The sequence below is a fragment of the Streptomyces sp. CLV115 genome, from assembly GCF_038448545.1.
Taxonomy (GTDB): Bacteria; Actinomycetota; Actinomycetes; order Streptomycetales; family Streptomycetaceae; genus Streptomyces; species Streptomyces sanglieri.
Genome location: NZ_JBCEWQ010000043.1, coordinates 1 through 54,443 on the forward strand (window position 1 = coordinate 1; position 54,443 = coordinate 54,443).

A 54,443-nucleotide genomic window follows, 5' to 3' on the forward strand; every position below is an offset into this window, starting at 1 on the left:
GTCCCCCTCCAGCCGCCGACCATCCCCCTCCCGAAGCCGACCCGGTCGCCACCCACCTCTTCGTCCTCGCGCCGCCCCCTGACCCGGCGCGTGCGCCGACGGCGGGCGATCGACCGGCCGCTTGTCGCACCGGCACGCCCGGTGAAGCGTAAGAAGCCCGCAGACCGGCGCAGACCTCGCCGGGAACGGGCCCCCAAGCGTCCATGTCCGTGGGCCTGGACGGTTCGCCCGCGCACTGCGCACCGCGCGGGCGAGCCGACCGACCGGCCCGCGGCCCTGCAGGCAGGAAGACAGCATGGCGATCGAAGGCGCCGCCCCCGGGCGGAACAACAACACGGCACCGGACTTCGGCGCGGACACCCCGTCGGTCAAGGCCGTCGAACGCGCGGAGCGCGCAGGCGAGGAACTCGCCGGGGCAGGGGCGGCCGTCTCCGTTCGCCTGCTGGAGTGGGGCTTCGCCCTCGGCCTCGACCAGCGGTCCGTCGACCGCCTGGCGCCTCCCGACGGCAGCGGGCCCGTCAGCGGATTCCCCGGCCTGGTCCAGGAAGTGCTCGCCGGAGTCCTGCCCGCGGCCCTGGCCGAAAGCGTCGGCGCACGGCTGCCCGGCCGCGTCGAAAAGGTCCGGTCGGCCGCCCGCGGCACTGGATGCGAGCTGCTCTCACCATGGGCCGCACCCACCCTCCTCGCCCCCATGGCCCGCGACGCGCCGCCGAGCGAAACCGGACTGTGGTTCAGTGTGTTCGACCCGGGCACGGGCTGGGGGTCCGACACGCAGTTCACGCCCTGCTACGCCTCCGAAACCCCGGCCCTGGCCGTCTTCCACGAGGACCTGTACTGCGTCTACCAGGGCCGGGGCGACAACCCCGCCCTCTGGTGGACCGCACACCGCGCGGACGGCAGCTGGTCCGAGGACCGGCCCTTCCCCGACCACCACACCCTGGGCAGCCCGGCTCTGGCCGTGTTCCAGGACCGGCTGTACTGCGCTCACCGCGGCGGCTCGGGCGACTGGAGCATCGCGCTGACCTCGTACGACGGCAACGAGTGGAGCCCGGACCTGCCGGTCCCCGACGCCGGGAGCGTCTACGGTCCGGCGCTCGCCGTCTTCCGTGACGCCCTCCACCTCGCCTACGCCGACGCCGCCCAGCGCATCATGGTCACCACCAGCCGGGACGGGCGCACCTGGAGCACCCCCGAACCGGTCCCCGGCTGCGCCACCACGAGGTCCCCGGCGCTCGCCGTGTACGACGGTGCCCTGCACCTGCTGCACAGCAACCCGAAGGACGGTGCGATCCACTGGAGCCGGCTGCGTGACACCACCTGGACCTTTGAGGGCGCACTGCCCGGACACCGCACCCGGAGCAACATCGGCCTCGTTGTCTTCGACGGCAAGCTGATGTGCGTCCACCGCGACCCCGCCCGCCAGCAGCTGTGGTGGTCCGCCTTCGACGGCACAGAGTGGAGCACGGACACCGAAATCCCCGGCCACAGCAGCAAATACGGGGCAGCACTGGCCGTGTACCGGAGCCGGACCGGCACCAGCGGGCAACTCCTGTCCATCCACCGGGGCCACGCCCAGCGCTTCGTCACCGCGACTGGGGAGGTGCTGATCGACGAGGACCCGGCCGGGCTGCACGAACTCGACGATCCGAGCTCCGTCACAGACTGAGACCGGCCCCGCACAACCTCGCAGTCGTGCTTGTCACACCACAACACCGAGGCTGGGACCAGGACCGGGTTCCGGACCGGGGCGGGACCAGGACAGATACCGGGACCGGGAGCGCCGAGCGGGCCGCCTGCCAGGCCTTCGGCGGATGCCGGCCGATCCGTCCCGCTCCTGTCCCCGGGAACCTCGGCGGCCCTGCCGAGCAGCCGACCGGGCCCTCTTCGGCCATCCAACTGCCGTTCATTCAGGGCTCATTGACTGTGGTCGTCCGCCGCTGCTGTAATCCACTCGCCCCTGAAAAACGATGTTCCGCAATGCAGAACAAGGAGAGGGTGGAATCGGATGAAGCTGGGCAGGGTTTCGGCGGTCGTGGCAATCGCGGCCGCGACACTCGTCGGGAGTGCGGCGTCTCCCGCAATGGCCGCGACCTGGACACGGACGGCCGACTATCAGCGGTGGACAGGGTTCAACGCGCTTGAGCGAGGGCAGGGGGTGGCGACGGACGGGACGCATTTCTACTATGCCGGGCCCGGTGGGATGGTGAAGGCCACCGTCGCCAACGACTCGGAGGTCGCATCATCGGTGGCCCCGATTCCCTGGGATCTGAGCGGGACGTACGGCAGCGATCACATCGGGGACGTGGAGTACTACGGCGGCTACGTGATCGCACCGATCGAGGATGGCGGCCGCGACTACCAGCATCCGCTGCTGGCGCTGTACAACGCGAGTGACCTGACCTACACGGGGCGCTATGTGCAACTGCCCCTTGCGCAGATGCCGGGCGGGGTGCCGTGGGTCGCGGTGGACGCTGCCGCGGGGCTGGTCTACACCTCGCCCTGGGACCAGGACGCCGCGAACGGCACGAACAAGCTGGTCGCCTACAGCCTGAACGACCTCCTGAACCTCCCGGCCGGATCGACGCTCCCTGTGGTGAGGACCGTGACACTGTCACAGCCCCTGAGCAGAATCCAGGGCGCCGCGATGTGGCAGGGCAGGCTCTACGCCTCGGTGGACGACTCGGCGAAGTCGGTCTACTCGATCGACGTCAGCACCGGTCAGGTCGGCTACGAGTTCCATCAGGACGTCGAGTCCGGAGACGAGGTTCAGGGGATCGCCGCCTGGGACTACGGTCCGTCGGGCGGCCAGCTGCACATCGTCAATGTGGGATCGGGCTGGAAGTCGATCTTCCTCTACCTTCAGCACTACACCACGACCGGCTGAACCGGCACTCCATCAGGCATGCGCTGAGAGGCAATCGAGCAGAACGGTGCCCGACATCCGACATCCGCGGACGAGCCGGCCAGCCGGCTACCCACCCACCCAGGACTTGTCCGGGCGATCTCGGCCATAGGCTGGGTGCTGCACGATCAAGCCGAACGGGGCAGGGGGCAAAGGGTTGGGGCGTCAGGAGCGGTGTCGCAAGGTGTTCAGACCGCTGTTGCGAGCCGGGCTCGAAGTGATACCCGATGCGGTTCCTGACTCGGCGATCCCACATGTCCTGGGGTACGAACGAGAGCGGGTTTTCGGGTTCTGCCTGGTCGAGTACGAGGCCCCGCGATTCGTGGAGCGGCTCAACGAGGCCTGGTACGAGCTCGCCACGTCCTCCGGCCGGCTCTCCAGGAGTCCTGCGCGAGTTGAAGCGGGAGTCGGAGCGGCTCGCCAGGAGGGACGAAGACCGGGAGTTCCGACGTGAAGCCGGCGTTTGGCTTGAGAGCAGGCGACCGTGCGGGACGACACGTGCGGACGCTGTTGGGCGAAGAGGCCAGCGGTTGCGGGCCGAGTGAGCTCGGGGCAGCCGACGCCGAGGGCCTGGACAGGAACTGACGCCCGGCGCCGGGTGGGCGACAGCGGCAGGCGAGAGCGGTCTCGACCTGCGCCCCCCGATCATCGGGTCCGAAGCCGGATGACCACGGCTGCCGCCGTCACACATTCCGGTCGTTCCCGCTGAACAACCTGTCCAGATGCAGATCGATCGCGGTGAGCGCGTCCTGCGGATCGATCACGTTCAGTTCGATCAGGGGTGTGAAGCCGGTCAGGGCGAGGAGCAGGTTGGTCTCGGCCGCCGGGTCGCGGTCGGAGCCGATGTGCCCGTCCGCGACCGCGCGGCGGACCAACTGCTCGACGAGGGCCCGTCCTTGGACGAGACCATGGCGCGCCTGCTCGTGGACGGCCTCGTCGTGCAGTGCCTCCAGGACGTAGGCGGCACTCATCCGGCTGGTCGCGCGGGCGTCGGCATGCAGGGGGAGCATTTCCGCGAGTGTCAGCCGCAGCACATCACGAGGGTGCGGACGCTCGCCCAGCCCTTTGAGTCCCTGTTCGACGCGCAGCGACGTCTGCTCGGACGCGAAGTCCATGGCGAAGGAGAGCATGGCGGCCCGGGAAGCGAAATAGTGCTGCAGCTGCCCGAGGGAGATGCCCGCCTCCTGTGCCACCACGCGCATCGTCAGATGTGCGACGCCGCGCTGCTCCACCACCCGCCACAGTGCGCGGGCGATCGCCTCGCGGCGTCCGCGGTGATCCACCTGTTTCGGCATCGCCGGCCTCTCTCTCGCGTTCGAAGTTTTCCAATACGGTTGACATAATACACTTGACCTATAACCCTGGGGTCATGACTGGACAACTGCCTGAACAGCCAAGGGTGCGTACCACGGAAGGTGTCGTGCAGGGGCGTCGGCGGCAGGGGCACGCGGTGTTCCGCGGTATCCCCTACGCCCGGCCTCCGGTGGGAGCGTTCCGCTTCGCCGCTCCGGTCCCGCCGCAGCGCTGGGAGGGTACGAGGCACGCGGCGGAGTTCGGCCCCGTGGTGCCGCTGTCGCTGCCGGTCGACACGGGTCCGCGTCGGGGCACGGACTGGCTGACGCTCGACGTCGGCACTCCGGATCCGGGCGCGGCAGGGCTGCCGGTGCTGGTGTGGATCCCCGTGGGCGGCTACATCTCGGCGTTGTCGAGCGACCCGATGTACGACCCGGCAGCGCTGGCCGGGGCGGGGCTCGTCGTGGTGACCATCAACTGCCGTGTGGGCGTCGAGGGGTTCGCGTTCCTCGACGACGCGCCGCCCAACCGCGGATTCCTCGACCAGATCGCGGCGCTGGAGTGGGTGCAGCGGAACATCGCCGCCTTCGGAGGCGACCCAGGCCGGGTCACCGTTGCCGGACAGTCCGCCGGGGCAGGTTCGGTCGCCTCCCTCCTCGCGATGAAGCCGGCGCGCGGCCTGTTCCGGCGGGCAATCGCCCACTCGGTGCCCGGGTTGTACAACACCCCCGCGCTGGCCAGGCAGGTCACCGCCACGTTCGCGGACCGGATCGGTGCCGCGGCCCCCACCGCCGCGGCCCTGCGCGACATCGATCCGTGGCACCTGGCCGCAGAGCTCACCTCCTTCAACGCCGGCCTCCATGCACACCGGGAGAGCTGGGGACGGCTCACGGAGACCGGCACCGCCCTGTGCCCCGTCGTCGACGGGGAGGTCCTCCCCGAAACGCCCTGGCCCGCGCTGACCGGCGCGCGCGCGAGCGGCACCGAACTGCTCGTCGGCCACACCCGGGACGAATTCAGGCTGTTCAGCGTCATGAGCGGACGGCGGGGCACCTTCACCGAACAGGACGCCCGCGCAGCCCTGGAACGGCTCGCTCCGCAGCCGGACGGCGCAGAGGCGTACCGTGCCGCGTTTCCGCAGGCCGGCCCCGAGGAGCTGGTGGAGGCGGTGTACTCCGACGCACTCTTCCGCATGCCGTCACAGAAGCTGGCCGAGGCGAACGCCGCAGCCGGCGGCAGCTCGTACCTGTTCGAACTGCGCTGGACCGCCCCCGTACTCGACGGTGCCCTGGGGGCCTGTCACAGCCTCGATGTCCCACTGGCGTTCGGCACGCTGGACAGCCCCGTCGGCACTCAGCTCATCGGCGACGAGCCCACCCCCGAGGCAGTTGCGCTCTCCCACGAGATCGCGGAGGCATGGATCCGCTTCGTCACCACTGGCGACGCGGGCTGGGTCGCCCACCGACCCGGCCGGCAGCTCACCCGCGTCCTGGATGCCGAGTCGGAGACTCTGCCCTACCCCGAGCAGGCCTCCCACCGCATCTGGGAAGGCAGCTGCCCCGCCGCCTTCGATCTCCCGTAGCCGGATGCGGACGTCCGGCACGGGGCCGGCACGGGGTCCGGTACGGCGACGACGCGAGGGAGTGACACAAGCCGGTGAAGTGGGCATGCCTGATCGCTTCGGAAGCGCACGGCAGCCGCCCGGCAGCGCTCGTCGACAAGGCCGCGGCGGCAGACGCCCATTGTGCTCAGTCCTCCACCGGGTTCCTCTGCGGGACGCCGGGAGCAGGGTACTGCCGCCGGCGTCCGTCCGAAACTCATGCCCGGCGGGCATGAGGTAGCTTGCCCGCCATGACTGAACTGGGATCTGTCGTCTGGCCACCCGCCCCGATCAAGACCGAGCGGCTGGTGCTCCGTGAGGCCGAGGCCCGGGACCGTGCGGCGGCCATCGAACTGCTGGCCTCACCAGAGGTGGGTACCTACCTCGGTGGCCCCCAGCCGCGTGACGAACTTGAGCGCGCAATGCCCGGGGCACCCAGTCGGCGCCCCGGCCGCTTCACAGTCGATCTCGACGGAGCGATGATCGGCCAGATCACGCTCTACAGGGAAACCGGGCACCTTCGTCAGGCTGCCGGGAGGACCGAACTCGGCTACCTGTTCCTGCCCGGGGCATGGGGCTGCGGGTACGCCACCGAGGCGTGCGGCGCGGCACTCGACTGGTTCGCCGATGCGTTTCCCGGCGAGCCGGTGGTGCTCGCCACCCAGACCGCCAACGTCCGCTCGATGCGCCTCGCGGCGAAGCTGGGATTCACCGAGGTGGAGCGGTACGAGGCCTACGGCGCCGAGCAGTGGTTCGGCATCCGGTCCCCGGCCGCGCCGTCCGACTGAGTTCGCGGGGCCGGGTGGGCTCGCTGCAGGGAACGTGCATGCGTACGAGCCGGCCGTGCGGGGCGCCGTGCGAGGCGCCGCGCGAACGGCCCTCGGTGCAGTCCAGCCGTGGACCGTGACCATCGAGAGCGTTACTGCCCTCTGTTGCCTCGACAGCATCCGGGCCTGGGCCGAAGACGAGGCACGGGTCGCGAGCTCTACGCTTGTCCACGTCGTTCCGGCGGATGGAGAAGCGCCGGGCGGCACACCGAACCGCGGCGACTGGGGAATGGGCATGGGGGACAGAAGGGGAACGGAAGTGCGTCGGGAGGATGCGTGGGCCGAGCGGCTGACGGAAGGAGTGACCGTCGCCGTGGTGTTGGGCCTTGCGTTCTGCTTGTTGGCCGGCCCGGCGGTGTTCTTCGGTACGGCGGCCCGGCAGCTGATCACCGACACCGGCACCACCACGTTCAGCCGGTTCGTGGTGCCAGTGATCTCCCTGGTCCTCGTGGCGTTGCCGTTCGGCCTGGCCTGCGCGGTGTTCCGCTCGGGCCAACGCAAGGGCAAGAGGCGACTGACGGCGGCGGTTCCGGCGGTGCTGGCGCTGCTCGGCGGGTCCGTCGTGCCTTTCGCGACTCTGTGTCTCGCCTTCGTGTACGCGGACTGATCCCCCAACGACCGAACTGCGGACATTGCGGATCCGGTACGAGGCATGTCCGGAACGCCTTCGAGCGGGTCGTCCCGTGAGAGGCCTCTCCGCCGGCCTCACCACCCTGAGCTCGCAGGCAGGACTCGGCTGCGGCGGCGTCCGCCGACACGCGTCGGCGTTCCAATTCGGTGACGGGGCGGGAACCACTCGGTGAGGGACCTGCGTTGTATCGACATGAGTTCCCGAATCGCCGTGATCGGCAGCGGCCCCGCCGGCCTTACCTTCGCCCGGGTCATGCACCGCCATGGTCACCCTGTCACCGTCCTCGAACGAGACACCGCTCGCGACGCCCGTCCCGCGGGCGGCACGCTGGACCTGCACGAGGGGATGGGCCAACTGGCGGTGGAGAAGGCGGGGTTGCTGGCGGAATTCCAAGCACTGTCCCGTCCCGAGGGGCAGGCCATGCGCATCCTGGACCCGGACGGAACCATCCTCCGCGACTGGCAGCCTCGTCCGGGTGACCGGGCCAATCCCGAGATCGACCGCGGGCAGCTCCGTGACCTGTTGCTCGGGCCCCTGGACGTTCAGTGGGGGCGAGGCGTGACGGAGGTGGTGCCGGAGAGCCGGGACGGCGTGCTGGTCCATTTCGCGGACGGTCGACAGGAGACGTTCGATCTCGTGATCGGTGCGGACGGTGCCTGGTCCCGGGTCCGTCCGGCGGTCTCGGCAGCGATGCCCCAGTACACGGGCGTCACCCTGGTCGAGACCGCCCTGGACGACATCGACACCCGCCACCCCGATCTCGCCCGGCTGGTCGGCGACGGTTCCGTGGCCGTGTACGGGGTGAACCGCGCGCTTGTCGCCCAGCGCAGCAGCGGCGGGCACGTCAAGGTGTACGCGCAGTTCCGCGTGCCGCTGGACTGGCACCCGAACCCGGACCGGCGTGTGGGCCTCGATCAGCGCGAGGACCTGGGCCGGGCCGACGCCGAGGCCGTGCGATCAGGCCTGCTGGCCCTGTTCGACGGCTGGGCCGCTCCCGTCCTCGACCTGCTCCGCCACGGTACGGCTTTCGCGCACCGCCCCCTCTACGCCCTTCCCGTGTCTCACACCTGGGCCCATGTCTCCGGTGTGACGCTGCTGGGCGACGCCGCCCACCTGATGCCCCCGCTGGGTGCGGGCGCGAACCTCGCGATGCTGGAAGGTGCCGAACTCGCCGAGTCCATCGCCGCCGCCTCCGGCCCAGGAGATCTGGACGAGGCCGTCCGTGCCTTCGAGGAACGGATGTGGGCACGGGCCGGCAAGTGGGCGAACATCACGATGGCTGGTCTGGAACGCCTGGTGAGCGCGAACCCCTCCGAAGCCCTCGCCCTCTTCGACGAGGTCCAGCCCTCCTGACTCCCAAGCGCGAGTGCACGGTCCGGTTCGCCGGATTCCTGAGTCCGTTGCGTCTTTCCCGCCCGACTTGACGCCTCGTGGGGCCTCGTGACGTCTCGTGAGGCCCCGTGAGGCCCCGTGAGGCCAACACCGACCGAACGCAGCCCGAGCACCGAACGAGGACACCGAGGGTCGTGATGGCATTACCGGCCGGGCCCTGCTCACCGCCGTCCGGTCGAGCATGGCCGGATCCGTCATCGGCCTGTTTCCCCGGCCCGCCCTGTGCGGGAGGCTGTGGCGACCACAGCCGGCGGTCCGGCCTGCAGAACGGAGCATGTGATGGCCGAGGCACGGGAAAACGACGCGGGGAAGCCCGCCCAACGGACGATGACTCCGTTCGACGACATCTACGACCAGGCCGACCCCCGCGCCTTCTTCCGAGAACTCGGCGCGTTCGGCTACCGGACACCGCATCACGCCCAGCGCATCTTCCGCCGCCTGGCGGCACTCCGGCTGCGGGCTCCGGGGGACGCGGTGCTGGATCTTTGCTGTTCGTACGGCATCAACGCAGCCCTGCTCAACCACGACCTGACCCTGGACGACCTGTACGCCCACTACGCATCACCGCGGACGGCGGCCATGACCACCGAGGAACTGGCCGAGCACGACAGGTCCTTCTTCCGTGCCCGCCGCAGACGGGACGCCGTCCCGGTGATCGGTCTCGACATCGCGCCGAACGCCATCGCCTACGCACGAGCGGTCGGACTGCTCGATGACGGATTCGCCGAGAATCTGGAGACCACCCCGCCGACCCCGGACCTGCTGGACGCAGCCCGAAGCATCCGACTCATCACCATCACGGGTGGTGCCAGCTTCCTGTCCCGGGCCACGTTCCGGCCACTCCTGGAAACTGCCCGCACACTGCCGTGGGTCGCTGCCTTTGTCCTGCGTACCGGCTCCTACGAGCCCATCAGCGAGTACCTGGCCGGTCACGGCCTGACCACCGAGACGTACACCGGACACACCTTCGTCCAACGCCGCTTCACCGGCGCTGCCGAGCAGCAGTACGCCATCGACGCGGTGACCGCCCAGGGGCAGGACCCGGAGGGCAAGGAAGCGGCGGGCCATTTCCACACCACGCTGCATCTCACGCGCCCCGCGGCCGATGCCGGCACGCCCTCGCTCGACGAACTCCTCGCCCGGTGAATGCGTGCGCAGAACTGATGGGGCGCCCTCACGTCGAGCGCTCACTTGGTGCCCTGCGTCGGTCGCACCGCCCGATACCTTTCCGCAACAGCGCAACAGCGCAACAGCGCAACAGCGCAACAGCGCAACAGCGCAACAGCGCAACAGGCACAGGTCCGCCCGCTCTGTCACCCGGACAGCCTGGGGGAGCGGCGCTTGCCGGATCAGGAGGTGACTTCAGCCTGCCGTCGCGCTCTGCGGGGCATGCACTCGCGTGAACCCGTGGCTCCGCTCCACTTTCGCCACATGCAGTGTGTAGCTCTGATACCACTCGGCTTGCCCGCGCTGTTGCGCCGCGCGGTGCTCGGCGTTGTTCCGCCACTCCATGAGGGCATCGGCGTCGCGGAAGTACCCGACGGTGATGCCCAGCCCACCGGGAGTCTGCGCGTGGTCCATCCCCAGGAACCCGGGCACGTCATTCACCAGGTCTTCCATGCGTGCGTTCGTCTCGCTGTATCCGCTCTGCTCCTGGGATCGCACCGCGGTGAAGACAGCTACGTAGTAGGGGGGTTCAAATGCTTCGACGGGTGCGGCAGACGCTTCCGGGTAATCGCTCATGGCGGCACCGTAGGGCGCGATGCGCCCAACGATCCAGCATCTTTACTCCGGAAGATCTGTCACGAAGCTGCCGGAGGCCTCTACGGCGCCGACGCCCTTTCGTGGGGAGACGCCAATGCGGGCAGAGATCCGCTGATCGAGGGCGTTCAAGCGTAGGCGTCCTCGACGGCGACTCGTCGCACTGTACGCAGCGTCGACCGGAGGCTGTCCAGATCGGTTGAGCCCAGGGCGAGGCGGATCGCCTGTGGTGTGTGGACCGAGGTGGTGAACGGCTCGGCCGTGGACACCGAGATGTGCTGACGGGCGAGGGTGGCGGTCAGACGATCTGCGCGCGCGTCGTCGGGCAGCGGCAGCCAGGTGAAGTAGGACGAGGGGTGGCTGACGAGTGGGAGCCCTGCCAGCTCCTGTCCGGCGAGTGCTTGACGTGCCTTGGCGTCGTCTCGCTTCTGAGCCTCCAAGTGGTCCACCGTGCCGTCGTCGAGCCAGCGGCAGGCGATCGCGGTGGTGAGGGCGGGGGTGTTCCAGGTGGTTGCCCGAGTCGCGCGTTCGAGCGACGGCACCACGGACGGCGGGGCGACGACGAAGCCGACCCGCAGGCCGGTGGCGACACTCTTGGACAGTCCCGAAACATGGATGGTGATGTCCGGCGCGGTCGCGGCCAAAGGCGGTGGTGGATTCTCGACCAGGTAGGCGTAGGAGGCGTCTTCGACGATGAGCGGGCCGTACCGTCGAGCGATCTTGATCAGGCGGGCGCGATCGCCGGCCGGCATGACCCAGCCCAGAGGGTTGTGCAAGGTGGGCATGGTGTAGATCGCGCGCACAGGGCGGCTCGCGCACAGCTTTTCGAGGGCATCGAGATCCGGTCCCTCGGCGGTTGCGGGGATGGGCTCAAGGCCGAGATGGCAGGCGTGTGCGAGCACCTTGAAACCCGGGTAGGTGAGTGCGTCGACCGCGACGACGTCGCCGGCGTTGAGCGCGGCCATCACCGTGATGGCCAGGCCGTGCTGCGCACCGTTGGTGATGAGGATCCGGTCCGCGTCGGTGGTGATTCCCCGGCGCTCCAGGTGCCGCGCGATCGAGGCTCTGTCCTGGGGGCGCCCTCGATGGGGTTGGTAGCGCAGCAGCGAGTCGAGATCGCCGGAGGTGGCTACCTCTCTCAGCGCCTGCCGGAGGAGATCGGCCTGCCCGGGCAGCGACGGATAGTTGAAGTTGAGGTCGACCGCGTCCGTGGCGACGACCTGTTGGTCGATGCCGTGGCCGGCGGGAACCGCGATGTCACGCACGAACGTGCCGCGGCCCTGCTCCCGGCTCACCAGGCCCATCGCGTCCAGCTCGGCGTACACCCGGGTCGCGGTTACCACGGCGATGCCCTCACGGGCGGCCAGCCCGCGGTGTGTCGGCAGCCGCGTACCCGCGGCGAGCCGTCCGGTCCGGATATCGGCGGCGAACACGTCGACCAGTGTCTTGTACCGCGAGGCTGTCATGCACCGGATTGTACGCATGACAATTCTTTGACTGTCCTGTTCGCGGCTCCATACCGTCTGGACCACTCACCCACTCACCCACCCACTCGGAAGGACAGCCGCCGTGCACATCGCCATCCTCACCTTCGAGGGCTACAACGAGCTCGACTCCCTGATCGCGCTCGGTGTGCTCAACCGCGTCAAGACGGACGGCTGGCGCGTCACCCTCGCCACCCCCAGCCCCAAGGTGACCTCGATGAACGGGGTGGTCGTCGAGCAGATGTCCACTCTTGAGGAGGCGTGCGCCGCTGACGCCGTGATCGTCGGCAGTGGCATCGCCACCCGAGAGGTCGTCGAAGACCCGGCGATCATGAACGTCCTGCGGAATCTGGACCCCTCGCGCCAGCTCGTCGCGGCGCAGTGCTCCGGCGCGCTCGTGCTGGCCAGGCTCGGCCTGCTCAACGACATCCCCGCCTGCACCGACCTGACCACCAGGCCCTGGGTCGTCGCCGCCGGCGTCGAGGTGCTCAACCAGCCCTTCTACGCCAGGGGCAACATCGCCACCGCCGGCGGCTGCCTGGCCTCGCACTACCTCGCCGCCTGGACCATCGCCCGCCTTGAGGGCAAGGAGGCCGCCGACGGTGCACTGCACTATGTCGCCCCGGTCGGCGAGAAGGAGGAATACGTCGAACGCGCCTGGCGCAACATCACCCCCTACCTGCCCGCTCCCGCACCGACGCCCGCCTGAACATCGGTCGCAAGCTGTGGCCCGAAAGCCTGCCGATCCCCGGCGAAGGGGGAGGTGGTCAAAGCCCCGCTACTGCGCCGACTCATCGGCTCGCGCCAGGGTGGACGGCTGCGACGGCACCGGCCGTCGAGGGCACATTCGGTCGGCTGCCAGCGGGTTGGCCCTCCAGGGGAACGACGCACGCGAGGGCTGCGGCACCCCGCCCGGCCAGGGGCTGTCCGCCGGGTCGCGCAACGGCGTTCAGGGGAGCGGAGCAGTCCCTGGCAGCCTCGGGGCGGTGAAATACTCAGGCGGTGCAATGGACGCAGCTGTACGACTGCTACGGGGACGTCGATCGCGTCCCCGAGCTCCTGGCGCGGGCCGGGCGCGAGGACGAAGCAGAGGTCTGGGACGAGCTGGGATACCGGTTGATCCTTGAGGGCGACATGGTGTTCCCCGCCAGTTTTGCCGCACTGCCGTGTCTGGTGTCGCTGGCGTCGCGGAGCGCGCGGGCGCGCGGGCTGGCCGGGGCGATCGTCCGGTGCGCGGCAGGGGGCCATGGCTGCGACGACCTGCTGGCGGGCTGTGCCGGGGCGATCGCGGAGTTCCGTTCGCTGCTGCATCGCCACCTGCGGTCACGGCCGGACGACTACCTCGCGCCCTTCCGCGACTTGATCGCGGCCGAAGGGCACTACCACTGGAGCGCGGTCCTGGGGGATTTCTCGGACGACTTCTACCAGGTCGCCTGCCCGCACTGCGCTGTGGAGGTGACGATCGCCATCGGCGGATACGGGCGCTACTCAGCGATCCGGGACTGGAACCTGGGCGATGTGGACCGACGTGACCTGAGGCCGGCGTCCCCCGAGGGACTCTCCGGTACCGGCCGTTGGATGCACGAGACCGCAGTCCGCGACGGGGAAGTTGTGCTCGCCGACGGAATCGCCCATCTCTTCGGCCGGGCGGAATGCCCACGGTGTGCCAGCGTCTTCAGCATCGCCGATGAGTACGCGTCTTCCCACCGCCCTCTCATGTGAGTGGTGGTGGGGGAACGCGCGGGTCTGTCCCGGGCGCGGAGCCGAAGCCGGATCGACGCCTTTGGATGTCTCTGTTGAATCCGTCGGACGCCCGTCCCTGCTGACGTACCGTCGGTGGCCGGTGCCGTGACCGGAAATGATCAACGAGGTGGGCGGACAGTGGGGCAGAGAGGCGATGATGCGGAGATGACCGTCGGCTCACGCGCCCATTCGTTCAACGCGGCCGCCCGCCAGTACGCGGCCGGCCGTCCTTCGTATCCTCCCGCGCTCTTCGATTTCATCGAACAGTTCACGAACCGTCCTCTGGCCGGTGCCCGCGTCGCCGATGTCGGCGCGGGCACCGGAATCGCCACCGCTCTGCTGCGTGAACGCGGGGCTGACGTGATCGGCGTTGAGCCGGGCGACGCCATGGCCGCCCAGTTCCGTACCGTGCTCCCGGACGTGCCGATCATCAGAGGTGACGGCAACGCTCTCCCCCTGGCGGACGCCTCCCAGGACCTCATCACCTACGCGCAGTCCTGGCAGTGGACCGACACCACCCGCTCGGTCCCGGAAGCGCTGCGGGTACTGCTTCCCGGTGGTGCGCTCGCGATCTGGTGGAACACCACCGCATTCGACGTGTCCTGGATCCGCGGGCAGCATCAGCGGATCGCGCAACACTGCGGAGTGAAGCCGACTTCTCGGGCACGTCCCGACGACAGCGACGCCGTCCGGCTCGCGGGTCTGTCCGGGTTCCGGGTGGCGCGCCGCCAGGTGCGGTGGAGCCGGACGGTCTCCCTCGACACGCACCTTGCCAACATCGGCAGCCGCTCGGCGTTCCTTGTCCTTGCCGAGGATGCCAAGCGTGCCTTCCTCCGCGAGGAGCGCGGGCGGCTGGGTGAAATGTTCCCCGACGAGGCGGTCGAAGAGACCTACGTCGTTGATCTGCTGGTGGCCGCTCGTCCGTGACCTGCCCAGTGTCCTGGGACTCGGAAGAACAGGCGGGCCGCCCCGGCGATGGGACAGCCGCCGGATCGGATGCCATTTCTCTCCACGGACGTGGGCTCGTTCGCGCCGGTCCAGCTTGGTGCCGGAGCCCGCGTAGCTCCGCGCGCCGCCGTACCAGCGTCCGTCGGCCGGGCCCCGATGGAATTCCCTTCCCGTTCCGCAGTGGCCGGGGGCGGCGTCCGGCGCCCGGGGGCCTGCCGCACCGGGGTGCCCCGGCAGGCCCGGCCGGGGCACCCTGTGGTGTGCGGCTGCTACCAGGCGATGTTGCCGCAGTACGGAGTGGTCTGGCCAAGGGTCCTGTTCACGATGCAGACCCGCGCTCCGGCCCCGCGGCCGTTCCAATGGAATCCGGTGGCACGCTTGTTGAGCTGGGCCTCGTAGTCGTTGGAGATCTGCTTGTAGTGAGGGTAGGTGTCCGCGCGCTCCAGCCACATGGCGCACCGGGCTCCCCATGATTGGACCAGGGCTTGCACATACCCGTCGGAGGTCCGACGGTTCAGCCAGCCCTTGCACGAACCGGAGGTGACGTCCTTGCCGGGGATGTACACCACGGACTGGGCCCCCACCGCCACCTTGCCGGACGTGCCGGACGTGCCGGTCGGTGCCGGTGCGGCGGCACCTGCCGTGGTTGCCGAGGCCAGCAGCGAGCCGACGCCCAGGACCGTGGTCGCGGTGAAGAGACCGAGTCGTGTGCGAGCTGTCGTGTTGTGCATGGGGATTCTTCCTTCCGATGGTCGGGGCGGAGCAGGGCGGGTAGCCCTGTCCGCCGTGCTTCCATGAGCGTGCGGGCCGGGTCCGTCTTCCGGCCACCGAAGCCGGTGTACCTGGGACAAGGCGGGACTCCCATGCCGGTGACCTGCCAGGACATCCGGTGGGACGACAAAGCCGTGGGACGACGCGGAACGCAGTGCGTGACCGGCCTCACCCCGGCCGACCGCTCAACGGTTCGCCGACCGGACCCGCGAGCGACTTGCCGCCGTCCACGGAATACTCGGAGAAGGGCACAGCCGAAGGGTGACCGTCCGTGAACTCCACATGACTGCCGCACCGTTCATCGCCCGGCCGACGCGACTTTCGTCCCGGAAGCCACGATGCGCCGGTGGATACGGGACCGTCCGCGCATGTCTTCGTCTCTTCAGGGAAGCGGCGCCGGAAGGCCGGCCGACGTCACCAGGACCGCTGGCGAGTGGATCCTGACTCACCCGGGCCACCGGTCACCTACCGTTGCGTACCAGTGCAGTTGAGCGGAACCCTGCACGCGATGCCGTGGACTGTCGGCGGACAGTCCGCTCGCGGCCTGTGGCCTCCACGGCTCAGCGAGCCGGTGCTATCCGTTCGCCAAGAACTCGTCGAACGTACGAGGCGGGCGTCCTGTCAGGTCGCTCACCGCTGTTGTCACTTCGGACATGGAGCCCGCTGCCATGTCTGCGTAGAGGCGGAGGAGGTCATCCACGAACCAGCCGGGCAGCCCTTGCGCCCGTAGATCCTCGGACGCCTCCTCGGGTGTCAGATCGCGGAAGGGAATGGCGAGCTTCGCTGCGATCCTTTCATGCGTCAGTGCCTCAGGACCGGTGAGCGCGTAGGCGTCGCCGCCTCCGAGCGGGCCCGTCAGCAGCGCGGCAGCACAGGCGGCGACGTCGTAGGCGTCGATGTACGCCACACCTCCCACGCCGTACGGGCCGGCCAGGGCGCCGCTGTGGGTGAATCCGCCGTCACCGGTGAAGAAGTTCTGCATGTAGCCGGTGGGTCGCAGCGACGACCACCGGAGCCCCGACGCACGGAGGTGCTGCTCGATCTCCCAGTGCGCGCGTACGGACAGCTTCGCATCCGGACCGGGCTGCCATGCCGACACCTTCACCACCCACGCGACCCCGGCGGCCCGCGCCGCGTCGACGACGCCGGTCTGCTGCCGGACCATCGGCTGCTGCCCGGCCACAGGGAGCGCGCCGCCGCTGTTGAGCAGAAGACGGTCGACCCCTTTCAGGGCGGACGCCATGGATGCCGGATCGTCGAAGTCCCCGACGACGAACTCGCAGCCCAACTCCCGGCCCTTGCGTGCGTCCCGCACCAGTGCGCGAAAGGGTGCGTCCGCCTCCGTGAGCGCCGCTACCAGGTGCCGTCCAATGGTGCCGGTCGCACCCGTCACAAGTATCACTTTGTCCCCCACCACCTGAGAAAGCCTCATGATTTCCCAACACCTTACCGGAGGAAGCCTCCGTTTACCGCGAGAGGGGCGCGCGGATCGTGGGACGCGTCGTCGAGCACGTCCGTACCCACGTTCAGGGACTTCTGTCGGTGCACTCGGCGGCCCGGCCGACCGCGTCCGCGGCCACTCCACTGCCGTCGTCTCTCATCACCAGTCGCCGGAGCTGCCGCTTCCGTGCCCGCCGCCGTGGTGGCCGGTACCGGTTGCACCACCTTCGGACCAACTTCCCGGGTCCAGGCTGTGGGCGAGGCTGTGGCCGCCGGTGGTGAAGTCGGAGTAGAGGTCGCTCAGCTCGCCGTGAAGTCGGCGGGTGAGGGTGTCGGCACCGGTGGTCAGTGCTGCTGCGAGTTCCGCGTCGGTGCCCGGCACCGTTCCTGCGGTGGCGGGCGTGAGATGGCCGGAGGCGGCGAGGGCGGTCAAACGGCGGCGATCGGTGATGCCCCGCAGGCCGGGATAGGCGGCAGAGGCCAGGCCCGCAACCTGGACGAGCACGGCGAGGGATACGTCGCGGGCGTCCTCCGGCATCGCGGAGCCGGAGCGCGCCACGCTGTCGAGACGGGACAGCAGCGCCCGACGGCGCGGCAGGTCGACGGAGAGAATGTCGTGGCGGGCACGGCCACCGGCATCGCGCCATCTGCGGACACGGACCGCCTTCTGATCCTCAAGTCTGGAGAGGTACTCGACGGTGAGGGAGCGTGGTGTCCGGCGCAGCCAGTCCTTCGGGCCGGGCGGCGGAACGGCCGCGCCCAGACTGCGCAGGACATTGCTCAGGCGGCGGTCCTCGACGCGCCGGGAGTCCGTCACCTCGATGCGCCGGGGTCCGACCATGATCCGTCCGGCCAGTCCCAGATCCACCAGCTCCGCGGCCCGCAGGGCGAACCGAAGCCGCTCCTCGGCCCGTATCCGTATACGTCGCCTGCCCGGGACTATGGCGAGCAGGAGCAGGTCGTCCCCCATGGTCATACATGCAGGCTAGGCGCGGCTGTCCGTGGAAGGGAGTCCTCCGCGCCATCTCGGGGCCCGCCCGGACTCGCTTTCGTGCTCGGCGGCACCGACGCCCTCCGGTGCCGTTCGATCCGGTGGCAACGCCCGGTGAACAGATCGACGGCATCGGTTCGCTCGCGGCCACGGCTGACTGGTCGGCAGGTTGAGCGACGGCCCGGCAGGGTTGTCGCGTGATACGCAACCGCCTCTGCGAGATGCTTGCTGAACAGGCGTTGGTGTGGCCGTGCGCGGGAGGCTCTGTTCGCCGGCCATGCGGAAGTCCAGGGCGTGCCACGTCGCGCCCCACGGCCCGTGCGTGGCCGATGTGCCGTAGCGGTAATCGAGTTGGGGCCCGGGGGCATTGCGGCCCGTAGTGCCCACGGGCTGCCGTCGCTTCGATGCGTCCATCTCGCAGCTCACCGTCCGCCGGTCTTCCGCAACCACCGTCCGGCCTCTGCGTGCCCACGGCAACGGAAGACGCCACCGGTGCGTGGGCGTCAAGAGGGCGAAAGGAGCCAGGGCGGGGCTGCGGGGTAGCGGAGAACTTGGCTGTACGCCGACAATGCGGTCACCCTTCACCGTTCAGGGGCCGTCAGGCCCCCGGACCGGACCGAGAGGACCGACCATCACCATGCGCAAACCTCTCCTCGCCACCCTCCCCGCCGCTGCCCTCGGCGCCGCCGTCCTGACGGGCGCCACAGGTGCGTCGGCCGCGGCACCCGACCGTGTGAGCGGGGTGACCCCCACTGCCGTGACGGCCGCTGCGCAACCTGACAGTACGTCCGCCTCGGTGACGGCCTCCTCCTTTGCCGGCACCGTGGCGCTCAGCAACTGTTCAGGCTCCTTGATCCGCATGCCGAACTCGCAGGCGACGGATCCAGGACTGGTCATGACGAACGGCCACTGCCTCGAAACAGGCATGCCGAGCGCAGGGCAGGTCATCACCAACCAGTCCTCGACCCGGAGCTTCACGCTGCTCAACGCCTCGGCCGGCACCGCCGGATCGCTCAAGGCGAACAAGGTCGTCTACGCAACGATGACCGACACGGACGTCACGCTCTACCAACTGACCAAGACCTACGCCCAGATACAGCAGTCCACGGGAATCGCGCCCCTGACACTGTCTGCGACCCACCCGGTGCAGGGGCACGCGATCGACGTGGTCTCCGCCTACTGGAAGCGGGTCTACTCCTGCTCGGTCGACGGATTCGCGTACCGTCTGAAGGAGGGCCAGTGGACGTGGAAGGACGCCGTCCGCTACACCCCGGAGTGTCAGGTCATCGGGGGTACCTCGGGTTCCCCGGTCATCGACACGACAACCGGGCAGGTCACGGCGATCAACAACACCATCAACGAGAGCGGCGGAAGCTGCACCCTTGACAACCCCTGTGAGGTGGACGAACAGGGGGCCGTCACCATCCACGAGGGGACCGGATACGCCCAGGAGACCTACGGCATCCCCGCCTGCTTCACGACGGGCAACAAGCTCAACTTGTCGGCCCCGGGCTGCACGCTCGCGAAGCCGTCGGCAGTAGCGGCACGCTGATTTCACAGCTGAGGGGGAAGCGGAGCTCGTCAGCGGTGAGCCGGCAGTCGCGCCCGAGCAGGAGATCGCGAAGGGTTGTGCCGGTCGGGCACCACCGGCGGGTGGCCGGCCGGCCCCTCTCGTGCGCTGTTGCGGAGCCGGGCAACAGTTTGCTTCAGGCCGTCGAAGGCGCGCTGTGCCTGCGGCGGCATCGGGCGGGCAGTTCCCTGGTCTAAGGGCTGTCCCGCAATTCCTGGCGGGCGTGCGACGACAGCTACGGCACCTCGCCGCGTTGTCGGAACGTCCACATACATCCAGTATGTGGACGTCCCTCCGCCTTGCGATGCGCCGCATCTGACGCCGCACGCTGTTCCACCAGGAATTGCGGGACAGCCCTTAGTTCCTCCCTCTCAGCCCGTTCAGCACCAAGTCCGCCAAGCGCTCCGGCAGTTCCGGCTCGATCGGACGGTGGCCGAGCAGGGAGCGGGTCTGGAGGGGTGAGCAGAGCAGTTCCAGCGCCAGGGCCGCGTCCGTGTCCGCCGGGAGCTCTCCGCGTTCGACGGCCCGGCCGACGATGGCGCCGGCCTGATCGAGGCGGGACTTCCAGAACGTCTGCCAAGCCTCGGCGAGGTCCGGGTCGTCGGCGCTGAGCGAGGCCGCCCGGGCGACTGAGCGGCCGGCCGGGGTGGCCAGGTACTCGGCCAGTGCGCGGGCGAAGGCGGCCAGGTCGGTGCGGACGGCTCCGGTGTCGGGGACGGGGATGCCCTCGTCGCTGCCGGCCAGCATGGCATCCAGTACGAGCTTCTCCCGGCTGCCCCAACGCCGGTACACCGTGGTCTCGTTGACCCCGGCGCGGGCCGCGACCTCGGCGATGGTGAGGCGGGCGATGCCCTCCTCGGCCAGTACCTCCATGGCGGCCGCCAGAACAGCTTGGCGGACGCGTGCGGCGCGGCCGCCAGGACGGCGACGGATCGGGTCCGGTACTTCCTCGGTCATGTGTCGATCACCTCGATCACCACCTTAACGCAGGCGAGCTTGCGTTAAGTCCTGTCCGGGTGCATAGTCGCTAAAGCAATAGTTCTGGCTTTAAGTGCAGCAGGAGGCATCACCATGTCTTTCACCTGGCCCCTGGACCCGCAGGACCTGTTTGTCGAGCGCTACCCGCAGATGACCCTCGGCCTCCCCGCCGACGAGGTGGACGCGGTCCGCGCCACCGTCACCGAGATGTGGCCCGACCGGCCCGGGAGCTGGGTGTACGAGTGGTCCGCTCTCGCCGCCCGGTACGCCGAGGCCGGAGACCACCGCCTCGCCGCGCAGGCGTACGGCTGGGCCAAGTTCCCCTCGCTGGCCGACGACCCGAAGCGCACCGCGCTCGCCCGCCAGGTCGAGCAGTACACGCTGGCCGCACCCGGCTTCCCGGTGGAGTTCGAGCGCCGCACGCTCACCGTCCCGTACCGCGGGGGCGAGGCCACCTTGCCGATCCATCTGATCGCCGCCCCCGGCCTGCCCGCCGACGCGCCGGTCGTGCTGGCCAGCGGCGGGGTGGACTCCTGGAAGACCGACCTGCACGGAATGTGGGAGCAGCTCGCGCTCGCGCTGCCGGCGCGGCTGCTGCTGTTCGACATCGCCGGCACCGGGGAGACGGCCCACCTGCCGATGACACCGGAGGGCGGGGCCGAGGTGATCGCCGGGCTGGTCGCCTTCGCCCGTACGATCGGCAATGGGAAGGTCGGCCACTTCGGGATCTCGATGGGCGGCTACTACTCCGCCCGGACCGGGCTGACGGGGGCGGTGGACGCCTCCGTGGTGCTCGGCGGCCCGGTGGAGCGTTCCTTCGCTCCGGGCCGTGGCTTCGCCTTCGGCATGGACGGCATCGTCGGCAACGCCCTGGGCTTCGATGCCATGCCGAGCACGGCCGAGCGCGAGGCGGCCTTCGCGGCCTTCGACCTGCGCCCGCTGCTGGACCAGAACGCCAATGGGCCGATGCTGGTGGTCAACGGCACCGAGGACGTCCACGTCCCGCTGGACGACACCCTGGTGTTCCAGGGCCGCCGGGACACGCGGGCCGAACTGATCCCGGACACCGGCCACTGCGCCATCTCGCGCTTCGGTGAGGCGATGGCCGTGATCGTCCCCTGGCTGAAGAACGCCCTGATCGGCTGATCCAGCGGCCCTGGCGCGACACGGGGCCGCCGATCCGCGAGCGTCGTGTGTGGGGTCGCCGAGAGGAGAGGCCACGCACGGCGCCCGCGGCTGCGCGTCGGCGCTTGAGCCGTGTCCTGTGCGACGAGCCGGGGGAGTGTGTTTCCCGGCAGCGCGGGACAAGGCCGGTAGTGCCACGGATACCACAGGAACCGCACACGCTTCCTTCACGTCTATGGCGATGGTCGAGGCAACAACGCCGACGACTACGGCGGTTTCGAAGCCGCCGGTCCGGACGACTACCGCACCTGCCCCGTCCCCAGCCCCGGCCCGGCCTTCCGGAGGTGAGCAGAAGGCCGCCTCTTCGCTGTGCGGACAGCAGTGTGCAAGCCGTGAGAGGCCCCGCCACACGATGAGCAGTCCCACTGACACGTCGACGCACCACACACACGCGATCGGCGCACCGAACCGGCGCAACACCGAGCTGGCGCTGCTGATGTTCGCGGTCGCCATCACGGCGTTCGCCTACGCCGACGCGGGTCTGGCCATCAACAACCAGGTGCCGTCGGGCCTGCTGAGCTATGGCGCGGGCCTGGGCCTGCTCGCGGGCGTCGCCCATCTCGTCGTACGGAAGACCGCGCCGTACGCGGACCCGCTGCTGCTGCCGCTGGCCACACTGCTCAACGGACTCGGCCTGGTCGTGATCTGGCGGCTGGACCAGTCCAAGCTGCTGCAGTCGATCAAGCAGGCGGGAACGGCCGCTCCGAGGCAGCTGATGTACACGACGATGGGCATCGCCCTCTTCATCGTCGTCCTGATCTTCCTCAAGGACCACCGCGTCCTGCAGCGCTACACCTACATCTCCATGGTGGGCGCCCTGGTCCTCTTGCTGCTGCCGTTGGTCCCGGGCCTGGGCGCCGACATATACGGAGCGAAGATCTGGATCCACGTCGGCAGTTTCAGTATCCAGCCCGGCGAGTTCGCGAAGATCGTGCTCGCCGTCTTCTTCGCCGGCTACCTGATGGTCAAGCGCGACGCGCTTGCCCTGGCCAGCCGCCGCTTCATGGGCCTGTACCTGCCGCGCGGCCGCGACCTCGGCCCGATCCTGGTCATCTGGTTCCTCTCGATCCTCATCCTGGTCTTCGAGACGGACCTCGGCACGTCACTGCTGTTCTTCGGAATGTTCGTCATCATGCTGTACGTCGCCACCGAACGGACCAGCTGGACCGTCTTCGGCCTGATGATGTCCGCGGCCGGTGCCGTCGGCGTCGCCTCCTTCGAGCCGCATGTTCAGCAGCGTGTCCAGGCCTGGCTCGACCCGATGCACGAATACACGCTCAGCCGCCAGAACGTGGTCGGCCACTCCGAGCAGCTGATGCAGGCGCTGTGGGCGTTCGGTTCCGGAGGCACCCTCGGCACCGGCCTCGGCCAGGGCCACTCCGACCTCATCCGGTTTGCCTCCAATTCCGATTTCGTCCTCGCGACCTTCGGCGAGGAGCTGGGCCTGACGGGCATCATGGCCATCCTGCTGATCTACGGCCTGATCGTGGAGCGCGGCGTGCGCACCGCCCTGGCCGCCCGTGACCCATTCGGAAAACTCCTCGCCATCGGCCTGTCGGGCGCGTTCGCCCTGCAGGTCTTCGTCGTTGCCGGCGGCGTGATGGGCCTGATCCCGCTGACCGGAATGACGATGCCGTTCCTGGCGTACGGCGGTTCCTCCGTCATCGCCAACTGGGCCCTCATCGGCATTCTGATCCGCATCAGTGACACCGCACGCCGGCCCGCGCCGTAGCGTGCACCCACCACGTCCACCTGCGTACCGCCGGATCCGGCGGTACGGATCCGGCGGTCGCCCACCAGGGACAGCGGGGCTCCGGCAGCAACCCTTCGGGAGTGCTCGGAGCCCCGCTGTCCTGTACGCCGCGGGCCGGAGGGGATCAGCGGTAGTCGTCCGCGGAGCCCTTCTTCCCGCCGTGTGTGATGTCCTCGAAGTACGCCCAGGCGTCCGGCCGGCTGCCGTCGACGTCGCGTACGTCGTAGGTCCTGGCCAGCTCCGCGCTGGAGGTGGACTTCCCGTTCCAGCGGGTGGCCCGGTCCGGGTCGGCGGCGAGCGCGGCGACCGCGCGGGCGAGGTAGTGCGGTGACTCGGCGATCGCGAAGCCCGGCTCCTGGGCGATGGCGTCGCGCCAGTTGTCCTCGCTCACGCCGAAGTGGGCGAGCATCTGCTCCGAGCGCAGGAAGCCCGGTGTGACGGCGACCGCCGTGCCCCCGTACTCCGCCAGTTCCTCGCCCAGCCCGAACGCGATCCGGATCGGGGCGTTCTTCGCGAGGTCGTAGTAGAGGTTCTCGCGGTATCGGCGGTTGGAGACCGCGGTTCCGTCGGTGACCTCCACGAGCAGGGGTGCGTCGGAGCGGACCAGGAGAGGGAGAGCGAGCGCAGCGGTGATCACGTGCGAGCGCACCCCGAGTTCCAGGATGCGCAGGCCGTCGGCGAGCGGTGTCTCCCAGCTCTTCTTGCCGAAGACGGAGCCGACGAGCAGGTGCTCGCCGCCCCAGAGGTCGTTGACCAGGATGTCGAGCCGCCCCTGTTCGCGGTCGATCCGTTCGACGAGAGCACGTACCCGGTCCTCGTCCAGGTGGTCGGTGGGGACGGCGATGCCGGTGCCGCCGGCCGCCGTGACCAGTTCCGCGGTCTCCTCGATGGTTTCCGTGGTCCGGCCGACCTCGCTGGTGTGCTCGCGGGTGGTGCGGCCGGTGACGTAGACGGTGGCGCCGGCCCGGCCGAGTTCGACGGCCAGGGCGCGTCCGGCGCCGCGGGTGGCTCCGGCGACGAGCGCGATCCGGTCGGCGAGCGGGCCGTCCTGGCCGGTGTGCTGGGTGGTCCTGTTGCTGTTCATGGCACCACAGTGCCCGTTAAACACGACAGCCCATGTCGCCTTTTCTTCCCGGGCTGTCTTCGCTCTGCGGGGCGTGCCCAAGTCCGGCGGACCTGCGGCGGCGCCCCGCGATCGGCGCAGAACCCCTCACCGACGGCAGTGCGGCCCCTTCCCGTGAACCACTGCGAGTGCGGGGATCGGCTTCAGACGACTATGACCCGGCGCCCGCGCGTGTGACCGGCGTGGCTGTCGATGTGCGCGGCCGCGGCCTCTGCGAGCGGGTACGACTTCTCGACCGGGATGTGGAGCTTCGCCCGCGAGACGAGGTCGGCGGCTTCGGCGAGGGCCTGCGGCACGTTCCCGGTCACACCGGAGTACCGCGCGCCGAGCCCCGGCGCGGCGAGATCGGCGATGGAGATCACCTTCTGCGGGTCCCCGGTCAGTTCGGCGAGCTCGCGGATGACACCCGAGCCGGCCAGATCGAGAGCCGCGTCGACATGGCCGAGCTGCCGCACCCGCTCGACCCAGCCCTCGCCGTACGTCGTGGCGAGGGCGCCCAGGCTGCGCAGATAGTCCTGGTTCGCGGCCCCGGCCGTGCCGATCACCGTGATGCCGCGGTCGCGGGCGATCTGCAGCACCGCCGATCCGACTCCGCCGGACGCGCCGCTGACCAGCAGCGTCTGTCCGGACTGGACACCGGCCTCGCGGATGATGCGCAGCGCGGTCTCCACCACGGAGGGGTAGCCGGCCGCCTCCGTGTAGGTCAGGTCCTCGGGCATGCGGGCCCAGGCCGACAGTACGGCGAACTCGGCATACGTGCTTGAGCCCCGCCCGAATACGCGGTCGCCCGCCTCGACCCCTTCGGCGCCTTCGCCGACCTCGTCCACCACCCCGGCGGCGTCCTGCCCGACTCCGGCGGGCAGCTCGATCGGACGGGTCTTCTGGAACTGGCCTTCGCGGATCCTCCAGTCGACGGGGTTCACACCCGCCGCCCGTACGGCGATGCGTACCTGGCCGGGGCCCGCGTGGGGTTCCTCGACGTCGGTGAGGTGCAGAACGTCCGGGCCGCCGAACTCGGCGAAGCTGATTCTCTTCATGCGTCCGACCGTAACACTAACTGTTAGTGTTTCAAAACGGTTTTGGTTTTGTATTTGGTAGTGTCAGGGCATGACCGTGCCGTCCGGACGTCGTGAGCGCAAGAAGGCCGCGACCCGCCAGAAGATCGCTGACACCGCCCTGCGGCTCTTCCTGGAACGCGGGTATGAGGCAGTGGGAATCCGTGATGTGGCCGCCGAGGCCGATGTGGCCGTCACCACGCTGTTCTCCCACTTCGCCTCGAAAGAGGCCCTGGTATTCGAACGGGACGACGACTTCGAGCGACGCCTCACGCAGGCTGCTACCGACCGGGAGCCGCACGAGCCGCTCATCCCCGCGCTGCGCCGCGAGGTCCAGGCCCTCGTGCGGCATTGCACGGCGGACGGCGCCGCCCCGATCCGGTGCATGATCGAGGCCTCGCCCGCGCTGCGGGAGTACGAGGAGTCGATGAGGCTGCGCCATGCGGAGACGCTGGCGAGGGCCATCGCTGCCGATCTCGGCCTGTCCGGGACCACAACGGTCTGCCGGGCGATCGCGAGGTTCGTGATCGACGCCTATTCGCTCGCCCGTGAGGCGCCCGATCCGCAGTCCGCGGTGGACGAGGTCTTCCGGATGATCGAGGCGGCCTGGGAGACTGCCTGCCCTTCTGTCACCGGTCGCGGGTGACTGCGCGCGGCCGAGAGCCCGGGGAACGCGTCGGCCGCCACGGCGGCACACGGAGCCGGTGTCGCCGAACCGCTCGAACCCGCTGGTGGCATGCGGCGCGTGGGTGACCCGGCACCCACGGGTCCGGGTCCGCCGCAACGGCAGGCGCGCACGGGGCACCCCGGCGATCTCCCGCCGGTCCGACCCTTTGCCCGTCCGAACCTCCGCCCGTCCGACCCTCCGCCGGTCCGGCTCCCGCGGATCTGCCGCGCGGCAACGCTGCCGGAGGGACGGAGAGCAGGAGGAGAGCACGCCTGTGGAGACGCCGGTGTGAGGCGAACTGCTGGACCAACCGCCACGTCATGCACGGCATCACGCGGATGCATGACCTGGCCCCGCCGAACAGTTCAGCAGGCCGCACAGCGGCCGGCCACCTCCGAGGCGACCTGAAGATCATTCATGGGGCCGTCCTCAGCCCAGCGCCTCCACCAGAACACGGGGCAGGAAGGTGGAGGTCGGGACACCGACCTCCACGCAGAAGTCGGACAGTTTCATTCCCGCGGCGTCGGTGTCGAGCTTCCGGTTCCTGTAGATGTGCTGCTTCACCCGGAATCGGCCGGTCGATGCCTCTTCCACGGGGATCGATCCGGCGTACCCGTCCAGCGTGAGGGCCCCGTTGTCGACGCGACCGGAGGCGGGCAGATCGAATTCCACGTCCCCGCCGGATTCCTGGGCGTTGGGCAGGAGCCCGGTGAGCGGCACCTTTTCGTTCGAGACGACTGTCTCCTGTGCGGTGTTCAGTTTGATGTAGATGAATGAGCCCTTGATCTCCTTGGGGTGGATCGGTTCACCGTAGTAGAAGAACTTCGTCTTCTCCTTGTTCTGGGAGATCCCCTGGTATCTCCCCCTCTCGATCTCGTCCATCCGGATCATGAAGTAGGTGTAGTCCCGCATGTGGTCCCTGCCGAGGGCGCCTGCCAGCCGGTCCACTTCCCCCACCGAGGTCACCTCGGTCCAGGCCCCGGCGTCGAACGGATGCGGAGTGGCGTTCACGGTAATACTCAGGATCTCCCGCAGCAGGCGTGCCTGCCTCTTCCGGTCGTTGGCCGCGTTCGCCTCCTTCAACTCGTCTCCCAGGGAGGTGAGATTCGTGAACCGGTCGTCATTGAGCGGAGAGAAGTGCCGGCCGTCGTAGTCCGTGTCGTCCCCGCTCTTGGTCGGTTCCGCGCGGAGGCTGGTGTTGGGGCCGAGGAACTGATTGCCCCCCTGCCACTCGTAGAAGGCGTAGCGAATTTCCTTGAGATTGTTTCCCTGGAATTCTGCTGTGTCGCCCCCGCCCGTCTTGACGAGCGCGGCGCGGAGCCGTGTCTTGAAGTCGTCGCGGTTCATGTGCGGCGGAATCTCGACCTTCAGATTCACCAGCATCTTGTCGGTGATCACCTCGGGAACCGCTTGGCGCAGCAGGGCCGCCTGCTTCCCGGGGTCCAGTGATTCCAGCGCGCCGGTCAGCTGGGAGTGGGCAACGATGTGATGCGCGGTCAGTTCCCACCCGTTGTGCGTGTCGCCGGCGGCGTGGGGGTTGTCGCTGCGCATCCGCTGTACGCAGGGGGCGCCCGGGCCAGACGCGGGGGCCTTCGCCTCCGCCGTTCCACGGGCCGGGGCGTTGCCGGACAGGACGCGTCTGGCATGCGCCTCCGCCTCCCGTTCGAACCGGTCGGACGGGTCCGAAACCCGGAGGCCGCCGCCGTTGTCGGTGCCGCTCACAGGGCCCTGGCGCTGCTGGATGACGTGGGTCAGCTCATGGGCCAGGGTGTGCCGGTCACCCCCGCCGTCGCCCAGCACGATGTGGTTTCCCGAGGTGTACGCGCGAGCGCCGATCTCGGCGGCCGAGGCACGTGCGGCGCCGTCGTCGTGGACGCGCACGTCGGTGAAGTCGGCGCCGAACCGGGCTTCCATGTCCGCACGGGTTCCGCCGTCCAGGGGCTGCCCGGCGGACCGCAGTACCTCGTGCACGGCGGAACGCTGCACCGATGGCTGTCCGCCCTGTTCATGCCCGCAGTCCGCACCGTGCTGGTGCCTCTCCTCGGCCCACGGGTGGCCCGCCTGCCGCAGCATCTGGACCACGGCCGCGTTTCCCGTCGTGCTCTGAAGCCCGAACAGCCCCTGCGGGGCGCTGCTTTCGGCTTGCTCCGGCGCACGAGAAGTCTTGCGCGCCGTCGAACGGTCCTTCTCTGCGCCGTCGCGGGCGGGACTGTGGGCGTGGGGACGCATACGGCGTGGCCTTCCGGCTGGACGGGGTGAACTTTCCCTGCATACCTGGGATGTACGGTGCCGGGCCAGGCCCCCGAGGGCAGAGAACGTTGGCCGGTGGGGCGCCGGGGCCACCGCACGTGAGGGCCCCTCCGGCGTACGGGCTCCGAGCCACCAGGCTCCGTTCGGGCCGGGCGTCGAAGCTGCCGCGGCGTCGAAGGGGCGGGCGCGGCGTTGAATTCCGCTCCACCTGTTCCTGGTCTTCGGTGATTCGCGGCTGGGCCGGGTGGGCCCGTTCAGGAATCAAGGTCCTCCACGACCTTGCGAAGTTCACGGGCGCCCCGCTGCGACATCGCCTGCATCACGCCGTCGAGCAGGGCACGGCCTTCGAGAGGGTTCCCGCAGCAGTACCAGTGCGCGTTGCCGAACTCGTCGTCGTGCCACAGCTCACGCTCGGGGCGGCGGACGTAGGCCTTCCACAGGCGCAAAGCCGTGCCGACGTCCCCCGGTCGGAGATAGTTGCGGGTGCGCTCGATGCGAACGATCTCGGACAGGGTTCGCGGGGAAAGCCGGTCGATGGCCGGCCTTGCGTTCTGCGACTGGTTCCGGTCCGGGATTCCGGCCCGGACGTGACCTGGCCGGCTACGCGGCACGGACCTTTTTGTTGATCGTCATGCTGTACATGGTGCCACGATCTCGAACGGCACACCCGAACGGATTACCGACGACCGCGTCGCCTTCCAGCGCGTACTCCGCCCGGATCGGGCCGGACCGGTGGGCTCCGGACGGCTGGTCCGGCCGATTCGCGGTGGACCGACGAGAGGCCCCCGTCGTTCCGGCTGGTCGCCTCCCGGCCGTCCCCTGGGCGACTTCCGGTCGCGCTGTTCCCGGGCCCCGCGGTCCCTGCTTCGCTGGATCCATGACATGACCGGACCGTCGTGACGTGATCGGGCACCGGAGTGGGGGATGTGTGGACGTCGGGAGTGCGACCGCCCTGTCGGCCGCCGTCGTGGGGGTCGTCGGGACGCTGCTGTCCGCGCTGCTGACCCAGCGCGCCGCAGACCGCAGCCGACAGCACGAACAGGAGCGCGCCGAGCTGGCGCGGGAACGTCGCAGCGAGGTCAAGGAACTGCGGGCGTGCTACGTAGCCCTCAACACCGCGGCACGGCAGTATCTGGCCGCGCTCACCGACCAGGTGCACGCCCTGAACCGCGACGACTCGGCGCCCGTACGGCAACGGCTGGCCGAGGCGCGCGACCAGCACCGCGATGTGTATGCGGAGGCCCAACTGCGCGTGCCGGACCGGGTCCTCGACCTCGCGGGCGACCTCAGCCGCGAACTGGGCACGGCCTACGGGATGGTGCGACGCCTCGACGGCGGCGTGCCGCGTGAGGGGGACTCCACGGCCGCCGTCCAGGAACGCATCGACGTGCTCTGGCGCCGTCTGCGGGAGATGCGCCGGGAGATGCGGGCCGAACTGGGCGTGCCCCGGGTGTTCCGTGGTCGAAGCCCGGGAAGCCGCCGTCCCGCGTCCGACGGATCGGCATAGTGGTGTTGTTGCCGAGGACGGTCCGGACTCCGAGGGAGAGGAAGTGCCGATGAGCGACCGGGCGAGCGGCGGAATCCAGGGGCTGCGTACCTGGTCGGCGGAGGCGGCGGAGAGGGTCAGAGAGCTGATCCCGGCCATGGGGGCACGAGCGGTGCCGCCGGCGGCTTACGACAGGTCGATCGGCGAACTCGACCAACTCGTGAGGCTGTTGGACCACGATCCGGTGCTGCGCGGCGCGGTGAGTGTATGGCTCGGTGGCGCGCTCGCCCTGCGGCATTCCGCAGGGGGCGGGACCGATGCGGACCGGGAACGGGCGGAACGGCTCCTGCGGGACGCGCGGGACCGCCGCACGGCGCTCGGTGCCGCGGTCGAGACGCAGGAGCGGCGGTGGGCGGCGCTGTTTCTGCTGACGCTCCTGACGCCGATGCGCTCGCAGCCGGGCGTGCCGGGGAACGTGCCGGATCTCGCCGCGTTCGTCGACTGGGTCACGCGGTCCGGGTACGACGGGGTGATGTCCTTCGCCACGGAGATCCACGAGCTGACCGACGACATCGCGGAACTGCCGCTGCCGTCCGAGTTCCTCACGGAGTACCGGCGGATGCGGGAGCTGTTCTCGGCCAGTACAGGGCCGGATTTCACCGAGGTTCTCGCGAACCTGATGCCCTTCGGTGACCCCTTCGCGGATGTGCTGCGGCAGACGATGGGACAGATGTTCGGCGGCGGGGTGCCGGGAGCCGAGGGGCCCGAAGGGCCCGAGGAGGAGAAGGCCGCGGCCGGCGGCGCGGGAGGCGAACGGGACACCGGAGCCGCGTCCTTGAAGGAGAAGGCGGCCGCGTCCGCGGAGGAGGGCGAGGGCGCGCTCGCAGGGGAGACCGAAGCCGCCTCCGCGCCCGCCCCTGACCCGGAGCCCGGACCCCCGCTCGCCCTCGATGACATCCGGCGTCTCGCCGCCGCCCAGGACGCGGTGAACGCCACCACCCAAGGGTTCGACGAGGCGCTCAGGAACGGTGACAGCGAGGCGTTCAACGAAATGCTCCGGAAGCTGCGTTCCGTGCAGGACGAGCCGCCGCCCGGCCCCGACCCGACGCCCGGCACAGAGGCCCTGATGGCGCTGCTGCTCAACGTCAGCGCCGGAGTCGGAGGCACGATCCAGGATCGGTCCGCGGGCCGCGCCCACGTGGACGCCGTCACCCGCTGCTTCGAGAACTACGACGGCCCGCTGCCTCCCGGGGTCCGGGACCCGGCCGTCGTCGGACGGGCGCAGGCGCTCTACACCAAGGTGCTCGACGCGGACGACGGGGAGACGCTCCGCGGCCTCGTCGACGACGCGGAGGAGCTGGCCCGGACCGTCCCCGGGGGACATCCGCTCCGGTTCGTCGTCGAACTGACCCTGGGAGCGGCCCTGACCCGACTCGGCGCCGTCATCGGAGACCTGGAACCGGTCCGACGCGGCACCGCCTTCCTGGAAGCGGGGATGACCGGTGTCCGCACGAGCGGCTTCCCGATCGCGGAGATGACGTCCCTGCCCACCGGCCCGGACTTCGCGCTGCTGCGCGCCGCCCTCTCCGGCGGGACGCCGCCCGGCGGCGAGCACGTCCCACCGCCGGCGGACGCCTCCACGGACGACGTCTACTCCGCCGCCATGTCCGCCGGACTGCGGTACGCACTCACCCGGGACCGGGCTGCCTTGGACACGTACATCGAGGAACTGGAGCGCGTCCGGGACGCCGTACGGGAGGGCAGGGCGCCCCGGATCGCCGCGGAGGCGCTGTGGAAGCTGGCCGAGGCCTACCGCGAGCGCGGTGTCCGCGACCAGAACGTCCAGGACATCAGGGCGCTGGGCGCGGCCGAGGAGGCACTGACGGCGCTCGCCGCCGACGTGCTCCTCCAGGCCGGTGCGGAACACGGACTTCTCATCGCCCGCGCCGGGGCGAACCGGGGCATCCAGGCAGCGCTGTGGGCGGCGTCGCAGGGGCGGCTGCACGAGGCGGTGGCCGTGCTCGAACTGGGACGGGCCCTGGTGCTGCACGCCGCGTCCACCTCGTCCGCCGTACCCGAACTCCTCGACGCGGACGGCCACCACGAACTCGCCGAGGCCTGGCGGGAGGCCGTCGCACCAGGGGCGGACGGAGGGCCGGGCGACGCCCGGGAGCAAGGGTTGCCCGGCGAACTCCCGAGCACCCTGCGCCGCCGCGCCCTCGAAGCCCTCGGCTACCGCGAGCGGGGCGGACCGCTCGGCACACCCACGCCGGCCGACCTCGCGGACGGGGTCGCGGCGAGCGGCGCCGACGCGCTGGTCTATCTCGTACCGGGGGAGGACGCGGAAGCCGGAGTGGCGATCGTCGTGGCGCCCGAGCGCGGCGTCGCCATGAAGGTCCTGCCGCTCCTGTCGGGCGCCGGGAACGGCCCGTTGGAGCGCTACCTCGACGCCACCGCCCTGCGCGACGCCGCGGTCCCCGGCGACGCGGCCGCAGCCCGGAGCTGGGAGGAGTCCCTGGGGGCGCTGTGCGACTGGGCCCACGACGTGCTCGGGCCCGTCGTCGGCGCCCTGGAGGAGGCACTGAGGCCCGGTGACGACCGGGCGGAGGAGCCGCTCCGCGTCGTCCTGGTGCCCTGCGGCCGCCTCGGCATCGTCCCCTGGCACGCCGCACGCGGGCCCGGCCGAGCCTCGCCCGCCTACCTGTGCCGGACCACGGTGTTCAGCTACGCGGCGTCCGGCAGCCAGTTCCTGCGCACCGTGCGGCGCGCGCCGCGGAACCCGGCGGCCGCTCCCGTGCTCCTCGCCGATCCCACCCTGAGCCTGACGTACGCCGAGGTCGAAGTCCTGGCCCTGCGGAACGCCTTCTACCCGGGGGCCCGGCTGTGCGGGGGGATGTTCGAGGTCCCCGAGGACGAACTGCTGCCCGGAACCCCGGACGAGGTCCTCGGGTTCCTCACCGACGGCGCCTCTCTGCTGCACGTCGCCTCGCACGGATCGGCGGGCGTCCGGCCCACCGTCTCCGCCCTGCACCTGGCCGCCGGGCCCGCGGAAGACCCGCCCGCCGAAGCGGAGGACACGGACCCGGGCGACCTCACGGTGACACGGCTGCTCGACCGGCCGGTACGCCGACAGGAACCCGAAGACGGCCCGCTGGTCGTCCTCAGCGCCTGCCGGACCGATCTGAGCACCCGCGATCACGACGAGGCCCTGACGCTCACCACGGCGTTCGTCTCGGGCGGCGCACGGGACGTCGTCGGATCCCGGTGGGCGGCCGACGACGGCACCGCGGCCCTGCTGATGGCGGTCTTCCACCACTGTCTGAACGCCGAAGGGCTCAGCCCCGTCGACGCGCTCAGGGCCGCCCAGCTGTGGATGCTCGATCCCGGCCGCGAGAACCCCGGCTCGCTCGGCGACGTGCTGCTGCGCCAGGCGGAGAGAACCGACCTGGACCGCGTCCCGCTGTGGGCCGCGTTCATTCACCAGGGACACCCCGGCCCGGCAGGGACGAGGAAGACACGCGAAGGAGGGGGACCGGATGAACACGAGTGGTGAGGGCCCGGCGGGCCGGCTGCTCGCACTGATCGGAGAACATCACGCAGCCGTCCGCGCGGCGCTCGACGACGAGCAGTACGCGTTGCTGCTCACCCGGCTGGAGACGCTCGCGGCAGTGGAACCCGACGATGATACGGCCCTCCGCAGAGCCTGCCAGGGTGTCCGTCTCGCCCTGCTGGCGCTGCCGTTCGACCATCCCGTACGTCCCGCCCTGGACGCCGTACGCCTGGTCGCCGCGCCACCCGAACCCGCCGTGGTCATCGGCGCGCAGGCGCTGATGGCACTGCTGGCGCCCGCACGGCCGCCGGCACCGGACATGCCGGACGGCACCTCGGACGAGATCCTCCGTGCCCCCGCCCTCTCCAGGGACGAGGCACACGCCCGGTGCGGGGGAGCGGCGCCGCCGGAACTGATCAGGTTCGCCGACCCCCGGGGCGGCGAACGCTACCCGGAGTTCCAGTTCCCCGACGGCTGCGGAAGCCCGTACGAGGTGGTCATCCAGGTGAACCGGCTGCTCCTCGCCGACATCGACCCCTGGGGGGCTGCGGCCTGGTGGCTCAGCGGGAACACCTGGCTGGGCGGGACACCCGCGGCGCTCCTGGGCCGGCTGCCCGACCGGGAACTGGTGGGCGCGGCCACCGCACTGGTGGAGGGGGACTGATGACCGGCATCTTTCCCATGACCTCGCTGGAGCTGCGGCCCGTCCTGCATGTGCTCCCGGCCGGGACCGAGCTGTGGCGGGTGCACAACATCCGTTACGCGCCGGACGAGTTCAATCCGAAACTGGCGGATCCCTTCGAGTTCAAGGACGGCAGCCGCTTCGACGGCACGCAGCTCGACCCGTACCACTGTCTGTACCTCGGGGACACCGCGACCACGGCCCTCGCGGAAAGCGTGCTGCGCTCCCGCCCCTTCGAACTGCCCTCCGGGCGTCGGCGCATCCCGTACGCCACCGTCCTGCACCGCACGCTGAGCGTGCTGCGCACCCGGTGCGAGCTGACCCTGGTCTCCCTGATCGAGGCGAAGGACCTCGCCGCCGTCTGCCAGGAGTCCACGCTCCTGGAGGACGAGCGCAACTATGTGTCCGCCCGTCGCTGGGCGAGCGAGATCCGGGCGCAGGCACCCGAGGCCATGGGGCTGATCTGGCAGTCCCGGCACAACCGGCCGCAGCGCGCCCTGGTGCTGTTCCACGACCGGTTCGCGCACTGCGACGGCAAACCGCTGGACGTGGTTCCCACCTCGGGGATCCCGCAGCTCGACTCCGACGCGGGCATCGACCGGGCGAACCGGTACCTCGAACCCCTGCGCGCGGAGATTTCACGGCCGCGACGGGAGTGACACCCGCGAGAACCCGGACCGGCTTGTCCGCAGGGGGACGCGGTGCCATGGTGATCGCATGGCATCGCCCCAACCTGACCTTGCGTCAACTCTCGAAGAGATCAGGGAAGTCCGGCGCATCGGCCTCGTCCGGCTGCGCGGTCGTCCGCTGCCGCACCTGGAGGCGGCGGCGGCCGTGGCCGCGACGGGAGCCCGTACCCCGGGTGCGGCCGTCGAGTCGCTGCTGCGGCGCGCCGTGTCGCTCCTGGACGAGGGCACGCTCCGCACCACCGCCGAGTACACCCTGGGACTCGCGCAGGGCACCCGCGACTGGCCGGCGTCCTCGCGCCGGGCCAGGGCCGCCTCGGTGTACGGCGTGAGCGTCGAACGCTTCCGCAAGGACCACGAGGTGATGGTCCTGGGGCAGGTCGCCGAGCACGTCGTGCGTCTGGCGACGGCACCGGAGGAGCGGGAAGCGGGGGAGGGGGTGCCCCCGGGCGGCGAGGGGGAGCGCAGTGCCGTCACGCACCGGACGGTGCGGGTGCTCGTCGGGAGCCGCCACGTGGTCCTCACCGTGCACATGCACCCCGTTGACCTGCTGCGGGACGTGGACGTGGTGGTCTCGCCGATCAACGTCCACCTCGCGCTGCCCGAGGCGTACAAGTCCTCCGTCGCCGCGTCGCTGCGGCGGGCGGCGACCGTGTGGGGGGTGACCGGTAACGTCATCGACGACCCGGTCCACGACGGGCTGCGCGAGTGGGCGGCCCGGCACAACACCTCGGGGCGCGCCGTGCTGCCGGGAACCGTCGTCACCACCGGTTCGGGAGCCCTGGCCGGGCAGGGCGTACGACGGATCCACCACGCCGCGATCGCGGTGCCCCGGGCCGGGACCAACGACTACGACGTGCTGCCCGCCCATGTCACGACGGCGGTGTCGCGGACCTTCGCGGTGCTGGCCGAGGAGTCCGGGCAGACCGTCCCGCCGTTGCGGTCGGTGTGCTTCCCCCTGCTCGGCTCGGGCCGCGGCGGGTTGCCGTACCACGTCAGTCTGGGCGCCGTGTGGGCCGCCGTGGAGGCGGAGCTGGCGCGCGGCGCGGACTGGGACGTCCACTTCGTGGTGCGTACGCCGCAGGCGGCTGCCCTGGTGGCGCGGATCGGGTCCAGGATCCGCCCGTAACGTGCCCGGTCCGCGACCGGCCGACCCGTTGGAATGTAACTGAGCCCCTCCGCCCGGCAGATGGCGAGGCGAGAGCGGCGTGGCGCATTCATGTCGCCGGAATCGCCGTAGGGACGCGCACGGTCGTGGCTCCGCCCAACGGCACCGGTCGATGAGCGACGGGGTGGTGAGCGGGTCGATGAGCGGGTTGACGGTGTGGCGTCCGGTCGTTCGCACCGGTATCGAGGGGTGCCGTGCCGGCGGCGCGGGGCCGCACGGGCGGCGTGGCCGGCGGACAGGTGTGCGCGGGGTGCCGCCGACCAGGAACGGATGGGATCGTTCCGGTCGTGGCCGGCTGATGGAGTCTCCGGCGAGTTCTGTCCGCGGTTCATGGAACTCACCCGTACGCAAATCTGACGTGGAATCATCATTCCTCCTCTGCAAGGGGGTTGGGTGATCACGGCGGCCACCGGCGCGTGGCCTCGGCAGCGCCCGGACCGTCACGGCGAGCCGGGGCACGGACGGACTACGGGGGGCTGTGGTGTGCTTGATGCCTGTCCGGTGTGCGCGACTCCGGAGGACCGGCGCGACGTCTGCGAGGTCTGCGGCTGGCGCCTCCACGACGACCCGGTGCTCGGCGAAATGACGGCAGCGGACCTGGCGGCCGCCGAGACCGCCCTCCGGGCGGCGGAACGCACCTGGGACCTGCGCGCGGCGGCACTCGCCGCACCCGGCACGGGCGATCCCCCGTGCCTCGCCGCAGTCATCAGGGGCGGTCCGCCGCAGGGGGACGAGGCGAGGCGGCCCGGAGGCGTACTCCCCGGCGGCCGGAGCGCCCCCGACGACCTTCCCGCGGCCGGACCCGGCGCACCGCTCGACGAGCTCCGGCACAGCCGCGCGGAACTCTCGTTCGTGGAGTGCGCGCCCGACGGGCTCCATCTGACCCGGGTGACCTTCACCGAAGCCGGAATCCCGGTCCTCCGCGACGCGGACAGCACGCCCTGGCGCACGGTCGTGCCCGCCCTCGACGCCGACGCCGCTCTGTGCCGCTTCCAGCTGGCGGGCGGCAACGGGACCATCCCGCCCGTGGACCGCCGGGCGTTCGACGACGCCGTACGGGGATGGCTCACCCTGAGCCTGCCGGCCGACCCGGGGGCCGCGGCCGTGCTGCTGCGCCCGGCGCCCGGCTGGGAGCTGCTGCGGCGCGCGGCCGCCGTCGTGGCCCGGGACCACGCCGTGCGCCTCGAACTGCCCGCGGAGCGCACCGCGCCGGCGGAACCGGCACACCCGGGGGAAGCGCCCGCCCGCCGCGTCGCCGCCGACCGGGTGCGGCGGCTCCTGCGTACGCTGCCGCTCCTCGCCGATCACACCCTGCTGCTGGCCCGCGCCGACCGGGACACCGGCGCCGTGCGCCCGCACAGCCATGTGCTCTTTCCCGCGGGCTCCCGGCTGGCCCCGGGCGAGACCGCGACCGCCGAGGTCACCGTGTACGGCGGAGCCACCGGCAGTACCCCTCTTCACCTGCCGGTCCTCGCCGGCACCCCGGCCGCCGACGGCAACGGCGCGCCGACCGTGACCGTGCACCGGCTCAAGGTCGGGGCACTGGAACCGGCACGGCTCACCTTCGTGCTGCGCGGCCCCGGCGAGGTGGACCTCCTCGCCCCCGCGAGTGAGCGGCCGCCCGAGCAGACCTTCGTCGATGTGCCCCGACTGCTGTCCGGTCTGCCCCGCCGGATGGTGCGCCCGCCCCGCCTCGATCTGCTGTTCACCGTCGAACTCAGCGGTGCCGACCTGGCCGAGACCGAGGAACGCCTCGCCTTCGTACGCGACGTCGCCGCCCTTCTGGCCCGCCGGGACCGCGCCGGCGGCGCCGTCCGGGTCGGAGCCGTCGGCCACTACGACCACGCGGACTACGAGAGCACCTGGGCCAAGGAGGGCACGCTGCTGCGGGCCCCGGTCGTCGCCCGCCCGCCCGCCGAGCTGCCCCGGGCGCTGGCCGACTGGGCGCCGGCGCTGCGGAGGCAGGACACCGTGTCGTCCCTGGAGGACGCGCTGCACGCGGTGGCCTCGCTGCCCGCCGTGCACTCCGGCACGGCCAAGGCGTGCCGCGTCCTCCTGATCGTCGGCCGCCGGCCACCCGCCCCGTCCCGTCAGCACGGGGTCGTACGCGCCTGCCCCCACGGCACGGACTGGCGGGCGGCGCTCGCCCGGCTGAAGACGGACGGCTTTCGCGTACTGGCCCGGGCGGACCCCGCGACCGGACCGCCGCCGCCCGACGCGGCGGGCAGACAGGCCAGGCGCTACGCGGCCGAGGCCTGGCGGGCCCTCGGCGCCGACGGGGTGCTCCGTCCGGGGACCGACTCGGCCCAGGACGCGGTCCGGGCCCTCGACCCGCCCTGGCGGCAAGAAGGCCCGGAATGCCCGTTCGCCTTCGCCGCCCCGCTCATGTGACACCACCGCACGACGTGGCCCCAGCACGAGGAGAGCCCATGGACGATCTCTACGACCCGAACAGGAACGAGCCGAACAGGAACGAGCCGACCGGAAACGGCCTGAACGGGCACGACCCGAACAGGAACGAGCCGGACGGCGCGCCGCGGGACGGCGCCGGCAGCCAGGGGAACACACCCACCGGCGACGGCCCCGGGCCCGTACCGGTGCCGGCCGTACCGGACACCGTGCCGAACTCGACGCCCGAGCGCATCCCGTCCGGCGGCCCGGACGCGGATCGCATCCGCATAGGGCTGTGGGGCGCGCCGCGTTCGGGCAAGACGACCTACCTGACCGCACTGCCCCTCGCCGCCATGCAGCACCAGCGGTACCACGACGGCGGCTGGAACATCAGCGGCATGACGGCGGAGGCCGGCGCGTTCCTCAGCCGGGGCATGGACCTGCTGACCCGGCAACGGGCCTTCCCCGAGGCCACCATGGGCGTCCGTGAGATGGCCTGGTCCATCCAGGGGCCCAAGCGGAAGGGGAAGCTGGGGATCAGCGGCCGGCGGCCCAGCTTCGTCCTCGACATCCAGGACGCAGCCGGGGAGGTCTTCGGCGACGGCCATCCCCAACAGGCCCAGCTCGTCGGCCAGCTCGCCCGCTCCCACGGGCTGATCTATCTCTTCGACCCGCTCGGTGACGCCGAGACGGCGACCGAGAGCTTCAACTTCCTCCAGTCGACCCTGACCCGGCTCACCGCGCAGGTCCGCAACCGCCAGGGGCTCGTCGACGGACGGCTGCCGCACCACGTGGCCGTCTGCGTCGCGAAGTTCGACCACCCGGACATCTTCCGGCCCGCGGTGGAAGCGGGCTGGGTCACCCAGGACACCGTGGGCGCGCAACTGCCCCGGGTGCCGGCGGAGCAGGGCGAGAAGTTCTTCCAGTGGATGTGCGACGACTTCCGCGGAGCCAACGCACGTCTGGTGCGGGACGCCCTGCACGCCTACTTCGACCGGCGCCGCATCGCGTACTACGCGACCTCCGCCGTGGGCTTCCGGCTCACTCCACAGCACGTCTTCGACTACCGGGACTACGTCCAGCCGGTCGAGGTGGACGGGATGTCGCGTCTGCGTACCTCCCCGGAGCCGATCAACGTCCTCGAACCACTGATCGACCTGGAGGAACGCATCTACCGGGACCGGGGCCGCGAGCGCGGCCTGGGCGGCCGACTCGGGGGAAAGCGGCGGTGAACCGGAGCCTCGGGGAGGAACAACTGACCGCGCACCGGGCGGTGCTCGGCAAATATCCGGGGCGGACCATGGGGTACAAGGTGCTGCGCAGCAGCCTCCCCGGCAATCGGGCCGACACCTACCTCTGGCGGGCGGCCGCCACCGGCGCGCCCGAGGGCAACGACCCCGACGGCGCCCTGCCCTGGCGGGTGTTCCTCGGCGCGTCGGACACCCATCCCGCCCCCGTCTGCGCCTGCGTGGACACGATGTGGGACGGGACGGCCGACGGCACCGGCGCCCCCAGCTACACCTGGCGGCTGACCCTGTTCGACTGGCCGGACGTCTCCCGCTCCGCCCTGACCTGGTCCGGCATCGACCGCGCCCTGCCTGCGGAGCCACCGGCCCCACCGGACGACGACGCCCCGACCGAGGTCGGCGTGCCGAACACGTCGGCCGATGAACTCGCCGCCGTCGTCGACGACCTGGGCTTCGCATGGGCGTCCGGTGTCGCCGCGCTGCTGCTGGACGACCGGCAGGTCGCCATCACCCCGGGCCCGGGCCGGCCGCTGCCGGACGTCACCGACCGTGTCCGGGCACTCGACGCGATCTGCTCGCTCCTGCCGTACGCGTGCCGGTCCTGGCTCAGCGCCGCGACCTGGATCGGCGAGGCACAGCACGACCTGCGGCTGTTCTTCGCGCCGACGGCACGCGCGGGGCAGTGCGCGGCGGTGTTCGGCGGGGCCCCGCCGCAGGAGCCGCGCGGCTCGGCGGCCCGCGGCTATCTGAAGGGTCTGCGCGCGCTGCGGGCGAAGACCGACGACACCCGGCCACTCGTTCGGCACCTGCTGGCCGCGACGGAACCGGCCACGTCCGCACCCGGCCCGGGCGGCGTCCTCAAGGCCCTGCGCGAGGCCGACCTGCTGGACACGGTGGTCGAGGAGGTCCGCTCCGGAGAGGGGGACCTGACCGAGGTGGCCCGGGTCCTCGACCGGCACCCGGCCGCCTCTCTCGACGACCGGCAGCTCACCGTCCTGACGGGCTATCTGGTCCACGGCGCGCACGGCCGTCAGGCGCGCGCCGGTGCGCTCCTCGCCGAGCAGTGGTCCGATCGCCTGCGATCCCTTCTCGTCGGGGAGGTCCTGGCCGCCGGGGACCCGGCCCGGTCCTTCGAACGGGCCGAGCGATATCTGGGCCTCGTCCACAACGTGGTCGAGCTGCGCCGACCCGGAACCTTCGACGAGCTGTTCCACGCCCTGGTGGAGGCCCAGGAGCCGACCGGCGGCTGGGCGGGGTCACTCATCTACATGGCGGAGGACCAGTGGGGCCGGAGCACCGAACGGGCCGACCGGATCCTGTTCCGTGAACCCGCCGTCGGCAAGACCTGGCTCAGGTACCTGCTGAAGAACAAGCGGCGCGACCTGAAGCCGCTCGAACGGCTGGTGCGCCGGGCACGGACCGAGCTGGCCGCCGACATCACCCCCGGCTGGCTGCGCTTCGCGGCCGTGCTGCTCGGCGACCCGCCGGACGGGACCACCGCCACGGACGCCGCCGACTTCGCCGAGGCCTTCGAGGAAGGCTGGCGGACCACGCTGGAGATCGCCCGGCTCCGGCGGCGGCCGGAGGTCCTCGGACCGATGTGGCCCAGGCTGTGGCGGATCGCCCGGAACGAACGCGGCCTCGGCGAGGCCGTGGCGCGCCTCGTGCCGGTCGAGGAGCGGGCCCGGGGCGCCGTGGCGGCCGACGCGGACCTCTTCTGCGCGGCCACGCGCACCGGAACGCCGGGCATGCCCCGCCTGGAACGGCTCGCCGACGATTCGGAACTGCGGGCGTACATCGCCGCACTGATCAACCGGCTCGGCTCGGACGGCGAACTGCGGCGCCTCGCCGTCGACGCCCTCCTGGCGGGGACGCCGGGGCAGCGCGGCTGGCGGGTGATCGAGCAGCTGGGCATCGTACTGCCGGAGAACTTTCTGCAGCCGGTGTGCGAGGTGCTGCACCGGCGGCTCACCGGACATGGACGCCCGCTCAACGACCTCGACGTACCCGCGTACCTCATGGAGCAGGTGTCGCAGCGGTACGACATGGCCTGGCTGCGGCCCGTCCACGAGTTCCGCAGGGCGGTCAACGACCACGCGTCGTACGAGCGGCTGGCCCGTCTGCTGCTGGCCGCGGGCGCGCCGCTGCGGCTGCCGGTGCAGCTCCTCGACACCGTCGCCGGATGGACCGTGGCGCGAGGGCCGTACGGTCTGGAGCAGGTCACCCGTTTCATGGACGAACTCGCGGCGGACCTGCCTGGCCTCCGGCTGTACCGGGCCCTGGTGCGGGACGACCGGTACGCGGGGCTGCGTGTGCTGCTGACCGAGCACAGCCGGCAACAGAGGGCCCGGCACGACAGGATCGTGGCGGAGCTGGGGCACGGCCCCGACGCGCCGATGGCCGCGGAGCCCGCCGCCGAGGGCGAACGCCGGGGCGTCCTGGGGAAGATGGGGCGGATCGTGCCCGGGAAACGCCGATGACGGCGCCCGCCGAACCCGCCGTCGCCGTCGACGCGGGCTCGCGCTTCCTCCGGGTGGCGCGGGTCGACGCGGACGGGACGCCACGGCTGGTCGACCTGCCCGGCGCGGTGCCGGGCGAGGGCCTGCCCACCCCGGCCGGGGTACGCGGCGACCGGGACGCCGCCCTCGGCGTGGCGTACGCCGCGTACCGCGATCACTGCGGCACGCCGGGACGGCTGGTTCTGGTCGTCCCGCACGACGAACAGGCGCACTCCGCCCCGGACTTCGGTGGCCCGCCGCCCCGGCTCGTCGGCGCCCCGCACGCGGTGCTGGCCCTGCTGCGGCACACGGGCGGTCCGCCCGTGTCGCCGGTGCTGGTGTGCGACCTGGGCGCGGCCGGCATCGACATCGCGCGGTGCGCGCCCGTCGGCGGGACCGTGACCGTCTCCCGGGTGACCCGGCACCGGCCGGAGCCCGACGGCTACGGTGCCGCGTTCGACAGGGCGGTGCTCGACGGGGCGGGCCTTGCCGTCGACGACCCGGACGTACTGCGCCGACTCGATCTGGCCAGGGCGCAGAACACCCGGCGCACCGAGGTCGCCCTCGACCGGATGGCGGCACGCCCGGACCGCGCCGAGCGGTCCGCGGACACCGTGGTCCATGAGGTGGCGGGCCGGGAGATCACCGCCGGTGTCGTGCACCGGGCCCTCGCCCGGCTCACGGAGGGCCTCGACCGGGCCCTCGCGGTCGCCCGCACCGGCCCGGACCGTACACCCGTGGTCGCGGTGGGCGGCGCGGCCCGGTCGGGAACAGTGGCACGGCACCTCGCGGACCGTCTGGGCCCCCCGGTGCCGCTGCCGGAGGGCACCGATCCCGCGCTGGCCGCGGTGCTGGGAGCAGCGCTGGTGGCCGCGGGAAGCATCGACGCGGCCGACCGGTACCCGCACGCGGTCGCCGTGCGCGTCCACCGCACCGTGCACGGACGGCCCCAGGACGGCGAACTGATGATCAGTCCGCCGGGCACGCTGATTCCGGGCGGAGCCACCGTGTTCGCCGAGACCGACGGGGAGCGGGTGCGGTTCGGGACCGCGACGGCCGGGGGGAGCGGCGCACGCGCGGTCCGGCTGCTGGTCCGCAGGTCCGGGGCGGAGAACGGCGTACCCGCGGCTGTCGTGACGGTCCCCGCGGTGGCCGAGGAGCGCTTCCACGTCGGGATGCGGGTCACTGCCGATGGGGCCGCGCACCTCGTGCTCCAGCCGATCGGCCGGGGCCGGGCCGGTGCACACCCGCCGGGGGGCGGACTCCCGCCCGAGGAGTTCCCGTTGGGTGTGCTGCCGGTCGACGTCCCCGGGGCCGGCCCGGGGCAGCCCTTCTCCCAGCCTCCGCCCGGGGGGTGACCCCTGGCCCGCTACGTCCGCCCGTCCGCCCGACACCCAGGGAGCCCGTCCGTGAAGCGAACCACCCGGTCACCACGTGCCACCACCACGCTGCGGCGTGCGGCGGCCGTGGGAGCCGTCCTGCTGGCCGCCCTGACTGCGGCCACCGTTCCGGCGACCGCAGCCGAGGGGCCCAGCAGGGAAGAGATCTACCGGGAACTCGGCGTCGCCGACCAGCCCGTGGACTACGTCATCCTGGTCGACACCTCCGGCTCGATGAAGGCCAAGGGCCGCTACGACACGGTCCGTTCGACCCTGCGCACCTTCCTCGGCGGTCTGACCCGCGCCGACCACGTCGCCCTCATCACCTTCGACGACCGTCCCGAGGCGCGCTACATCGGCTCGGCCGGTGACCCCGCGAAGATCGTCGCCCGGCTGCCCCAGGCTCCCGACCCGGACGGCGGCACCGACATCGGTGCCGCCCTCGACCAGGCCCTGCGCGAGCTGGAGCGGACCGACGCCGCGAGCGTCGCCTCCGTGGTCATGCTCACCGACGGCCGCCACCAGCCGCCGCGCGGGTCCGGCTACCCCAAGTCCTCCGGCACCCCCTGGAAGGCGCTGCGAAAACGCGCCGAAGCCATCGGCGCGCGCACCGAACTCGCCGGATACGCACTTCCGTTGGCAACCGGCGCGAGCGGTGCCGAACGGCTCGGGGACGTCGTCGACAACACGCTCGTCCTGCGCCCGGGAAGCATCCAGGACCTGGGTTCCTACCTCCAGCGGGCCGGGGACAGCACCCGGGCCCGGTCGGCGGCGCGACTGCTCGCCGAGGACCGGGGCAAGGGCGTCACCGCGTCCTGGAAGCGGACCGGCCCCCGCGATCTCACCACCGGCTCCGCGGCCGCCTCCGTCACCTTCCGGTCGGCCGCCCGGCACCTGCCGCTGACCGTGAGCGACGCACGGCTCTCCGCGACCGGGGCCCCGCTCGGCATCAGCGGTCTGCCGGCGCGGCTGACCCTGGGCCCCGGCGAGTCCAGGACGTACGCCGTGCGCCTCACGGGCGGACCGGACGGAAGCGGCCTGCCCTACCGGCACACCGAGGAAGCCTCGGCCGTGCTGCGGGTGTCCGGGCAGGTGACGTCCCCGTGGCAGCGGGCCCTCGCGCCCGACGCGGACCTGAAGGTGCCCGAGGCGGTCGCGGTCGGGGGAGAACCGCTGACCGTACGCGCGGACATCGGCTCCGCCCTCCTGCTGCCGGGGATCCTGCTGGTACTCCTCGCGGTCCCGGTGCTCGGCTGGCTGCGCTGGCGGAGCGTCAACCGCCCGGTCCTGTCCGGGGTGCTGGTCGTGGTCCCGGTGTTCGAGGGAGGTGTTCCCGGCCGGATCGCGCTCTCCGGGAGGCGGGTGGTGTTCCAGCCGCGTGAGGGCGGACGCGGCACGGTGCACGGACGCCGCCGCCGTACCGCCGACGGGCCCGGGACGGACCTGATGATCCGGTACGTCCCGGACGGCGCGACCGGCCGACCGGACCGGGTGGTCTGCGCACCGGGCGCCCGGGCCGTGGTCGGCGGGCTGGCCTTCACACACCGTCCGGACAGCGGCCCGGCACCCGCACCGGGCACCGCCCGGCCGAGCGCCGAGGGGGCCCGATGACGGCGCAGCAGCCGCTGAATGTGGCGGCCACCCGCGTCGGCACCCGCACCCTCGGTCCCGGCGTGCGCTCCGTGGTGTGGGTGCAGGGCTGCCCGTTCCACTGCGCCGGCTGCCTCGCGCCGGAGTGGATCCCCGAACGCCCCGCACGCCCGGCGCACCCCGACGACCTCGCGGCCGAACTGCTCGCGGACCCCCGGGTCACCGGGCTGACCCTCTCGGGCGGCGAACCGATGAGTCAGGCCGCGGGACTGGCCCGACTCGTCCGGCGGGCCCGGCAGATCAGGGACGTGTCCGTGGTCTGCTTCACCGGACACCGACTGGAGCGGCTGCGCACCCGGCCCCCGTCCCCGGACGTGCCCGAGCTGCTCGCCGCCGTCGACGTACTGATCGACGGCACGTACGTGGCGGCCCTGAACGACGGGCGCGGCCTGCGCGGCAGCAGCAACCAGCGGGTGCACCACCTCACCCCGCGCCTCGTGGACAGCGGCTACGACTTCGAGGGCCGGGCGCGGGACGTCGAGATCGCCCTCGACGGCCGGGAGGCCCTGGTCATCGGGGTGCCTCCGCGAGACTTCCCCGCCGCCTTCGAGCGAGCGGTCGACACGGTCCGCGCCCGGACCCCGGGAGCACACCCCCACGGCTCCGGCGCGGGTCCGGACGCCATTCCACAGCAGAAGGGACGGTCATGAGCGGCAGGAAGAGGATTCAGATCGACGAGGCGGAGTGGCACCGCCTGCAGCGCAAGGCGCGACAGCTCCAGTCCGTCAAACGGGACATCCCGCGCCTGGTCGCCGATGTGCGGAAGCAGACCAGGGCCGACGTCGACCGGGCGTTCGCCACGGTGCAGGCCCGGCAGCGCCGCCAGGACGCCGCGATCGACCGGCTCAGCGACCGGACCCGGCAGATCGAGGCCGACACCAACCGCAAGCTGCGCGACCAGGCCCAACGCCTGCACCAGGACCTGCGCGAGACGGCGGGCCGCATCGAGGAGAACACCCGGCAGCGCCTCGACGAGCAGCGCCGGGAGGCCGAGCGCGCCCTCGCGGCGGAGCGCGCCGAGCGGCGGGCCGAGACCGCCCGCCTGGCCCAGGAGATCGACGCGTTCAAGGCCGACCGGGCCCGCGCCGAGGACACCGTACGCGCCTGGCTCGCCGATGCCCGCACCATGGCCGACCTCATCGACGGGGAACTGCCCCACGACCGGTACGCCCCCGGCCGCCTCGACCGGCTGCGCCGGCGGATCGCCACGGCCGACGCGACCGCGGGCGAGGGCCGCTTCGACGCCGCGCTCGCCGTCGCACAGGAGACCTTCCACGAGCTGAGCGACCTGCGGGTGGACATCGAGCAGCGGGAGTTCGAGCGCTGCCTGGCCCAGAAGGAGGCCGTGGAGGCCCTGGTGCAGGTGGAGGCCCTTGCGGAGGACAACCGGCACCGCCCCGTCGTCGGCCCCGACGCCCGGCCGGTAGCGGACTGCACGCTGGACGTCGTGCACTGGTCCGAGGGCGAGTTCGACCAGGTGCTGCACGAGACCGCCGAGGCACTCTCCCGCGCCCGCGACCCGCACACCGGCGTACAGGACCTGCGTGTGCTGCGCGACGAGGAGGCGCCCCGGCTCGAACGGGGCCTGGGCCAGGTGGTGGAGCGGGCCGGGATGCGCCAGCTCACCTCGCAGATGCGGGTCAACCTCGCGGATGTCGTGGCCCACACCCTCGCCGAGGTCGCCTACTACGACCTGGTGGAGGAGGAGTCCGGCTACGCCGACGGCGACGAACGGGGAGCGTTCCACGCCCGGCTGCGCAACGCGGCCAACGGCAACGAGATCAGGGTCGAGATCGTCCAGGAGGACAAGGACTCGGACCAGTGCGTGATCCGCGTGGAGTCGAGCGACCACGACGTCACGGCGGAGGCCGAACTCCGCAGCCGGGCCGACGCGGTGCACCGGGCGCTGCGGGACCAGGGCGTGCCGATGGGCCTGGAACCCTCGGAGCCGACGGTCATTCCCCGGGACACCCGGATCCCGGGCCCCGCAGAGCCCGGGGGCCGGGCCGGCCGGCCCGGGGCGGGCACATGAGCGGGAGCCTGACGAAAGGGACCTCCGTCCCCGGGCGCCCACCGGACACGGAGCGGCTCGCCCCGGAGGCCGTCCGCACCGGGGAGCCCTTCACGGTGTTCTACGGGCCGGGCGTGGGCGACGTCTTCGTCGACGGCACCGGACAGGTCCGCTCCATGGAACAGGAACTCTGGCGCATGCTGCGCTCCGAAGGGTTCGAGCGGATCGTGTTCAGCACCCTGCACGACCCGGTCTACTTCCGCGACAAGGAGTCCTGGGAACGGTCCCGCCGCCCCGCCCGCCGCGCCTCCGGGCCGGACGGCCGGACCCGCACGGGCGGCATGCGCCACGCCGGTCTGCGCGGCCCGCTCGGCGGTGCCCAGCTCCTGGCCACCGCGCCCGCCGCGGAGCCGGAGCCGAGCACCGCGTCGGGAGTGGGCGCCGCCCGCGCGTCGGGGATCGCCGACCCGTTCGGCGTGATGACGCTCATCGGGTATCTCCGCGGCACCGAACACCGAACCGCGGTGGTGTTCCCGCACGCGGACGAGTTCCTGCTGCACAACCAGGCCCCGCGCCAGCTCGCCGGAGCCCTGGCCGAATGGGCGGCCGAGGGCGTCGAGGGCAATCAGTGGATCCTCGTGTTCAACAGATCCTCCCTGAGCCAGGTGGCCGCGTTCCTGGAAGGGCTGGGCCGCTGCCCGCAGCTGGAGACCTTCGTCGCCGAACGACGCGACGAGCCCGCCCGCGGCGGCACGCACCGGATCGGGCTTCCCCGGGGGCCGGAACTGGAGCGGCTGGTGCACTCGGTACGGCTGCGCAAGGGACTGCCGGTCGAGTGGCAGGATCTGGACCGGGTGGTCCGGGCGATGGCCGGTCAGCCCGAGACCGCCCGCGTCTGGCGGGAGCGCCTCGAACAACTCCGCGCCTCCGGCCGCGTGTTGGACCGGGAATCGGTCCGGACCTGGCTGGGCGGCAGCGTCACCGACGACCGCTCCCCCTGGGAGCGGCTGGCCGCGATGCCCGGTACGCAGGAGCTCGTACGCCGCTTCGAGGACCTGCGCGCGGAGCTGGCGACGAGCGAGGAACTCCGGGCCCGCGGCCGGCCGCAGCACGGCGAACCACCGTCCCGGCACCTGGTGTTCACGGGCAACCCCGGCACGGGCAAGACCACCGTGGCCCGACTGGTGGGGGAGATGTACCGGGACGTCGGCGTGCTGGACCGGGGCCACTGCGTGGAGGCCAAGGTCAGCGACCTAATCGCCGGCTACATCGGACAGACCGCGCAGCGCACCGACGCGGTGGTCGACCGGGCCCTGGGCGGAGTGCTGTTCATCGACGAGGCCTACGGGCTCAGCGACCAACGGGACGGCTTCGGCGACGAGGCGGTCCAGGCGCTCCTGAAACGCATGGAGGACGACCGCGGGCAACTGGTGGTCGTCGTGGCCGGCTACCCGGACAAGATGAACCAGTTCCTCGACGCCAACCCGGGTCTGAGGAGCCGCTTCCCCGAGACCAACATCGTCACCTTCCCCGACTACGACCCCGGCACCCTGCACACGACCCTCATGAACCGCCTGGAAGAGGGCGGCCTGACCGTCGAGGAGGACGCGGCGGCGGCGCTGCGGCAGATCGTGGAGAGCATGCACCGGGGCCGCGACGCCGCATTCGGGAACGTCCGGGAGATGCGGACCCTCGCCGACGCGGTCCGCTCCCGGTGGTCCGTACGCGTGGGGCGGGACGTGGAACAGCCCGTCGTCGGAGCCGACATCCCGGAGACCTACCGCGAGCACCTGCCCCGGCCGGCACCGGACCCGGCGGAACTCCTCGCCTCCTTCGACCGGTACGTCGGCCTCGGGCCGGTCTGCGCGGAGCTGGCGGGCCTGGCCCAGCGGCTGAGGATGCGCCAGGAGCGGGGCGCCGCGACCTTCGACCCGCCGCATCTGCTGTTCGCGGGGCCGCCGGGCACCGGGAAGACCACGGTGGCACGGCTGGTCGGGGAGCTGTTCCGCGCACTCGGGCTGCTGCGCAAGGGCCATGTGGTGGAGGTGACCCGCGCCGACCTCGTCGGCCAGTACATCGGGCAGACCGCGCCCAGGGTCCGTGACGCGGTCGAGCGGGCGCTGGGCGGGGTGCTGTTCATCGACGAGGCGTACAGCCTGGTCCGGGACACTCGCGGGAGCGGAGGCTTCGGCGCGGAGGCGGTGGACACCCTGCTCCGGGAGATGGAGCACCGGCGGGGCCAACTCGTCGTCATCGCCGCCGGGTACCCCCGGGAGATGGAGGAACTGCTCGACTTCAACGCGGGAATGCGGTCGAGGTTCACCACGAAGGTGCCGTTCCCCGAGTTCTCCCTGGACGACCTCGGGGAGATCCTGCGCCGCTCGGCCGTGGCGGGCGGCTACGTACTCGGCCCCGGGACCGAGGAACGTGCCCGCCGGTGGCTGGAGGAGACCCGGAGGGCCGACCCGCACTCGTTCGGCAACGCCCGTGAGGTACGCCGGCTGATGGAGATCATGGAGGCTCTGAAGGCGGCGCGCTGGGGCGCCGGGGACAAGGGCCCGGAGTTCCTGCCCGAGGACGTACCGGAACCGGCGCAGGGGCGGGACGACGGGGAACCCCCGGGGCGTTCCGGGTGATACGGGCCCGCGGCTTGGTCGCAGGCCGGGCGGTCCCTCCTCAGGCCGGACCGCTGGTGATCTTTTGCCGGCCGTCGGCGTCGGGGCCGCCCCGGTCCACGAGGGCGCGGCGAAGCGCGCGGTCCGCCTCGGCGAGCCGCCGCTCGACGGTCTCGGTGAGCACCGCCACCTCGGCCGGGGTCAATCCCGGTGCCCGCGCTTCGCCGTCGCCGTCCGCGGCCTCGTGCAGGGCGTTCGCCAGCTCCCGGTCGGCCCTGGCATGGCGGGTCAGCGACGCGAGCACCGTGCTGTACTCGGCCCGGACGCTCTCCAACGTCTCCCGCAAGGAGGAGAGCTCCTGCGTGCTCTCACTCATGCTGCGCCGGGTGTCCTCCAGCTCTCGCTGTGCCGCGGCCACCTGCTGCAGGGACTGCCGGGTCCGTGGGGCGAGTGCCGAGAGCTGCTGCTCGGTGAGGCGCAGCAAGGAGTCGGCGGCGGTGCGCAACTCCTCGTCGGCCGCGTCCGGTTCCTGGCCGCGCAGCTCCTGCAGCCGTCCGTCGATCGCCGCGCGCTGCTCCCGTACGTCGTCCAGCTCCGCCACGAGCGCTTCGAGCCGCCGCAGTTCGTCGACCTCGTGGCGCAGCTCTTCGTGCTCCGCGAGACGTTGCCGCAGCTCGGCCTCGCGCGCCAGGAACTCGTCGAGGGCGGTGCGTTCCACCGCGATCCGGCCGGCCAGCGAGGTGAGTTCGGCCATCAGCTCCTGGACGTCACGCCCCAGCCGCTCGCCCGCCCGGGCGGCCCGGAGCAGTGCGGGCAGCGCGTCGGCGAGGTCATGGGTGCCGGCCAGCGCGTCGTCCAACGCGTACAGGGCGGTCAGGGCGTCGGCCCCGTCGATGTCCTCGGCGGCGCACGGCGTGCCGGTCCCGCCAAGTGTGCAGGCGGCCCAACGCACGGCGTGCCCCAGCACCAGGAGCGCCGTCTCCCGCTCGCAACGCCCGGAATCCGTCAGTGCGTCAGCGATCCTCGTCCTGGCGTCGTGCACGGTGCCCCTTCCCGGAGTGCTCGGCGGGTCCGCCGCTCGACGGACCCGGGCTGTACCGACCGTCAGCGTATCGCCGGGTGGGGGCTTGAGGGAGGAAGTCGATGACTGAGGAACTGCGCGGTCGGGCAGCCGGGGCGGTCCGTGCCGCGGGGCGGCTGATGGAGGGCGAGGACTGGAAGGACGAGGCGCGACTGGGAGCAGCGATCGACGAACTCATCTCTCTGGAAAGAGAGTTGATTCAGAACGAGGAGGAGTTCTCCGATGTCTTCGTGTACGTGGCACTCCTGATCGGTGCGCGCTGTCGGCTACGGAGCGACACGACGCTCGACTCCGGCGAGCGGGCCGAGGCGCTGCGGCGCCTGCGTTGGGTGGACCGTCACGGACCCACCGACGCCCCGCTCGCGGTGCTGTCCCGCATGGTGCTGATCTTCCTGCTCACACCCTGGGCTCTGCCCCGGGCCGACGGCAGCCGCTACGCCCTGCAGAACGCACTGCTCGACGTGGCCGACGGGCGCGTGCTCACGGAGGCACTGCGCCGCGACCTCACCGAAGCACGGGAGGTGATCGGCCGGATCGCCGAGGCGCCGGGCGACGAGGAGTTCCGTCGGCAGACGGAGAGCAACCGGGAGATCATCGAGCAGATGCTCGCGCCCGGGTCCGCCCGGTCCGCGACCGACCGTTCCACCGCCGGGGCGGACCACGCCCCGGCGGCCCCCGGTGATTCCGACGCGGCCTCCTCGGCACAGAGCCAACTCCTGGACGCCGTACGAGGACTGGTGGAGCTGGCCGGCTCGATCAGCACGGCGCGGTTCACCCGTGTACTCGTATGGCTGATCGCCGAGTTCCCCTCCGGGCAGGGCGGTGACCCCGAGCCCGGATACCCGACCCTCGACCCCGAGGCGGCGCGGCTGGTGCGCCGGGCGGGCGCCTGCCGCGCGGCAGGCGCCGACGGCGTACAACGGGCCGCCGACCTCGCCCTGAGGAGTCTGCGCGCAGTGCCGCCGGACACGCCGCAGCGAGCCCGGCTGGCCAGGCTCCACGCCTACCTGCTGCTCCAATGGGAGATCCTGACCGACGAGCCGGCCGATTTCTCCGAGGTGGAACGGCCCACGCCCGATCCGGACGACGACAGCACGGACCGACTGGCCGACTGGCCGATCGCCCTGACCGTCGACCCCGGCGTCCTCCCGTATCTCACCACCCACGTAAGGGACTTCGTCGCGCACACCGGCATCCGCGAACGGAAGCTGGCCGTACATCTGGACCGGATCCTCGCCTACCGCACCGGCGACCCCGGCTATCTGGACGACGCCGCCGCGCTGCTCAGGGAGGCCATCGACGCGAGCCCCGACGGCTCGTGGTGGGGCGTTTCCCTGCAGGCGGACCTGGTCGATGTCCTGGAGCAGGCCGCAGTGCACGGAGGCAGCTTCCACGACGCCGACGTCGCCCTGAGCACCCTGCGCGAACTGCGCGCCGCACTGGAGCGTGACGGCTCGGTGCCGCCCGACGCGCCGTTCGTCCTCGACCTCGCGCTCTCCGCCGCCGGAGCCGAGCTGAGCCACGCCCGGCGCACCGGGGACCACGGGGAACTGCCCCGCATGGGCGAGGAACTGCGGGTCCGGTGCGCGGCCCTGCCGCCGGGCAGCGACCGTCGCGGGGCACTGGAAGAACGGATCACCGAGCTGGACGCCCTCCTGCCGCCTGCCCTACCCGAGGGTGCCCTCGAACCCGCGCAGCCCGAGGCGGCCGAGCCGGAGATCCTGTATCGCGCGATCTCCGAGTTCCGCCGCGACCTCGGCGATCCCCAGCTCTACCACGACCAGGAGTACGACCGACGAGGCGCTCTCGGCCTGCGGATGCTGTTCGACGTGGTGCGGGGAGAGGGGCCCGGGGAACGGCTGGACGAAGCCATCACCGAGTTGACCCGTGTCCGCGTGCTGATCACCGAAGGGCGTGGCAAGGCACACCGTGTGGACGTCCTGACGAAGCTGGCCGAGGCCCATCTCATGCGCGCCGCGCGCGGCGGCCCGCACCGCGCCGCCGACCAGCGGGCCTGCATCGAGGTCCTCCGCGAGGCGCTGGGCGAACTGGCCGCCGACGTCCTGCTCCAGTCCGGCGCCGACCACGGCCTGTCCGCGGCGCTCAACGGGGCCGTGCTGTCGCGGCGCCTCGCGTTCATCGCCTTCCTCGTCGGCCGGCCGGCGGACGCGGTGGCCGACCTGGAGCGGGGCCGTGCCCTGGTGCTGCAGTCGGCCGCCGCCACCCGGGGCATCCCGGCACTGCTCGATGCCGCGGGCCACCCCGGACTCGCCCGGCAGTGGCGGGCCCAGATCTTCGCACACCCGATCCGCCCCACCACGGCGACGGCCCCCCGAGTGCGTGTGCCGCAGGTCCCCGACGGCACCCCGCCGATCCCCAGCGGTCTGCGGCGCAAGGCGCTCAAGGCGCTCGGAGCAGTCCGGGGAGCCACGGAGGGGCCGGGCACCCGGCCGCTCCTCGGCGCCACCGGCCCGGCCGAACTGTCAGCGGGCCTCGCAGCCACGGGCACCGACGCGTTGGTGTACCTGGTGGCCGGGGTGCCGACGGCCGACGGCGGGTTCCCCGGCCGTGCGCTGATCCTCCGTCCGGGCGCGGCCCCGGCCGCGGTCGCGCTGCCGGAGCTGCTCCAGTCGGGCAGCCCACCGCTGGACCGCTATCTGGAGGTGGCGGCGGAACGCTCCCGGGTGCTCACCGACCCGGAGCAGGGACCGGTGGAGCTCGCCGCGTGCGAAGGGCACTGGCAGGAGGCGCTGGGCACGCTGTGCGACTGGGCCTGGCGGGCCGTGATGGGACCGGTGCTCGGCGCCGTCCGGCCGTTGCTCGCGGCCCAGGGGCCCCTGGCCCGGCCGCCACGGATCGTCCTCGTCCCGTGCGGCCCGCTCGGCGTCGTCCCGTGGCACGCCGCACGCATCCGGGGCCTCGGCGAGCACAGCCACCGGTACGCCTGCCAGGAGGCGGTCCTCAGCTACGCCCCTTCCGGCGTCCAGTTCCTGGCGGCTGCCGGCCGGCACCGGATGTCCCCCGCCACCGGACCGCAGGTGCTCGTCGCCGACCCGGAACTCACCTTGCCCTGGGCCGAGCTGGAAACCGCGGCACTGCGCTCCGCCTGCTATGCGGGAGCTCTGCGCTACGGCGAGTTCTTCACGGCGGACGGGGAGCGGGACGCCGCGGGCACACCGGAGGACCTGCTCGCCGTGCTGCCCGGCGGCACGACCCCGGCCTCCCTGGTCCACCTGTCCTGCCACGCCGTCGCCGCGCCCAGGCCCACCGACTCGGAACTGCGGCTCGCCGTTCCGCCCGGTGCCGGAGACGACGCGGGCAGGCTCACCGTCGCCGACATCCTCGACGCCTCAGCCGACCGGGGTACCGGCGCCGCAGGCCCCCTGATCGTCCTCAGCGCCTGCGAGACCGACCTGAGCGCCGGCCACCACGACGAGGCACTGACCCTCGCCACCGCACTGGTCACGGGCGGGGCCGCCGATGTCGTGGGCTCACGCTGGGCGGTGCGCGACGGCCCGACCTCGGTGATGATGGCGGTCTTCCACCACCACCTCACCGCCCGGGGCCTGGCCCCGCCCGACGCCCTGCGCGCCGCCCAGCTCTGGATGCTCGACCCGCATCGCACACCCCCGCCC

At 71.7% G+C, this 54,443-nt stretch carries 40 protein-coding genes; 28 read left to right on the plus strand and 12 right to left on the minus strand.

Translation table 11 applies throughout. From position 1 onward, the window contains the following. Positions 1-295 precede the first annotated feature (295 nt). Together AADR41_RS17120 and AADR41_RS17125 are read left to right on the plus strand one after the other, a co-directional pair. Positions 296-1,666, plus strand: coding sequence for a hypothetical protein (locus AADR41_RS17120; RefSeq protein WP_342282269.1), 1,371 nt, complete (start codon positions 296-298; stop codon positions 1,664-1,666). A 534-nt stretch (positions 1,667-2,200) separates the two neighbouring features. Continuing rightward, a complete protein-coding gene (locus AADR41_RS17125; RefSeq protein WP_342282270.1) occupies positions 2,201-2,884 on the plus strand; it encodes a DUF6923 family protein in 684 nt (227 codons plus the stop codon). Between the two features lie 701 nt (positions 2,885-3,585). On the opposite strand, the gene AADR41_RS17130 is transcribed toward AADR41_RS17125, so the two are convergent. After that, the gene (locus AADR41_RS17130; protein ID WP_342282271.1) at positions 3,586-4,197 is read right to left on the minus strand and encodes a TetR/AcrR family transcriptional regulator; all 612 of its coding nucleotides are present in this window, start codon (positions 4,195-4,197) and stop codon (positions 3,586-3,588) included. Positions 4,198-4,301: 104 nt separating this feature from the next. On the opposite strand from AADR41_RS17130, the gene AADR41_RS17135 reads away from it, so the two are divergent. The 5 genes from AADR41_RS17135 to AADR41_RS17155 all read left to right on the plus strand — a co-directional run bounded on the left by AADR41_RS17135 (position 4,302) and on the right by AADR41_RS17155 (position 9,791). Beyond that, positions 4,302-5,777, plus strand: a complete 1,476-nt coding sequence (locus AADR41_RS17135; protein ID WP_342282272.1) for a carboxylesterase/lipase family protein — start codon at positions 4,302-4,304, stop codon at positions 5,775-5,777. Positions 5,778-6,046: 269 nt separating this feature from the next. After that, the gene (locus AADR41_RS17140) at positions 6,047-6,583 is read left to right on the plus strand and encodes a GNAT family N-acetyltransferase (protein ID WP_342282273.1); all 537 of its coding nucleotides are present in this window, start codon (positions 6,047-6,049) and stop codon (positions 6,581-6,583) included. A 115-nt stretch (positions 6,584-6,698) separates the two neighbouring features. Beyond that, a complete protein-coding gene (locus tag AADR41_RS17145; protein WP_342282274.1) occupies positions 6,699-7,229 on the plus strand; it encodes a hypothetical protein in 531 nt (176 codons plus the stop codon). A gap of 216 nt (positions 7,230-7,445) precedes the next feature. After that, positions 7,446-8,606 carry an FAD-dependent oxidoreductase gene (locus AADR41_RS17150; protein ID WP_342282275.1) on the plus strand — a complete coding sequence of 387 codons (1,161 nt, stop codon included), beginning with the start codon at positions 7,446-7,448 and terminating at the stop codon, positions 8,604-8,606. 318 nt (positions 8,607-8,924) lie between these two features. Further along, positions 8,925-9,791 carry a hypothetical protein gene (locus tag AADR41_RS17155; RefSeq protein WP_342282276.1) on the plus strand — a complete coding sequence of 289 codons (867 nt, stop codon included), beginning with the start codon at positions 8,925-8,927 and terminating at the stop codon, positions 9,789-9,791. 216 nt (positions 9,792-10,007) lie between these two features. Here AADR41_RS17155 and AADR41_RS17160 read toward each other — a convergent pair whose 3' ends face one another. Both AADR41_RS17160 and AADR41_RS17165 read right to left on the minus strand, forming a co-directional pair. Beyond that, complete coding sequence (locus tag AADR41_RS17160; protein WP_342282277.1) at positions 10,008-10,388, minus strand: antibiotic biosynthesis monooxygenase family protein; 381 nt, start codon at positions 10,386-10,388, stop codon at positions 10,008-10,010. Positions 10,389-10,534: 146 nt separating this feature from the next. Beyond that, entirely contained in the window at positions 10,535-11,872 is a 1,338-nt protein-coding gene (locus tag AADR41_RS17165) for an aminotransferase-like domain-containing protein (protein WP_342282278.1), read from the minus strand. Between the two features lie 103 nt (positions 11,873-11,975). Here AADR41_RS17165 and AADR41_RS17170 point away from each other — a divergent pair, with 103 nt between their 5' ends. From AADR41_RS17170 to AADR41_RS17180, 3 genes are all read left to right on the plus strand, one after another. Then, positions 11,976-12,599 (plus strand): DJ-1/PfpI family protein, encoded by a 624-nt coding sequence (locus AADR41_RS17170; RefSeq protein WP_342282279.1) that lies wholly within the window; start codon positions 11,976-11,978, stop codon positions 12,597-12,599. Between the two features lie 293 nt (positions 12,600-12,892). Further along, entirely contained in the window at positions 12,893-13,612 is a 720-nt protein-coding gene (locus AADR41_RS17175) for a hypothetical protein (protein WP_342282280.1), read from the plus strand. A gap of 186 nt (positions 13,613-13,798) precedes the next feature. Continuing rightward, the gene (locus AADR41_RS17180; protein ID WP_342282306.1) at positions 13,799-14,560 is read left to right on the plus strand and encodes a class I SAM-dependent methyltransferase; all 762 of its coding nucleotides are present in this window, start codon (positions 13,799-13,801) and stop codon (positions 14,558-14,560) included. Positions 14,561-14,850: 290 nt separating this feature from the next. On the opposite strand, the gene AADR41_RS17185 is transcribed toward AADR41_RS17180, so the two are convergent. The 3 genes from AADR41_RS17185 to AADR41_RS17195 all read right to left on the minus strand — a co-directional run bounded on the left by AADR41_RS17185 (position 14,851) and on the right by AADR41_RS17195 (position 17,768). After that, positions 14,851-15,312 carry a hypothetical protein gene (locus tag AADR41_RS17185; protein ID WP_342282281.1) on the minus strand — a complete coding sequence of 154 codons (462 nt, stop codon included), beginning with the start codon at positions 15,310-15,312 and terminating at the stop codon, positions 14,851-14,853. 614 nt (positions 15,313-15,926) lie between these two features. Next, positions 15,927-16,784, minus strand: a complete 858-nt coding sequence (locus AADR41_RS17190; RefSeq protein WP_342282282.1) for an SDR family oxidoreductase — start codon at positions 16,782-16,784, stop codon at positions 15,927-15,929. A gap of 168 nt (positions 16,785-16,952) precedes the next feature. Further along, positions 16,953-17,768, minus strand: coding sequence for a GOLPH3/VPS74 family protein (locus AADR41_RS17195; protein ID WP_342282283.1), 816 nt, complete (start codon positions 17,766-17,768; stop codon positions 16,953-16,955). Positions 17,769-18,420: 652 nt separating this feature from the next. Here AADR41_RS17195 and AADR41_RS17200 point away from each other — a divergent pair. Further along, a complete protein-coding gene (locus AADR41_RS17200; protein ID WP_342282284.1) occupies positions 18,421-19,335 on the plus strand; it encodes a S1 family peptidase in 915 nt (304 codons plus the stop codon). A gap of 375 nt (positions 19,336-19,710) precedes the next feature. On the opposite strand, the gene AADR41_RS17205 is transcribed toward AADR41_RS17200, so the two are convergent. Next, positions 19,711-20,310 (minus strand): TetR/AcrR family transcriptional regulator, encoded by a 600-nt coding sequence (locus AADR41_RS17205; protein WP_342282285.1) that lies wholly within the window; start codon positions 20,308-20,310, stop codon positions 19,711-19,713. Between the two features lie 114 nt (positions 20,311-20,424). Between AADR41_RS17205 and AADR41_RS17210 the strand changes: the two genes are divergently transcribed. Then, on the plus strand, positions 20,425-21,477 hold the full coding sequence (locus AADR41_RS17210) for an alpha/beta hydrolase (protein ID WP_342282286.1): 1,053 nt from the start codon (positions 20,425-20,427) through the stop codon (positions 21,475-21,477). Positions 21,478-21,868: 391 nt separating this feature from the next. Further along, positions 21,869-23,248, plus strand: coding sequence for an FtsW/RodA/SpoVE family cell cycle protein (locus tag AADR41_RS17215; protein ID WP_342282287.1), 1,380 nt, complete (start codon positions 21,869-21,871; stop codon positions 23,246-23,248). A gap of 145 nt (positions 23,249-23,393) precedes the next feature. Here AADR41_RS17215 and AADR41_RS17220 read toward each other — a convergent pair whose 3' ends face one another. Both AADR41_RS17220 and AADR41_RS17225 read right to left on the minus strand, forming a co-directional pair. Continuing rightward, entirely contained in the window at positions 23,394-24,353 is a 960-nt protein-coding gene (locus AADR41_RS17220; protein WP_342282288.1) for an SDR family oxidoreductase, read from the minus strand. A 182-nt stretch (positions 24,354-24,535) separates the two neighbouring features. Continuing rightward, positions 24,536-25,429, minus strand: coding sequence for an NADP-dependent oxidoreductase (locus tag AADR41_RS17225; RefSeq protein ID WP_342282289.1), 894 nt, complete (start codon positions 25,427-25,429; stop codon positions 24,536-24,538). Positions 25,430-25,499: 70 nt separating this feature from the next. On the opposite strand from AADR41_RS17225, the gene AADR41_RS17230 reads away from it, so the two are divergent. Next, positions 25,500-26,093, plus strand: a complete 594-nt coding sequence (locus AADR41_RS17230; RefSeq protein WP_342282290.1) for a TetR/AcrR family transcriptional regulator — start codon at positions 25,500-25,502, stop codon at positions 26,091-26,093. Positions 26,094-26,543: 450 nt separating this feature from the next. Here the strand turns inward: AADR41_RS17230 and AADR41_RS17235 are convergent, their stop codons facing one another. Together AADR41_RS17235 and AADR41_RS17240 are read right to left on the minus strand one after the other, a co-directional pair. Further along, entirely contained in the window at positions 26,544-28,187 is a 1,644-nt protein-coding gene (locus AADR41_RS17235) for an eCIS core domain-containing protein (RefSeq protein WP_342282307.1), read from the minus strand. A 431-nt stretch (positions 28,188-28,618) separates the two neighbouring features. Further along, entirely contained in the window at positions 28,619-28,975 is a 357-nt protein-coding gene (locus tag AADR41_RS17240) for a hypothetical protein (RefSeq protein WP_342282291.1), read from the minus strand. A 317-nt stretch (positions 28,976-29,292) separates the two neighbouring features. Here AADR41_RS17240 and AADR41_RS17245 point away from each other — a divergent pair, with 317 nt between their 5' ends. The 13 genes from AADR41_RS17245 to AADR41_RS17305 all read left to right on the plus strand — a co-directional run bounded on the left by AADR41_RS17245 (position 29,293) and on the right by AADR41_RS17305 (position 49,748). Then, positions 29,293-29,871: a hypothetical protein gene (locus AADR41_RS17245; protein ID WP_342282292.1), complete on the plus strand. Its 579-nt coding sequence runs from the start codon at positions 29,293-29,295 to the stop codon at positions 29,869-29,871. A gap of 49 nt (positions 29,872-29,920) precedes the next feature. Continuing rightward, positions 29,921-33,403 carry a CHAT domain-containing protein gene (locus AADR41_RS17250; protein ID WP_342282293.1) on the plus strand — a complete coding sequence of 1,161 codons (3,483 nt, stop codon included), beginning with the start codon at positions 29,921-29,923 and terminating at the stop codon, positions 33,401-33,403. After that, the gene (locus tag AADR41_RS17255; RefSeq protein ID WP_342282294.1) at positions 33,387-34,064 is read left to right on the plus strand and encodes a hypothetical protein; all 678 of its coding nucleotides are present in this window, start codon (positions 33,387-33,389) and stop codon (positions 34,062-34,064) included. The genes AADR41_RS17250 and AADR41_RS17255 overlap by 17 nt, the downstream gene beginning before the upstream one ends. Beyond that, positions 34,064-34,741, plus strand: coding sequence for an RES family NAD+ phosphorylase (locus AADR41_RS17260; protein WP_342282295.1), 678 nt, complete (start codon positions 34,064-34,066; stop codon positions 34,739-34,741). Before AADR41_RS17255 ends, AADR41_RS17260 begins: the two co-directional genes overlap by 1 nt. 58 nt (positions 34,742-34,799) lie before the next feature. Beyond that, positions 34,800-35,897 (plus strand): hypothetical protein, encoded by a 1,098-nt coding sequence (locus tag AADR41_RS17265; RefSeq protein ID WP_342282296.1) that lies wholly within the window; start codon positions 34,800-34,802, stop codon positions 35,895-35,897. A 540-nt stretch (positions 35,898-36,437) separates the two neighbouring features. Beyond that, positions 36,438-38,327 carry a hypothetical protein gene (locus tag AADR41_RS17270; protein WP_342282297.1) on the plus strand — a complete coding sequence of 630 codons (1,890 nt, stop codon included), beginning with the start codon at positions 36,438-36,440 and terminating at the stop codon, positions 38,325-38,327. A 38-nt stretch (positions 38,328-38,365) separates the two neighbouring features. Then, a complete protein-coding gene (locus AADR41_RS17275) occupies positions 38,366-39,559 on the plus strand; it encodes a hypothetical protein (protein WP_342282298.1) in 1,194 nt (397 codons plus the stop codon). Next, positions 39,556-42,054, plus strand: a complete 2,499-nt coding sequence (locus AADR41_RS17280) for a hypothetical protein (protein ID WP_342282299.1) — start codon at positions 39,556-39,558, stop codon at positions 42,052-42,054. Before AADR41_RS17275 ends, AADR41_RS17280 begins: the two co-directional genes overlap by 4 nt. Further along, positions 42,051-43,430, plus strand: coding sequence for a sugar kinase (locus AADR41_RS17285; RefSeq protein WP_342282300.1), 1,380 nt, complete (start codon positions 42,051-42,053; stop codon positions 43,428-43,430). Before AADR41_RS17280 ends, AADR41_RS17285 begins: the two co-directional genes overlap by 4 nt. A gap of 51 nt (positions 43,431-43,481) precedes the next feature. Next, a complete protein-coding gene (locus tag AADR41_RS17290; RefSeq protein ID WP_446751062.1) occupies positions 43,482-45,062 on the plus strand; it encodes a vWA domain-containing protein in 1,581 nt (526 codons plus the stop codon). Then, on the plus strand, positions 45,059-45,751 hold the full coding sequence (locus tag AADR41_RS17295) for a 4Fe-4S single cluster domain-containing protein (protein ID WP_342282301.1): 693 nt from the start codon (positions 45,059-45,061) through the stop codon (positions 45,749-45,751). The genes AADR41_RS17290 and AADR41_RS17295 overlap by 4 nt, the downstream gene beginning before the upstream one ends. Then, positions 45,748-47,133 carry a hypothetical protein gene (locus AADR41_RS17300; RefSeq protein ID WP_342282302.1) on the plus strand — a complete coding sequence of 462 codons (1,386 nt, stop codon included), beginning with the start codon at positions 45,748-45,750 and terminating at the stop codon, positions 47,131-47,133. Before AADR41_RS17295 ends, AADR41_RS17300 begins: the two co-directional genes overlap by 4 nt. After that, positions 47,130-49,748, plus strand: coding sequence for an AAA family ATPase (locus tag AADR41_RS17305; protein ID WP_342282303.1), 2,619 nt, complete (start codon positions 47,130-47,132; stop codon positions 49,746-49,748). The genes AADR41_RS17300 and AADR41_RS17305 overlap by 4 nt, the downstream gene beginning before the upstream one ends. Before the next feature lie 40 nt (positions 49,749-49,788). On the opposite strand, the gene AADR41_RS17310 is transcribed toward AADR41_RS17305, so the two are convergent. Beyond that, positions 49,789-50,769, minus strand: a complete 981-nt coding sequence (locus AADR41_RS17310; protein ID WP_342282304.1) for a hypothetical protein — start codon at positions 50,767-50,769, stop codon at positions 49,789-49,791. 101 nt (positions 50,770-50,870) lie between these two features. Between AADR41_RS17310 and AADR41_RS17315 the strand changes: the two genes are divergently transcribed. Then, positions 50,871-54,443: CHAT domain-containing protein (locus tag AADR41_RS17315; protein WP_342282305.1), on the plus strand; the 3,573-nt coding region annotated here is incomplete at its 3' end.

Bases quoted from the DNA above. Each gene is read 5' to 3' on its own strand.
- AADR41_RS17165 (WP_342282278.1), bottom strand. From the start codon at position 11,872: ATGACAGCCTCGCGGTACAAGACACTGGTCGACGTGTTCGCCGCCGAT.
- AADR41_RS17190 (WP_342282282.1), bottom strand. From the start codon at position 16,784: ATGAGGCTTTCTCAGGTGGTGGGGGACAAAGTGATACTTGTGACGGGT.
- AADR41_RS17295 (WP_342282301.1), top strand. From the start codon at position 45,059: ATGACGGCGCAGCAGCCGCTGAATGTGGCGGCCACCCGCGTCGGCACC.
- AADR41_RS17185 (WP_342282281.1), bottom strand. From the start codon at position 15,312: ATGCACAACACGACAGCTCGCACACGACTCGGTCTCTTCACCGCGACC.
- AADR41_RS17230 (WP_342282290.1), top strand. From the start codon at position 25,500: ATGACCGTGCCGTCCGGACGTCGTGAGCGCAAGAAGGCCGCGACCCGC.
- AADR41_RS17235 (WP_342282307.1), bottom strand. From the start codon at position 28,187: ATGCTGCGGCAGGCGGGCCACCCGTGGGCCGAGGAGAGGCACCAGCAC.
- AADR41_RS17160 (WP_342282277.1), bottom strand. From the start codon at position 10,388: ATGAGCGATTACCCGGAAGCGTCTGCCGCACCCGTCGAAGCATTTGAA.
- AADR41_RS17215 (WP_342282287.1), top strand. From the start codon at position 21,869: ATGAGCAGTCCCACTGACACGTCGACGCACCACACACACGCGATCGGC.
- AADR41_RS17205 (WP_342282285.1), bottom strand. From the start codon at position 20,310: ATGACCGAGGAAGTACCGGACCCGATCCGTCGCCGTCCTGGCGGCCGC.
- AADR41_RS17255 (WP_342282294.1), top strand. From the start codon at position 33,387: ATGAACACGAGTGGTGAGGGCCCGGCGGGCCGGCTGCTCGCACTGATC.
- AADR41_RS17130 (WP_342282271.1), bottom strand. From the start codon at position 4,197: ATGCCGAAACAGGTGGATCACCGCGGACGCCGCGAGGCGATCGCCCGC.
- AADR41_RS17125 (WP_342282270.1), top strand. From the start codon at position 2,201: ATGGTGAAGGCCACCGTCGCCAACGACTCGGAGGTCGCATCATCGGTG.
- AADR41_RS17305 (WP_342282303.1), top strand. From the start codon at position 47,130: ATGAGCGGGAGCCTGACGAAAGGGACCTCCGTCCCCGGGCGCCCACCG.
- AADR41_RS17220 (WP_342282288.1), bottom strand. From the start codon at position 24,353: ATGAACAGCAACAGGACCACCCAGCACACCGGCCAGGACGGCCCGCTC.
- AADR41_RS17210 (WP_342282286.1), top strand. From the start codon at position 20,425: ATGTCTTTCACCTGGCCCCTGGACCCGCAGGACCTGTTTGTCGAGCGC.
- AADR41_RS17150 (WP_342282275.1), top strand. From the start codon at position 7,446: ATGAGTTCCCGAATCGCCGTGATCGGCAGCGGCCCCGCCGGCCTTACC.
- AADR41_RS17180 (WP_342282306.1), top strand. From the start codon at position 13,799: ATGACCGTCGGCTCACGCGCCCATTCGTTCAACGCGGCCGCCCGCCAG.
- AADR41_RS17260 (WP_342282295.1), top strand. From the start codon at position 34,064: ATGACCGGCATCTTTCCCATGACCTCGCTGGAGCTGCGGCCCGTCCTG.
- AADR41_RS17265 (WP_342282296.1), top strand. From the start codon at position 34,800: ATGGCATCGCCCCAACCTGACCTTGCGTCAACTCTCGAAGAGATCAGG.
- AADR41_RS17200 (WP_342282284.1), top strand. From the start codon at position 18,421: ATGCGCAAACCTCTCCTCGCCACCCTCCCCGCCGCTGCCCTCGGCGCC.
- AADR41_RS17225 (WP_342282289.1), bottom strand. From the start codon at position 25,429: ATGAAGAGAATCAGCTTCGCCGAGTTCGGCGGCCCGGACGTTCTGCAC.
- AADR41_RS17155 (WP_342282276.1), top strand. From the start codon at position 8,925: ATGGCCGAGGCACGGGAAAACGACGCGGGGAAGCCCGCCCAACGGACG.
- AADR41_RS17195 (WP_342282283.1), bottom strand. From the start codon at position 17,768: ATGACCATGGGGGACGACCTGCTCCTGCTCGCCATAGTCCCGGGCAGG.
- AADR41_RS17300 (WP_342282302.1), top strand. From the start codon at position 45,748: ATGAGCGGCAGGAAGAGGATTCAGATCGACGAGGCGGAGTGGCACCGC.
- AADR41_RS17275 (WP_342282298.1), top strand. From the start codon at position 38,366: ATGGACGATCTCTACGACCCGAACAGGAACGAGCCGAACAGGAACGAG.
- AADR41_RS17140 (WP_342282273.1), top strand. From the start codon at position 6,047: ATGACTGAACTGGGATCTGTCGTCTGGCCACCCGCCCCGATCAAGACC.
- AADR41_RS17120 (WP_342282269.1), top strand. From the start codon at position 296: ATGGCGATCGAAGGCGCCGCCCCCGGGCGGAACAACAACACGGCACCG.
- AADR41_RS17250 (WP_342282293.1), top strand. From the start codon at position 29,921: ATGAGCGACCGGGCGAGCGGCGGAATCCAGGGGCTGCGTACCTGGTCG.
- AADR41_RS17285 (WP_342282300.1), top strand. From the start codon at position 42,051: ATGACGGCGCCCGCCGAACCCGCCGTCGCCGTCGACGCGGGCTCGCGC.